Here is a 41,129-nt window from a genome sequence, read left to right on the forward strand (position 1 = left end):
CATGACGACCGGGTCGTTGTGCTTGACCGAGATCTTGAAGTCGTGGAAGTCGTGCTCCTCGAACAGCGAGGCCTCCCAGACGGCCGACTCGACCAGCGCCTCGGGCGTCGCCTTCCCGTACTTCTGCAGCAGCCGCGGATCCAGCGACCCCGCGTTCACCCCGATCCGCAGCGACGTCCCGTGGTCCTTCGCGGCGGCCGCGATCTCCTTCACCTGGTCGTCGAACTTGCGGATGTTGCCCGGGTTCACCCGGACCGCCGCACAGCCCGCCTCGATCGCGGCGAACACGTACTTGGGCTGGAAGTGGATGTCCGCGATCACCGGGATCTGCGAGTGCTTCGCGATCTCCGGCAGCGCGTCCGCGTCGTCCTGCGACGGGCAGGCCACCCGGACGATGTCGCAGCCGGCCGCGGTCAGCTCGGCGATCTGCTGCAGGGTGGTGTTGACGTCCGCGGTCAGCGTCGTCGTCATCGACTGCACCGAGACCGGCGCGTCGCCACCGACCAGCACCTTGCCCACCTTGATCTGGCGGGTCTTGCGGCGCGGGGCCAGGGTCGGCGGCGGCAGCGCGGGCATGCCCAGGTTGATGCTCATGAGTCCTTAACCGTTGTGAGGGTCAGCCGTTGAAGAGCTTGATCGGGTTCACGATGTCGGCGATGACGAGCAGCACGCCCATCACCACGATCACACTGGCCGCGACGTACGCGATCGGCAGCAGCTTGGCGACGTCGACGTATCCGGGGTCGGGCCGGCCGCGCAGCCTCGCGAAGCCGCGCCGGATCCCTTCCCAGATCGCGCCGATCATGTGGCCGCCGTCGAGCGGCAGCAGCGGGATGAAGTTGAACAGGGCAAGGAACAGGTTCAGCGAGGCGAGCAGCGAGACCAGGAACGCGATCCGCTCGCCGCCGGTGAGCGACTGGTTCGAGGCGATCTCGCCGGCCACCCGGCTGGCGCCGACCACGCTCATCGGGCTGTCCTCGTCGCGGTTGCCGCCGACGATCGACTTGGCCACGCCGACCAGCTTCTCCGGGAAGTTGCCGATCGCCTTGACGGTGGCGACGGTCAGTTCGCCCATCTTGTTGACGACGAACCCGAAGTCCTGCCGCTGGACCTTCATCTCCGGCGAGACGCCGAGGAACCCGACCGAGACGAGCTTGTCCGAGCCGGCCTCGTCGGGCACCTGGTTGATGATCGTGTTCGTCTGCAGGGTCACCTGCTGGCCGTTGCGCTCGACAACGATCGTGGCGGCCTTGTCGGTGTTCGCGCGGATCAGCGGGGTGAGCTGGTCCCAGCTGGTGATCTGGGTGCCGTTGAACGACTCGATCTTGTCGCCGACCTGGAACCCGGCCTCCTTGGCCGGCGAGACCTTGTCCGCGTCGGTGCACTTGCGGTCGGCGGTCGCCTGCGAGGCCGGGATCACGCAATCGGTGACGGTGGCCACACTCGTCTGCGCGACGTTGGCGCCGTACAGCATGAACAGGCCGCCGAACAGCACGAAGGCGATCACGATGTTGACCATCGGCCCGGACGCCATCACGATCAGCTTCTTCCACCACACCTTCTGGTAGAAGAGCCGGCCGTCGTCCTCGGGCGCGATCGTCTCGTACTCCGCTGTCCGGGCGTTCTCCACCATCGACTGGATCGGGCCCGTGTTGGCCTTGCGGACCTTCGTCGGGTCCTGCCCCTTGGCGGGCGGCATCATCCCGATGATCCGGACGAAGCCACCGGCCGGGATCAGCTTGAAGCCGTACTCGGTCTCACCGCGCTTGGTGGACCAGACGGTCCGGCCGAAGCCGACGAAGAACTGCGTCACCTTCATGCCGAAGGCCTTGGCGGGCACCATGTGGCCCAGCTCGTGCAGGGCCACCGAGATCAGGATCCCGGCGACGAACAGCACGATGCCGAGGATGGTGAGAAGCGCGGTCATGCCTTCGTGGTCTCCTGTAGGCCGGTGAGCTCGCGGGCCCGCTCCCGGGCCCAGCCGTCCGCGGCGAGTACGTCGTCGATGGACAGTTCCTCATACGAGGGTACGTCGTGTTCGGTCACCACCCGGGCCACGGTGTCGACGATCGCCAGGAAGGGCAGCCGCCCGTCCCGGAACGCCTGCACGCAGACCTCGTTCGCGGCGTTGTAGACGGCCGGCGCGGTCCCGCCGCGGGTCCCGACCTCGCGGGCGAGCTGCACCGCCGGGAAGGCCTCGTCGTCGAGCGGCTCGAACTCCCAGGTGCTCGCGGTGGTCCAGTCACAGGCCGCCGCGGCGTCCGGAATCCGGTCAGGCCAGCCGAGCGCCAGCGCGATCGGCAGCCGCATGTCCGGCGGTGACGCCTGCACCACGGTGGAGCCGTCCACGAACTCGACCATCGAGTGCACGATCGACTGCGGGTGCACGACCACCTCGATCCGGCTCATCGGCAGCCCGTAGAGCAGGTGTGCCTCGATCACCTCGAGGCCCTTGTTCACCAGGTTGGCCGAGTTGATCGTGATCACCGGACCCATGTCCCAGGTCGGGTGCTTCGCCGCCTGCTCCGGGGTGACGTCGGCCATCTCGGCCCGCGACCGGCCCCGGAACGGCCCACCGCTCGCGGTGACCACGAGCCGCTTGACCTCGTCCGCCGTACCGCTGCGCAGGCACTGGGCGATCGCACTGTGCTCGGAGTCGACCGGCACGATCTGGCCCGGTTTGACCCGTCGGGTGACGATCGGGCCGCCGATCACCAGCGATTCCTTGTTCGCCAGGGCGAGCGTCGTGCCCGCGTCGAGCGCCGCCAGCGTCGGCCGGAGCCCGACCGAGCCGGTGATGCCGTTGAGAACCACGTCACACGGCATGGCCGCCAATTCGCTGGAGGCGTCCGGGCCGGTGACGATCTTCGGGATCCTGAACTCGCCCTGCGCGTAGCCCTTGCGCTGCGCCTCGGCGTAGAACGCAAGCTGCAGATCCTGGGCGACTGTGGCCTTCGCCACCGCGACGACCTCGACGCCGAACTCCAGCGCCTGCTCCGCCAGCAGTGCGACGTTGTCGCCACCGGCCGAGAGCGCGAGCACGTGGAACCGGTCCCGGTGACGCCCGATCAGCTCGAGCGCCTGGGTACCGACCGAGCCGGTCGAGCCGAGGATGACGACGGTGCGCGGGTTCACGGCGCCATTGTTCCAGGTGTGCACCCATGGTGACGATCCGGTGCGATCACGACAGGTACAGGCGCAGCGGGTGACTCCCGAGACGGATCTCGTCGCCGTCGCCGACCATGGCCGTCCGGACCGGTACGCCGTTCACCTGGGTCCCGTTGGTCGAGCCGAGGTCGCGCACCTCATAGGTGGTCGCGTCGATCCGTAGCAGCTCCGCGTGGTGCCGGCTCACCTCCGGACGGTCCAGGATCAGATCGCTGTCCGGTGCACGCCCGATCCGCGCCAGGTCCAGGAGTGGTACGACGTCTCCGTCCGGCCCGACGAGCACCGGCTGCGGCCCGGTCTCCAGCGCCGACGCGATCTCCACGACTCCGGCGGTGCGGATCGGCAGCGAGACGATCACGTCGTCGCCCTTGTCCACGTGCAGGTTGTGTTGAGCGCCGTACCCCTGCAGGACGTCGTCGTACTCATCGATGACCACCGCGGACACTTCGTAGTAGCCCGGAGGCAGTTGCGCGTACGCCGCTCCGCCCAGGGACGTGGTCAGCACCAGAGCGGTGTACTCGTGGTGACTGACATCAGTGATCGTGATCAGCACCGGGTTGTTGGCAGTCAGGTGAGCCTCGGCCCCGGTGTCGCCGGGAGTGAACTCCACCGTCAGCAGCGGGGCCGGACGGATGTCTTCGAGCCCGACCAGCCGGTCGACGGCCGGCATCGTCCCAAGAGGAATGGACAGTGGCTCGTACTGCCCGTGAGACCGCACCAGGAGGTCCAACCGCGGCTGGCGCGACCTGTCCTTGCTGCGCGCAAGCAGGAACGCGCCCACCATCCCCTTGCCGAAGATGAACGCGACATCCCCCACCACAGCCCGCACGAATCCACTGGTCGGCTCCATCGGCACCCCCAGGGATTCAGTATCGCGGAAACCACGACTCCGGTACGGCGGAACACGGTGTGCCGCGCTGCGATTACCTTGGCGCCCATGACAACCGTCTTGATCATCGAGAACGATCCCGGCAGCGGACCGGGCCGGCTGCTCGACTGGCTCGGCGCTCGGGGCTTCTCCCCCGTCATCGTCCGCGCCTGGGCGGACGAGCCGATTCCGCACCGCGCCGACGGCCACGCGGCGCTGATCCTGCTCGGCGGTGGGCTGTTGCCGGACGCCGACGACACCTCACCGTGGCTGAAGGCCGAGCGCGAGCTGCTGCGCGCGACAACCGAACACGGGCGGGTGCCGGTTCTCGGGATCTGCCTGGGCGCGCAACTCCTGGCGCACACCTTCGGCGGCGAGGTCCGCGGGAAGTACGGCCTGCCGGAGAAGGGTGTGACCGAGCTGCACCTTCTGCCTGGCGCTACCGAGGACCCGCTGCTCGCCGGTCTGCCGGCGACCGTACGCGCGATCGAGAGCCATCAGGATCAGATCACCCGGCTGCCGGCCGATGCGGTGCCGCTGATGTCCAGCGAGCGCTGTCCCCATCAGATGCTGCGGATCGGGCGCAGCTGGGGCGTCCAGTTCCACCCGGAGGTCGGTGCCGATCGCGTACGCCGGTGGGACCCGGAGCGCCTGCGGTCCCTGGGGTTCGACCCGGAGACCGTGATCGCCGACGCCGAGAAGTACGACGCGGAGCTGGAGCAGACGTGGTCGGCGATGTTCGGCCGTTTTCTGGACGGCGCGAGCTAACTGAGCGCTACCTTTGGGGGCATGAGTCTGGAGCAGCCGCCGCCTGGGCATCGGGCGTCCGACAACGACCGCGAACGGGCCGCCGCCGTGGTCCAGGAAGCACACAGTGACGGGCGGCTGGACTTCGAGGAACTCGACGAACGGCTGACCCGGATCTACTCCGCGAAGACGCAGTCGGAGCTCGAGGTCGTCACAGCCGATCTGGAGCCGGTGCGGTCCCGGTCGAACGCGGCCGAGCTGGCCATCAAGGCGACGCACAGCTCTCAGAAGCGTGAGGGCGCGTGGCTGGTGCCCCAGCGGATCGTCGCGCAAGCGAAGCACTCGTCGGTGCGACTCGACTTCACCGATGCGGTGGTCCGCTGGCCCGAGATCCAGGTCGAGGCCGACCTGGTGCATAGCTCGATCGTGATGATCGTCCCCACCGGCTGGACCGTCACCATCGACGACGTCGAGCTGCACGGCGGCTCGGCCAACAACAAGGCGACCGCCGCGTCGCCATCCGGTCGGCACATCTTTGTCACCGGCAAGGCGCTGTACAGCTCGATGACCGTCCGCCACCCGCGCAAGCGCCACTGGTGGTGGCCTTGGTACCGGAAGTGATCCCAAGGCCCTGTTGCGGTTAGCGTTTGGGCATGACCGTTTCGCTGGATCTCGTCGATGTCGACTCGCTGCTGACCGAGGAAGAGGTCGACATCCGCGCGACCGCACGGCGGTTTGCGGACGAGCGGTTGCGGCCGTCGTTGCCGGAGTGGTTCGAGACGGCGTCCATCCCGGCCCGGGAGCTGGCCAAGGAGCTGGGGTCGCTCGGGTTCCTCGGGATGCACCTGACCGGGTACGGGTGTGCCGGGCTCGGACCGGTTGCGTACGGGTTGGCGTGCCTGGAGATCGAGGCCGCCGACTCCGGGATGCGGTCGCTGGTGTCGGTGCAGGGGTCGCTGGCGATGTACGCGATCTGGAAGTACGGCAGCGAGGACCAGAAGAACGAATGGCTGCCGCGAATGTCCGCGGGTGAGGCGATCGGTTGCTTCGGGCTGACCGAGCCCGACTTCGGCTCGAACCCGGCCGGCATGCGTACCAACGCCCGCCGCGACGGCGACGACTGGGTGCTGAACGGCTCGAAGATGTGGATCACCAACGGCTCGGTCGCCGACGTCGCGGTGGTCTGGGCCCGGACGGACGAGGGGGTGCGCGGCTTCGCCGTTCCGACAGCCACGCCTGGGTTCTCGGCGCCGGAGATCACCCGGAAGATGTCGTTGCGCGCCTCGGTGACGTCGGAGTTGGTGCTCGAGGACGTGCGGCTCCCGGCGGACGCAATGCTGCCCGAGGCGCGTGGCCTGTCCGGCCCGCTCGGCTGCCTGAACGAGGCCCGGTTCGGGATCATCTTCGGCGCGATGGGCGCGGCGCGGGACTGCCTGGAAACAGCGATCGGGTACGCCGGTGAGCGGCTCGTGTTCGACAAGCCGCTGGCGGGTTACCAGCTGACCCAGGCCAAGATCGCCGACATGGCGGTCGAGCTGAACAAGGGCATCCTGCTCGCCGTCCACCTCGGCCGGTTGAAGGAGAAGGGCAGCCTGCGCCCGGAGCAGGTCTCGGTCGGCAAGCTCAACAACGTCCGCGAGGCGATCGCGATCGCGCGCGAGTGCCGGACGATCCTGGCCGCGAACGGGATCAGCGGCGAGTACCCGATCATGCGGCACGCGAACAACCTCGAGTCGGTGCTCACGTACGAGGGCACCTCCGAGGTGCACCAGCTCGTGATCGGCCAGGCGCTGACCGGCCACGCCGCCTTCCGCTGAGCGGCGCGTGCATGCTGCGTGCTCGTTCTGGGCACTGGGGGTGAGATCAGTGACTCCGAGTGTTCGGAAGGAGCAGGTATGCGGATCGGGGCCGGAATCGCCCTCATCGTCGTGGGCGCCATCATCGCCTTCGCCGTGCGGGACACGTCCGACACGCTGAACCTGACCGCCCTGGGGATCATCATCATGCTGGGTGGAGCCGCCGGGATCTGGGTCTCCTACCGGCTCGCCAACACGCGCCGGCGCGGCGACGTCACCGTCATCGACCCGGAGGTCGAGAAGCAGTACACGACGGCACCGCGCAAGCAGGTCGCCGACCAGCCGATCGACGTCACGCCCACACATCTGCGCGACGATCGTTCGCGGAACTTCAAGTCTGGCTGAAGACGGTCTGGGATCGTGAAGCATGGACCGGAATCGTGAATTGCTGGAGCGGTTGTGGCCGACCGACGATCAGCTCGCGCTGTCGGCGGAGGCGGAACACGAACTGCGTGCCGACGACTACGTGCTGGAGATGCCGCAGTCCGGCGAACGCATCGTCGGACGGGACAAGATGCGCGCGATGCAGCAGGAGTACCCCGCGCCGCCGTCGATCCAGATCCTGCGCATCACCGGCAAGGGCGACCACTTCGTTGTCCTCGGCCGGTCGGACTACGGCGGCGACATCTACTACGTCGCGAACGTCGTCGAGTTCGAGAACGGCCGGATCGCGCGCGAGACCCGGATCTACGGCGCCCCCTTCGATCGGCCCGAGTGGCGAGCGAAGTACGCCGACTAGCTACTTGGCGACCTCAGTGGCGCGAGACTCGCGCACGACCGTGACGCGGATCTGGCCGGGGTAGGTGAGCTCCTCCTCGACCTGCTTGGCGATGTCGCGCGCCATCACCTGCGCGGCGATGTCGTCGACCGCGTCCGGTAGCACCATCACCCGGATCTCCCGGCCTGCCTGCATCGCGAACACCTTCTCCACGCCCTCGTGGTGCATCGCGATCTCTTCGAGCCGTTCGAGCCGCTGCACATACGCCTCCAGCGACTCCCGCCGAGCTCCCGGTCGCCCACCACTGACGGCGTCCGCGGCCTGCGTCAGTACCGCCTCGACCGTGCGGACCTCGACCTCGTTGTGGTGCGCCTCGATGCAGTGCACGACATCGTCGTTCTCGCCGTACTTGCGGGCCAGCTCGGCCCCCACGATCGCGTGACTGCCCTCGGACTCGTGCGTCAGCGCCTTCCCAATGTCGTGCAGGAACGCGCCGCGCTTGCACAGCTTCGGATCCAGCCCGAGCTCGGCGGCCATCATCCCGGCGATGTGCGCCGACTCGATCAGGTGCTTGAGCACGTTCTGCCCGTACGACGTCCGATAGCGCAGCAACCCCATCGTCCGGATCAGCTCCGGATGCAGATCGGTGATGCCGACCTCGGCCATCGCGTCCTCGGCGGCCCGCTCACACAGCTCGGCCACCTCGGTCTTGCTGCGTTCGTAGATCTCCTCGATCCGGCTCGGATGGATCCGGCCGTCCAGCACCAGCGAATCCAGGGTCAGTCGCGCGGTCTCCCGCCGTACCGGATCGAAGCAGGACAGCAGCACGGCTTCCGGGGTGTCGTCGATGATCAGGTTGACGCCGGTGGTCTGCTCGAACGACCGGATGTTGCGGCCTTCGCGGCCGATGATCCGGCCCTTCATGTCGTCGCTCGGCAGGTGCACGACCGAGACGACCGACTCGCTGGTCTGCTCCGACGCCAGCCGCTGCACCGCGCCGGTGATGATCTTGCGCGCCTTCGTCTCGCCCTCGTCGAGCGCCTGCCGCTCGATATCGCGGACGATCGTGTGCGCGTGCCGCTTCGCCTCGGCCTCGATCGCCGCGACCAGTTCGGTCTTCGCCTGCTCGGTGGTGAGGTTCGCGACGCCCTCGAGGATCCGGCGGCGCTCGCCCTCGAGGTCCTTGATCTCGGCCTTGCGGCGGTCGAGCTCGGCGACCTGCGCGGTCAGCTCGGTCTGGCGTTCCTCGATCGAGCGGTGCTGCTCGTCGAGCCGCTCCTCACGCTCGGTCAGCCGGTGATCCCGGCGCTCCATCTCCAGGCGCTGCTCGCGCAGGTCGTCGCGGATCGACTGCGCTTCGGCCTCGGCCTCGCGCCGTACGTCGGACGCGCGCTGCTCGGCCTCCCGCCGTACCTCCGAGGCCCGGTCCTCCGCGGCGTGCCGGATCTCCTCGGCCCGCTGCTCGGCTGCCTCCGCCCGAACCCGTAGTACGGCGGCCTCTTCCTCGGCCTGCCGCCGGACCAGCTCGGCCGCGGACTTGGCGCCGGCGGCGATGTGAGCGGCCTCGAGTTGGGCGTTCGCGGCGGCCGTGGAACTGTCGGCGGCTTTGCGGCGGGAGAGGGTGAAACCGATCCAGGCGAGCAACCCGGTGATCAGCAGTCCGATCAGGGTCAGCCCCAGGGACGTCGCTGCTGGCATGGCCGCTAGTGACATCGGCATCTCCCCTCTTCTTCGAGTCCGCACCGAGGCAGGACTTTGGCGTTCGGTCGAAGGGAGTTCGCCACTGGTGCGGTGGAAGAACGGTACGGCTGAACGCACCACCGGTGGAGGGCGGTGCCGTCGTCCATCCGTTACAGCAGCCCTTGTTCGCTGCTATCGCGGAACGGGCGGTGCGCACGCCGTCCGGTGCCGATCGTGGCTGCCGCCGGAGCCTTCTCTTGGGTATGCGTCACCCAGGATCGGTACTCATCGCCGCTGCCACCGCCGGATCCGTCCGCCGCGGTGCCGTCTATCCGACGGCGCTGCGAGCCGCCGTCGTCCTTCCTTCAGCTCGGTCGAGCGTGGTTTCGTTTCTTCGTTCCGGCCGGTGTGGCCGGATCAACCGGCCCGCCGGTGCTATGTCCGCCACCGTCAGGTGGAGTGATCCCTTCCTGATTCCGAGGCTAGGCGTGCCCCACCACCCGGTCAAGACGGACACTCACGGGCCACCCGACCGATCACCGCGAGCGCCAGAACCATCACCATCGCAGGAGACCACCCTCCGCACTGGTCTACTCCACAACAAGTCACCCCGGGCATGATGCAGCCCGGGGCGACTTGGTGGTTTGCCTTTGCTACTCGCGCGGGCCGGGGAGGCCGCCGTCGGACTCGCTGCTGCCCTCGGCCGTGGTGGTCTCGGCCTGGCCGGTGGCGGTGCTGCCGGTAGCGGCGCCTTCGGTGCCGGAGCCGGTTGAGCTTTCGGGACCTGCATCAGGTGTTTCGCCGCCGACTACCTGTGCGCCACCGTCAGCAGCACTCGAACTGGCGGCCTGGTCAGCGGCTTCCGGAGGCCCGTCGCCGGCCGCCTGCTCGCCGCCGGACTGGGATTCGACGTACGTGCCGACCTTCTGCTGGACCGTGTCGACCTTCTCCGCGTACTTCCCCCCGGTCTGCTTGTCGATCAGATCACCGGCTTTCTCGACGCCGGCCTTGATCTTGTCCGGGTTCTGCTTGACGACATTCCGGAGCCAGTTCTTCGCCTGTTCCTGGAAATCGTTCATTGCACCCTCCGCGGTGTCAGGGGCGGATCGACGGAAAATCACAGCCTACGGACCGGCCAAAAACACCGGCCCCACTTCGGATAACACACCGTCATCCCCCACCCGTCAACGCCCCTCGCCGCGCACACCCCTCCGATTCCGCTCACTCTCCGTACTTCCACCCGCGTGCGCAGGCCGGCCCACCCTAGGTTGCGTTGGCGTCGAGGTGCGCTTTCGCCACATCCGCCGGCGCGAAGACCAGCCACCCGTCGAGCAGCGCCTCGCGCAAAGCGGTCTCAGAGACCTCGGCCAGCTCGACCAGTACGGCGGCGTAGTTGTCGAAGTGCGGGATCGTGAAGAACCCGTCGCCGGCTCGTGCGGCGAGCACCGCCTCTTTCTCGGCGAGATCCTCGACCCGGATCGCGAGGATCGGCTCGTCCGGCGGGGTCTTGTCGCCGAAGCGCTTCAGATCCGCCTTGCTGAACGGGCGTTCCCACGCGTACGCCTTGCCCCCGACAGCCCAGGTACGCGTGCCGTGCCGCGTCGTCTCCACGGTCTCCGGCAACGCCGCGACCAACCGTTCCACGTCCGCCAGGGTCGCCATGCCGGTCACGCTACTCCGCCGGCCGGACCCTCAGCTTGAACAAAAGGAAGGCCTTCGCCCGCCGATTTCTGGCCGGCGTGAAGCGACCATCGCTTCGGTGGCGTGGGTGACCAGGCGATGGGGCGCTCGCCTGGTCACCACTCCAACACCACCGAACTCGTTTCCAAGCACGACCTTTTCCTCAGATGAACTGGTTGAGCCCACCCTCAGTCAAGCTCTTCTGTTCAGCAGCGGGAGGGCCTTCGAAGAGGCCTGCAGGACTGGTGCATCAGGTCGCATATTCCGTGGCGGGCTATCGCGCCACCTGCAAGTATCCCGCTCATGCTGACCTTGGACGTGCCCGACGGCACCCGCCTCGCCTACCACCGAAAGGGCTCGGGGGGCGATCGACCGCTCGTCTGCATCCCCGGCGGGCCGATGATGCGCTCCGCCTACTTCGGCGACCTCGGTGGGCTGGCCGCGCAGCGGGAGTTGGTGCTGCTGGACCTGCGCGGTACGGGCGACTCGGCCAGGCCCGCAGACCTCGCGAGCTTCCGGGTGGACCGGCAGGCTGAGGACATCGAGGCACTGCGCGTTGCCCTTGGACTGGAGCAGTTGGATCTTCTTGGCCACTCGGCCGCTGGTGATCTCGTGCTGGCCTACGCGGCCCGCTACCCCGAGCGGGTGCGCTCGCTCGTCCTGGTCTGCGCGCGGGCGCGCACCGCCGGGATCGACTTCCCCGTCGAGCGGCGTCGCGAGGCGCTGGAACTGCGCCAGGAGGAGCCCTGGTACGAGGAGATCCGGCCGGCCTTCGAGCGGGCAGTGTCTGGGGAAGCAAGCGACGCGGACTTCGTGCTGCTCGACCGCCTGTCCTACGGTCGATGGGATGCGGCCGCGCAGGCGCACGCCGCGGCGTGCGAGGAGTGGTTCGACGAGGAGGCGGCGAACGCCTATCTGGCCCCGGGCGCCTTCGACGGCGCGGACGATGCCCGCGCCGTACTGGCTGAACTGGACGTGCCTGTCCTGGTCATCTCCGGTGAGCTGGACGGTTCCCCACGTCCGGACTCCGCCGCCGAGGTGGCCGGGCTCTTCCGGCGCGGCGAGCACATCATCCAGGCGGGTGCCGCGCACAGTCCGTGGGTGGATGGTCCGGACGAATTCGTCCAGACCGTCATCAAGTTCCTGGCCAGGGACTCCCGGTAACGAGGTGTCCCGCAGCTACGGTCGGCGGGGCGTCTGGCGGTCATCCGTCCTTCGGGTGCAGGCGGACGACATTCTCCGTGCTTCCGCCGAGCTCTCGTTCAACCCGGTAGCGGCACGTCTCTCCGTGCGCCGGCCGGTCAACTAGCCAGCTCGCCGAGCCGACCGGGTGCTGCCTCGCCGCGGCGGGGTCAGTCCTGTTCCAGGCCGGAGGAATCCAGCAGCGGAAGCTCTTCGTGACTCGCCGAGAGTTCCTGCTTCACGATCGTCATCGCCAGTCCGCCGGGATAACCCTTCCGCGCAAGCATGCCGAGCAGCCGTCGCATCGCCACCTCACGCTCGAGCGACCGCATGGACCGAAGCTTCCGCCGTACGAGCGTCCGAGCTGTCTCCTCCTCCTGCTCCGGATCCAACTCGTCCAACGCATCACGGGCCAGCTCGTCGTCCACCCCACGCCGACGCAACTCCTGTGCCAGCGCTCGCTTCCCCAGCCCACGCCCGCGGTGCCGCGACTCGACCCATGCGTTGGCAAAGGCTGCGTCATCAATCAACCCGACCTCGGAAAACCGGTCCAGCACCTCTTCGGCGACCTCGTCCGGGATCTCCCGCTCAGCCAGCAAGTCCGCCAACTCAGCCCGCGTCCGCGGCTGCCCAGTCAGCTTGTCCAACAAAATCGTCCGGGCCACCGAAGCTGGATCAGCCTCCTGATCCACCCCCGCATCAAACGCCCCCTCAGGCCCCTCACCCCCAGGCCGACTCCCCCGCCGCCCCCCAAACTGCCGCCGCGGAGCAGCCCCCCGCCGCCTCCCACCCTCGGCCCCACCAACAACAGCTTGTCCACCCAACCCTCGGCTGTCGTTGCCATCCCGACCGGCATCCGCCCGACCGCCACTCGCACCCCGACGCTCGCTCACATCCGAGCCGCCACTCGCACCCCGACGCTCGCTCACATCCGAGCCGTCGCCTGCACCCCGACCGCTGCGTGCACCCCGACCGCCGGTTGTACGTCGCCCGCGAACTGCGATCGGCTCTACCGGATCGGCTGCGGCAACCGCCGACTCACTCGGGTCACCCGCAGGAACGTCCGTACCGCTCAAGTCCCCGGCGGAAACATCCGGCTCCCCGAGGTCGAGGGGCTCACGCACGGAGGCACGACCCAACCTGCGGTCCTCCGCCGCCCGAGCAGCTCCTGACGTCCCATCGGCAGGCTCGCTAGCTGTCCCTGCGCGAGGTTGACGCGGTACGACGTCTGCCGGCTTGGCATCTGCGGATTCCCCGGACTCGCCCCACGGATCGGCCGCACTCGAACTCCTGCCTGGCGCAGGAGTCCTGCCGGGCTGTTGCTTGCCCGACCGTCCGCCCGCGTCCTCGGACTCCTCAGATTCACGAGTTCGCTCGTGCGCGCCGCGGCTCAGGCTCGACCCCGGTCTCTCAGCGGCGAACGCTCGCGCCGCCGCCAGCCGCTCAGCAGTCCTCTCCTCGGAGGCTCGCGTGGAGTCATCGTCCTGTTCACCCCAGGGGATGTCAGACCGAACAGCTCGCTTGCTCCGGTCCACGCGAGCCCCAGACCGCGACCCGTCGGACAAACCGTCGTCTGCGGAGTGATCCGCCCATGGGTCCTCGGTGCCGGCGGTTCGGCGGATCCTGCCCGCGCGGGGGCGGGACGGCGTCACGTCCGCCGAGTCATCGTCGGCGTCGTCCGGCCACGAGGCGCGCCGGTTGGAGGGGCGGTCGCCGGGTGACGGAGTGCTTGGGGCGCGTCGGGCTGGGCGGCCGGTGGTTCTCGGAGGGGCCTGGGGGGCGGCGTCGTCCGGTGCTCCCCCTGCGCCGGATGAGGCCGGGTTGCGGCTGGATGTCGCTGCGCCGCCGCCGGCCGCGGGGCCGCGGGCCAGGAGCTCTCGGGCTAGGGCTAGGCGGTCGGCCTGGGGTAGGGACAGAGCCGCGGGGGCAGCGTCGTCGGCTGGGAGCCGAGGGACGCTGCCGCCCGCGGGGGGTCGATCAGAAGTCGACATCAACCTCGGCCTTGGCGGCCGCGTCGGCCGGCTGGTCCAGGGTCGGGCCGATGCCCATCTTCTCCTTGATCTTCTTCTCCAGCTCGTTGGCCAGATCGGGGTTGTCGCGCAGGAAGTTCCGCGCGTTCTCCCGGCCCTGGCCGAGCTGGTCGCTCTCGTAGGTGAACCAGGCACCGGCCTTGCGGACGAAGCCCTGGTCCACGCCCAGGTCGAGCAGGCTGCCCTCGCGGCTGATGCCCTGGCCGTAGATGATGTCGAACTCGGCCTGCTTGAACGGCGGGGCCACCTTGTTCTTCACGACCTTGACGCGGGTCCGGTTGCCGACGACGTCGGTGCCGTCCTTCAGCGACTCGATCCGGCGCACGTCCAGCCGCACCGAGGCGTAGAACTTCAGCGCCTTACCACCGGTCGTCGTCTCCGGGGAGCCGAACATGACGCCGATCTTCTCGCGCAGCTGGTTGATGAAGATCGCGGTGGTGTTCGTCCCGCTGACCGCACCGGTCATCTTCCGCAGCGCCTGGCTCATCAGCCGGGCCTGCAGACCGACGTGGCTGTCACCCATCTCGCCCTCGATCTCGGCGCGCGGCACCAGCGCGGCCACCGAGTCGATCACGACGATGTCGATCGCGCCGGAGCGGACCAGCATGTCGGCGATCTCCAGCGCCTGCTCACCGGAGTCGGGCTGCGAGACCAGCAGCGCGTCGGTGTCGACGCCCAGCTTCCGCGCGTACTCCGGGTCGAGGGCGTGCTCGGCGTCGATGAACGCCGCGATCCCGCCGGCCCGCTGAGCGTTCGCGACCGCGTGCAGGGCGACCGTCGTCTTACCGGAGGATTCCGGACCGTAGATCTCCACCACGCGACCGCGCGGCAGACCGCCGATCCCGAGGGCGATGTCGAGCGCGATCGACCCGGTCGGGATGACCTCGATCGGCGGCCTGTTCTGCTCCCCCAGGCGCATCACCGAACCCTTGCCGCACTGCCGCTCGATCTGCGTCAGCGCGGTCGCAAGCGCCTTCTCGCGATCGGCCACCGCGCGCTCCGCACTCGCTGCACCCGCCATGTGATTGCCACCTGACCCATCTGATAATCGGGGCCGCTGTCCCAGCCGCCCGAAGAAACTTCGTGTCGCCAGAGAAGGTAAACGTCACGTCGGACAGTTTTCGCCGCCACTTCGAATCTGTGGACAACTCAGCCGTCCGGCGCACCTTCAGGAGACCAAACTATCCCGAACACGTGTTCGAATCGCAACTGACACGCCGAAGCTTGCCTCGGCAGCCGGCCTGGCCCGCCGACTCCCTACCCTGGCGGGCGTGACAGACCGCCCCGACGTGCCCGATTCCGCTGTCGTCCTCGCGCTCAGCAAGGTCGAGTTCGGCATCGACGCCGTACTCGACTCCCTCCGCACCCAGGACCCGTTCGGCATCCGCGGCATCCTGACCGAGTACTCCAACCAGGAACAACCCAACCTGGCCGAGAAGGGCTTGATCCTCGCGATCGACCGGCTGCTGAAGATGAAGGTGCCCGGACATGCCGAGTGGCCGACGCTGCCACTGGCCGAGCGCTGCGACTGGTGGGTCGAGCGCCTGGGTGGATTCGCCGCCGTCGTCGCCGGACTCCCCCGGATCAGCGGTGCGACCGCCGACCGGCTGCCGGTCAAGGACACGCTGGGCGCGGCCGTCCAGGCGATGGTGATCGGTGCGGTCTGCCGTGAGTACGGCGTCGAGGCGCATGCCGACCGTACGGCGGTCATCGCACGGGTGCTGACCGACCGCCTGATCACTCCGGACGACGTGCTCAAGTACGACGACCCGACAGCGGCGGGCCAGGAGGTTGGGAGGCATCTGGGCCTCGGAGACGAGTCCGAAGAGGCAGGACTGCGCAAAGTCATCCGGCTGGTGTGGCGGATCAGCAAGCTGTTCGGTGGGCTCGGTGACGTGTTCGAGGATCGCCCGCGCGGCAGTCTCGGTGCCCGGTTCATCGGCAAGCTCCCCGCGGTCGGTGTGGTCGGCGGGTTCTTCGACGAGCGCAAGGGCATCCGCAGGGCGGCGTACGAGGCCGCTGAGCTCCTCGTCAGCAGCGCCTTCCGCGTCAAGCCGGTCTGACCTGCCGGACCGAAAGGACTGGGGCCCCGGGCGCAGTCCTGGGATGATCTCGGCATGACTGGGATCGTCATCGCACGACCGGACGAGAGTTGGCCGACGCAGTACGAGAAGACCGCGCAGGCGGTCGGCCATCTGCTCGGCGACGTAGCACGGCGGATCGACCACATCGGATCGACCTCAGTACCTGGCCTGCCGGCCAAGGACATCCTCGACATGCAGGTGACGGTCGAGACAGAGCCTGAGCTGGATGATGCGGTCGAGCGGATGGTGGCGGCGGACTGGGAGCTCCGCCCGCCCAGACGGGATCATCCGGTGCCCGGTCTGCCCGCCGACGATCCGCAGTGGGTGAAGCGCATCGTGCGCGAGCCGATGTACCGGCGGCGGGTGAACCTGCACATCCGAGTAGCCGGTCGGGCGAACCAGCGGTACGCACTGCTCTTCCGCGACTATCTGCGCAGCCATCCGGAGACAGCGCAGGCGTACGGCGCTTTCAAGGGCCAAGCCGCCGCACTGCAGATCGCCGAAGGGGACTACACCGACCTGAAGGATCCGGTCTGCGACTTGATCTACCTGCCGGCCGAGGAGTGGGCGGCCCGCATGGGCTGGACCGTCTGACGGATCGGGCGGTATGACTCAGGGTGAGCGCAGTACTACTGCGCGGTCGTTGACCCGATCTGGCCGAGCCAGCAGGCTGGACCGCGGGGCGTCGTGGCCAGCCCGACGTACGGGCGGATGTCCCTCCAGGGGGCGTGGTTCGGGTGGCGGGTGTGGGACGGCTGGCGGCGTTGCCGTGCGGCAAGGTGTCCAAGTGGATCGTGCTGGCGTTGTGGATCGTCGCGGTGGCGGTGTGCTTCAGTCCAGCGGGCAAACTGACCGGTGCGCAGGAGAACGACGCAGTCTCGTGGCTACCCGGTAAGGCCGAGTCCACCGAGGTCTTGAAGGCAACCGCGCAGTTCTCCTCCCCCGACGAGATTCCAGCCGTACTGGTGTACGAGCGCGCCTCCGGGATCACCCCGGCCGACATGCAAGCCGTCACGGGCCACGTGCAGCAGTACGCCGAGCTGCAGGACGTCGACCGGGACGTCATCGGGCCGATCCCCTCCGAGGATCGCAAGGCACTCCAGATCATCGTGCCGATCAACGCCGGGACCGGAGGCTGGGAGACGATCGGTGCGCGTGCCGAGGACATCAGGCACGTTGCGGCGGACCGTCCGGACGGACTGTCGTTCCACGTCACCGGGCCGGGCGGGTTCGCGGCCGATTCGCAGGAGGCCTTCGCCGGGATCGACGGCAAGCTCCTCTACTCCGCTGCCGCAGTGGTGATCGTGATCCTGCTGCTCACCTACCGCAGCCCCGTGCTCTGGCTGCTGCCGCTGGTCTCCGCAGGTGTCGCGCTCTTCGCGGCACAGGCGGTCATCTACTTCTTGGCGACCGAGGCCGACCTGACCGTCAACGCCCAGAGCGCAGGCATCCTCACAGTGCTGGTGTTCGGCGCTGGGACGGACTATGCCCTGCTGCTGGTGGCTCGTTACCGCGAGGAGCTCAGGAGGCATCAGGACAAGCACGAGGCGATGGCGTTCGCACTGCACCGGGCCGGCCCGGCCATCATCGCCTCCGGGTCCACTGTGGTGGCAGGCATGCTGTGTCTGCTGTTCGCGTCGATGAACTCCACGCGCGGGCTCGGTCCGGTCGCCGCAGTCGGCATCGTGATCGCATTGCTCGCCATGCTGACCTTGCTGCCGGCACTGCTCGTCATCTGTGGGCGTTGGGTGTTCTGGCCGCTGCGTCCGACGTACGGATCGGATGACCACACCGAAACGAGTGTCTGGGGTCGCATCGGCCGACGGATTGCAGTACGCCCGCGGCTGACCTGGATCGTCACCTCTGTCATCTTGGGTATCGCCTCACTCGGCATCCTGACCCTCAACGCCGGCGGACTGACCAACGAGGAGTCCTTCGTCGGTACGCCGGACTCCGTGGTCGGCGAGAAGGTCGTGGCGGCCCACTTCCCGGCCGGCGCCGGCAACCCACTGGTTGTGGTCAGCAAGGCCGACAAAGCCGCAGAGGTCCGTACGGCGATGTCCTCGACGCAAGGCATCGCCGAAGTGGCCAAGCCGCGGATCGGCGGCGGATCGGCGTACATCGAGGCGACCATGACCGACGCGGTGGACACGCAAGCCGCGAAGGACACCGTCGATCGCGTGCGGGCTTCGGTCCATGCCGTACCGGATGCCGACGCACTGGCCGGTGGCGGCGCCGCGATCCTGCTGGACACCCAGCGGGCGTCCGATCACGACAACAAGGTGATCATCCCTGTTGTGCTTGCCGTCGTTCTGGCGATCCTCGCGCTGTTGCTACGGGCGCTGGTCGCGCCGGTCATCCTGGTCGCGACTGTCGTGCTGTCGTTCGGCGCTGCGCTCGGGATCAGCTCGCTGGTGTTCAAGGCGCTCGGGTTCGGGGGCGCGGACATTTCGCTGCCGCTGTTCGTCTTCGTCTTCTTGGTTGCCTTGGGCATCGACTACAACATCTTCCTGATGACCCGCGTGCACGAGGAGTCGAAGGCGCACGGAACCCGGCGCGGGGCGCTGATCGGCGTGGCAGCGACCGGTGGCGTGATCACCTCGGCGGGTCTGGTGCTGGCCGGGACGTTCGCAGTGCTGGCGACGCTGCCGGTGGTGGCGTTCGCGGAGATCGGGATCGCGGTCGCGCTCGGCGTACTGCTCGACACCATCGTGGTGCGGTCCGTACTGGTCACGGCGCTGAACCTCGACATCGGCCGGCATCTGTGGTGGCCAAGCAAGTTGGCCCAGAAGCGTGATCCTGAGCCGGCTGACAACCTTCCCGAGGCCGAGGCCGAGGCAACCCTCACCAAGACCTGACCGCGGGACGGTTCAGCGTTCGCTGGGTGGCAGTTGGAGGTGTGCCCAGACGGCGCGCCAGACAGTCTTGGCGTGCTCGCCGTCGGCCAAAGCCTCGACGACCGTACGGCCGCCGAGCCCCTGGACGACCTGGGTCTCCGCCCAGGTCCGTGCGTAGGCCGGACCGAGATGCTGATCCATCCGTGCCCAGAATTCCGTCAGTCTCATGCCTACCCGTTGTCGTCCTTCGGTGGCTGTCCCCAACCGCCCTGTTGCGGCGGCTGGCCGCCCTGCTGCGGAGGCTGCTGGCCGTACGGTGAGCCCTGCTGTGGCTGACCGGGCTGCCCCTGACCCGGCTGCTGTCCCCAGCCTCCCTGCCCCTGCTGCGGCGGTTGCCCCTGCTGCGGCGGCCGCTGCGGCGGTCCTTGCGGACCCCATTGCCCCTGCCCTGGCGGGCCTTGCTGCGGCTGAGGCTGTCCAGGGTACTGCGGCTGCCCAGACGGACCCGCGTAGGGCGCTTGACCTGGCTGACCCGGGTACTGCCCCGGCTGGCCGCCGTACTGGCCTGGCTGTCCGCCGTACTGACCAGGCTGCCCCTGGTACTGACCAGGCGGACCGTACCCCGGCTGACCCGGGTACTGCCCCGGCGGACCGCCGTACTGACCTGGCTGCCCTGGGTACGGACCGTATTGCCCGTAGGCCTGCTGAGCCTTGGCCTTGCGACCGCGCAGCACGAAGAACACAACCGCGGCGACGACCAGCAGCACCAGCACGATGATCAGAATGAGCAACCAGGTCGGGAAGCTGCTGCCCGCCTCGGAGGTCAGCGAGACCTTCCCGAGCTTGTCGAGGCTGTCGTACGTCGCCGTGCGGCCATCGATCTTCGCACCGTCGTCGTGCTCCAGGATCTTGCCCGGCATGGTGATCTTGAAGTTGACCTCCGGCTGGCTGCCGGACGGGACCTGACCGAGGCTCGAGTCCTTCACCGAGACGGTGACCTTGTCGCCGTCCTTGCGGAAGCTGACGCCGTCGCCGCTCGAGGTGCCCATCTTGTCGAACGGCACGCTCTCGAAGTCACAGGCCGAACCGACGTACTTGTCGTCGTCGAACGGCTTGCACGTGACGCCCTCGGTGGTGGTCTGCTTGATCGCGTCGTCGATGCGCTTGTGGATCGTGTCGAGCGACTGACCGCTGGCCTGCAGCAACTGCTTGTCGACCCCGATCTGCATGTTGCCCGAGACCGTCTCGTTCGACCCGACCTTGAGATCTGCGTCGACCTTCACGCACCCGGTGAGCGCGACCAGGCATGCCCCGACGAGGAGCGCTGCACGTACGCGGTTGATCATGTCGCCGATCATTCCAGACGAAGGGGACAAGATCGGCACCGGACCGAAAGCGCCCGCTCACAGCGGGCGACGAACGGTGACGGGCGCGTGATGAAAACTGTCGGCGGGACCCGGCAAGATGGTCGGCGTGAAGAAAACCAGCGCGTTGAGCCGGTTCTCGCCCGCGACCCGGGCGTGGTTCGGCGACGTCTTCGAGGCGGCCACCCCGGCCCAGCTCGAGGCGTGGGACGCCATCACCGCGGGCCGGGATGCGCTGGTGGTCGCCCCGACCGGTTCGGGCAAGACGCTGGCTGCCTTCCTCTGGGCGCTGGACCGATTGGCAACAATTCCTCCGGCGGACGACCCGAAGCTGCGCTGCCGGGTGTTGTACGTGTCGCCGTTGAAGGCGCTCGCGGTCGACGTCGAGCGCAACCTCCGCGCGCCGCTGATCGGGATCCGGGAGACCGCGCGGCGGCTCGGCGAGGCGCCGATCGATGTCGAGGTCGCGGTGCGTTCCGGCGATACGCCGGCGAGCGAACGACGACGGTTCGCTTCGCGGCCTTCCGACGTACTCATCACGACCCCTGAGTCGCTGTTCCTGTTGCTGACATCGCAGGGCCGGGAGTCGCTGCGTGGCGTGGAGACCGTGATCGTCGACGAGGTGCACGCGGTCGCGGGGACGAAGCGCGGTGCACATCTGGCGCTCACGCTGGAGCGGCTCGACGGGTTGCTGCCGAAGCCGGCGCAGCGGATCGGCCTGTCGGCGACGGTGCGCCCGGTCGAGGAGGTGGCGCGCTTCCTCGGCGGCGAACGGCCCGTCACCGTTGTGCAGCCGAAGTTCACCAAGCAGTGGGATCTGAGTGTGGTCGTGCCGGTCGAGGACATGGCCGAGCTGGCGAGCACGGAGCTGGAGACCTCCGGTTCAGCCGCCGGGCCACCGCGGCATGCGTCCATCTGGCCGCATGTCGAGGAGCAGGTCTTCGATCTGATCTCGCAACACAACTCCACGATCGTTTTCGCGAACTCGCGGCGCCTGGCCGAGCGCCTCACTGCCCGGCTGAACGAGATCGCTGCCGAGCGGGCCGAGCTCGAGCTGCCCGAGCAGGGTTCACCGGCTCAACTGATGGCGCAGTCGGGCGCGTCGCTCGCGGCATCACCGTTGATTGCGCGAGCGCACCACGGCTCGGTCAGCAAGGAGCAACGAGCGCTGATCGAGGCCGATCTGAAGTCCGGTCGGCTGCCGTGTGTGGTGGCGACGAGCAGCCTGGAGCTCGGTATCGACATGGGTGCGGTCGATCTGGTCATCCAGGTCGAGGCGCCGCCATCGGTCGCCAGCGGGCTGCAGCGCGTCGGCCGCGCCGGCCACCAGGTGGGTGCGGTGTCGCGCGGCGTGCTGTTCCCCAAGTTCCGTGGCGACCTGATCGACACAGCCGTCGTCGTGCAGCGGATGCGCGATGGACTGATCGAGAGCCTGCACATCCCGGCCAATCCGCTCGATGTGCTGGCGCAGCAGATCGTGTCGATCGTCTCGCTGGACACGGTCGACGTCGACGAGCTGTTCGCGTTGGTACGACGGTGTGCGCCGTTCGCAACGTTGCCGCGATCGGCGTACGACGGGGTCCTGGACATGCTCTCGGGCCGCTACCCGTCGGACGAGTTCGCGGAGTTGCGGCCGCGGATCGTGTTCGATCGGGTCAGCGGAGAGATCTCCGGGCGGCCTGGAGCGCAGGGCCTCGCGGTGACGAGTGGCGGGACGATCCCGGATCGCGGGCTGTTCGGCGTCTTCCTGGTCGGCGAGTCGACCAACCACCGCGTCGGCGAGCTCGATGAAGAGATGGTGTATGAGTCGCGGGTGGGCGACGTGTTCACCCTTGGCGCGTCGAGCTGGCGCATCGAGGACATCACCCACGATCGGGTGCTGGTCTCCCCCGCGCCCGGTCAGCCGGGGCGATTGCCGTTCTGGAAGGGCGATGCGGTGGGACGACCGGCGGAGCTCGGCGCGGCGACCGGCGCCTTCGTCCGGAAGATGGCATCGCTGCCGGCCACCAAGGCGGTCGAGCGGGCGCGGACAGCCGGCCTGGACGAGTACGCCGCGAACAACCTCGTCTCGTATCTCGCCGAGCAGCGCGACGCGACGAGCCGGGTGCCGGATGACGTGACCGTCGTGGTCGAGCGGTTCCGGGATGAGCTCGGCGACTGGCGTGTCTGCGTGCATTCGCCGTACGGCGGTCAGGTGCACGGACCGTGGGCACTGGCGATCGCAGCGCGGCTGCGCGAGCGGTACGGGATGGATGCGCAGTCTGTCTCGGGTGACGACGGGATCGTCCTGCGGCTGCCGGAGACGGACGAGCCGCCGCCGGGTGCGGATCTGGTGCTGTTCGATCCGGCGGAGATCGAGGACTTGGTGACCGCCGAGGTCGGCGGATCGGCGTTGTTCGCCGCACGGTTCCGCGAGTGCGCTGCGCGGGCGTTGCTGTTGCCGCGACGAAATCCTGGACGGCGTTCGCCGCTGTGGCAGCAGCGTCAGCGGTCGGCGCAGCTGTTGTCGGTGGCAAGCAAGTATGGCTCCTTCCCGATCGTGCTCGAGACGTTGCGCGAGGTGTTGCAGGACGTCTACGACCTGCCCGCGTTGAAGGATCTGCTCACCGGGATCAGCGAGCGGCGGATCTCGGTGGTCGAGGTGGAGACGCCGGAGGCTTCGCCGTTCGCGAAGTCGTTGCTGTTCGGGTACGTGGGCGCGTTCATGTACGAGGGCGACAGTCCGCTCGCGGAGAAGCGTGCGGCCGCCCTCGCGCTGGATCAGAGCCTGCTTGCCGAGCTCCTCGGGCGGACCGAGCTGCGGGAGTTGCTCGACGCCGAGGTCGTGCTGCGGACCGAGGCGGAGCTGCAACGGCTTGCCGAGGATCGCCGGGCTCGTGACGCTGAAGGGCTGTTCGACGTCCTGCGGATTGTCGGTCCGCAGTCGTTGTCCGAAGCCTCGCAGCGGTGTGTCGATGGTGCCGACGCCGAGTCGTGGTTGACGTCGCTGGCTTCCGCTCGCCGGGTGGTGCGGGTCCGGATCGCTGGTGAGCATCGGTGGGCCGTTGTCGAGGATGTGGCCCGATTGCGTGACGCCCTCGGCGTGCCGCTCCCACCCGGGGTCGCGGAGGCGCATGCCGAGCCGGTTGCTGACCCCCTCGGGGACCTTGTCTCGCGGTACGCGCGTACGCACGGACCCTTCCGGGCTATCGATCTCGCGACCCATCTGGGCATCGGTGTTGCTGTCGTCACCGATGCGCTGCGGCGGCTTGGTGCGGCCGGGCGGGTTGTCGAGGGCGAGTTCCTGCCTGGCGGGATCGCGCTCGAGTGGTGCGACAGCGAGATCCTGCGGTTGCTTCGGCGGAGGTCATTGGCCGCGCTGCGCAAGGAGGTTGAGCCGGTCGATCCGTCCGCGCTCGCCCGGTTCCTGCCCGCGTGGCAAGGGATCACGAGCAGCCGAGGCCGTGGGTACGACGTACTTCTTGGTGCGGTCGAGCAGCTGGCCGGCTGCGCCGTACCGGCGTCGGCGCTGGAATCGATCGTGCTGCCCTCGCGGGTGCCGGGATACCAGCCGTCGATGCTGGACGAGCTGACCGCGACCGGTGAGGTGGTGTGGGCCGGGTCGGGTTCGCTGCCCGGGACGGATGGGTGGGTGTCACTGCATCTCGCGGACAACTGCGACCTGACCCTGCCTGATCCGGATCCTGCCTTTGAGCTCGGGGACACCCATCAGGCAGTGCTCGACGCCTTGTCGGGTGGTGGCGCGTTCTTCTTCCGGCAGTTGAGTGATGTCGTCGGGGCGGCATCGGGTGTGGTGGACGACGCGACGCTGGTCGGAGTGCTGTGGGATCTCGTGTGGGCGGGTCATCTCACCAACGACACGCTCGCTCCGGTGCGTTCGCTCGTTGGCGGTGGGCGGGGTAGTCATCGAGTTCGGCGTACGACGCCTCGTGCCCGACCGGGACGTCCGCGGCCGGGGCGACCGGCGATGCCGTCGCGTAGTGGGCCGCCGACGGCCGGCGGCCGGTGGTCGTTGCTTCCGGCTCGTAGTGAGGACGCGACGCGGCGGGCGCATGCTGCGGCGGAGACGCTGCTGGATCGGTACGGGATCGTCACGCGCGGATCGGTGATGACGGAGCGGACTCCGGGCGGGTTCGCGGCCGTGTACAAGGTGCTGAGTGCCTTTGAGGAGTCGGGACGATGCCGGCGCGGGTACTTCGTGGCTGGGCTTGGCGCTGCGCAGTTCGCGCTGCCTGGTGCGGTGGATCGACTACGGGCACTGGCCGAGTTGCCCACGTCTACTGGCGCCGGATCAGCTCGCGCCCCGGCCGGCGGTCGGCGTGACGCGGAGCTGACGGCGAGGGCCGTCGTACTCGCGGCTTCCGATCCCGCGAATCCGTACGGCGCGGCACTGCCGTGGCCCGAGCGGGAGAGCGCGGGTGGACACCGGCCTGGGCGGAAGGCTGGTGCGTTGGTCGTGATGGTGGACGGGCAGTTGATCGTGTACGTCGAGCGTGGTGGGCGGACTGTGCTGAGTTTCACCGAGGACTCTGACCTGTTGCAGCCGGCGGTCGATGCGCTTGCCTTGTCGATCCGGGATGGTCAGCTCGGCAAGCTGAGTGTGGAGACGGCCGACGGTGAACAGGTCCGGCATACGGCCTTCGGTGACGCACTGGCGAAGGCGGGCTTCCATGCGACGCCGCGGGGCTTGCGGCTGCGGGCTTGAGTCGGGACGGGCTTGAGCGATGCCTGAGGGAGATACCGTCTGGAGGGCCTGCAAGCGGCTGAACCAGGCCCTTGGCGGCCAGGAGCTGCTCCGGACGGACTTCCGGGTGCCGTCGCTGGCGACGACCGACCTGAGCGGTCGCACGATGCTGGAGGTCGTTGCGCGCGGCAAGCATCTGCTGATGCGGGTGTCCGGCGGGGTGACGGTGCACAGCCATTTCCGGATGGACGGGAGCTGGCATCTGTACCGGCCCGGCGAGCGCTGGCATGGCGGACCCGATCACCAGATCCGCGCCGTACTCGAGACCGCGTCGTGGACGGCAGTCGGTTATCGGCTGCCGGTGCTCGAACTCGTTGCGACGGACGCCGAGGACACGGTGGTCGGCCACCTTGGGCCGGATCTGCTGTCGCCGTCGTTCGACCGTTCCGTGGCGATCGCGAACGTCGAGGCTGATCCGGAGCGAACCATCAGCGAGGCGTTGCTGGACCAGCGGAATCTCGCTGGGATCGGGAACTTCTATCGCAACGAGGTCTGCTTCCTGCTGGGCCTGCACCCGTGGCGACCGGTCTCCTCCGTCGATGTGCCTGCGGCTGTCGATCTCAGCCGGCGACTGATGAAGGCCAACCTACGCAACGGCACGCAGGTGAGCACCGGCGTCGACCGGCCCGGCCAGCGGTCCTGGGTGTTCGAACGCGCCGGCAAGGCGTGCCGCCGCTGCAAGACGACGATCCTGACCGCGTCAGTCGGCGAACCACCTCGCGACCGAGTCACCTACTGGTGCCCCGCCTGCCAGCCCGAGAACTGACCTGTGGATAACGCCGGCACCGGGACGGGACGCGGATATCTTCTCTGACGCATCGAACATTTGTTCGAGCGAGAGGAGAGGCTGATGTGCGACAAGTGCGATGGTTTGACCAACGAGCAGTATGTGGAGCAAATCGAGCGGAACATCCAGACCTACGGGTGGACGATCCAGTATGTCGAGGGCGATGGGGCGCGCAATCCAGCGTTCGGGTACTCGCTCGGGCTCAGCCTGTACCGGCACCCGGAGATCATCGTCTTCGATCCCGACCCGGGCTGGACCTACCTGGGGATCAAGCCGCTCGCGTGGGCGGTGATGGACGGCGCCGTCTTCGACGAGGGCGACGACCTGTCCGCGTACTTCCCGCCACCAGAGACCGCCGAGCTCCTCCGCTTCCCCGATTCCGCAACCCACCTCTTCACCGCCAACCACATGTTCCGCCAACCCGACGACCCTCCCCTCCCCGCCCTCCAACTCCTCTGGCCAACCCGAGTCACCCTCATCCAACCCACCACCCCTCACCCCACGTCCGACGAACTCCCCACTGACCCGAGCTCGGCGAGCGGCATGAGCTAGCGGACCCGCAGCGGACGGCCGATCTCGTTATTGGCGCCGTCAGGCTCTTGCTCAGCGCGAAGCAGATAGTTGGCCTGGGCGTCCTGGTCCCAGGGTGAGGTCCTGCTGGCCGGAGTTGTGTCAGCGGAGGCGGCGGCCGTGTATGGCCATCGAAGTGGTCCTCCCCTACCCCCAGAACTTCCATCCCCTCCTCGTCGCCGGCGGAGTCTGCTGACGGCTTTCCTGCTTTGCCGGTGCCCGGTGTTAGGCAGGCGGTAGATCGCAAGCGAAGGAGGAGCCATGCGTTGGGCGCAGTTGGAGGCGAATCAGCCACGGCTGGCGGAGGTGGGCCGGAGGCGGTTGTTCGGGCCCGGCGTCGTACTCGTGGGCACCATTCGTCGTGACGGGACACCCCGCATCAGTCCGGTGGAGCCATGGGTGATGGCCGGCGAACTCTGGCTGTCGATGTTGTGGCAGTCGGCCAAGGCGGCCGACCTCGAACGCGATCCACGAATCCTCGTGCACAGCGTCGTCACCGGTCGCGACGGCGCTGGCGGCGAGTTCAAGATCCGAGGACGGGCAAGCGTCGAGCGCGATCCATCAGTGCAGCAGCAGTACGCCGATGAAGTCGCGGCCGCACTGGGGTGGCGACCGATGCTCGGACGATTTCGCCTGTTCGGAGTGGATGTCGCGGACGTCACCTACATCCGCTACGACGAGCCCACCGGCGACCAGTACGTGACCCGATGGCCGCAGAGCCGCGAGTACGTGCGCCGCGGGACCTCCGCGACGTCCGTCGGCAGGCCAGAACCTCACGAGGACCTCCTCCAACCCCGCTGAGGGCTTGGTCACGGTAGCGACCGGCGCCGGGCGCCGCCAGGCTCACCGTTGGGGCGTGCGGGCTCGAGGGGTGAGGGTGGTGGCTGTTTGTAGGGCGGTTCGGGCGGCTGTTATGGCGGGGTGGGTGGCGGTGCCTCGGCGGTAGGCGAGGTGGGTTTTGCGGTGGATGGGGAGGGGCGTGAGGACCACGGTGGTGGGTGGGGCGACGGCGGCCAGGTCGGGGATGAAGGCGACGCCTTGGCCGGCTGCCACTAGGGCGAGCACAGCGCCGAAGTCGTCGGCGTGGTGGCGGATGCGTGGCGTGAATCCGGCGGCTTCGCAGGCTCGGATGGTCAGGGCGTGGCAGAGGGTGCCTGGAGTGCCGGCGATCCAGGAGGAATCACGTCGGTCGGTCAAGGGGCCGGCAGTGAGGGCAGCTAGGTGGACGGTTTCTTGGAGGAGTGGTTCGGTTTCTAGTCCTGGATCGGAGGTGATGGGGACGTAGTCGTACTCCTGGAGCAGTGCGATGTCGAGGCTTTCGTCGCGGAGGGCGTCGGGCACTGACGCGGGATCCAGTTCGGTGACCATGAGGTCGAGGCCTGGATGCTCGCTGCTCAGGGCTACGACGGCGGGTGTGAGGATCGTCGGGACTGCTGTGGGGAAGACTCCGATGCGCAGGGTTCCGGTGAGGGCTGTGGCGGTCGAGGCCAGGTCGGCGGACGCCTCGTGGAGGATCGCGAGGATTGACTCGGTGTGCTCGACAAGCCCGCGGGCCGCTGGGGTGAGCGTCACTCGGCGGCCGGTGCGTTCGAGAAGTTGGACTCCGGCCTCGCGTTCGAGAGCGCTGAGTTGTTGCGAGACCGCTGACGGCGTGTAGGTGAGCGCCTCGGCGACGGCTGCGATCGTTCCCCGGTGGGCCAACTCAAGGAGGAGCCGGAGTTTGCGCACATCGAGCATAAGCACACCTTACGCTCGGCGACAGAAATTCGAACTGGACCTGCAGAGCGGAGGTGAGTGATCGTCGAGGCATGTCGCTCACTGGTCTCTTCGTTCCGCTGATCACGCCGTTCACCCCAGCGGGTGAACTCGCATCCGATGCTCTGGAGTCGCTCGCCCAGACCGTGCTCGACGATGGAGCGGCCGGCATCGTCGCCTTGGGCACCACGGGCGAACCGGCGACGCTCACGGCGGCGGAGCGCCGCAGGGTTGTCGACATCTGCGCGGGAGTGTGCGCGGAGCGCGGAGCGGATTTGATCGTCGGTGCCGGCTCGAACTCGACTGACGGCTCGATCGGCATGCTCGGGGAGCTTGATCCTCGCGCCACCGCGGTTCTCAGCGTCGTTCCGTACTACACCCGACCATCTGAGGACGGCGTCGTTGAGCACTTCCGTCGGCTCGCGGCCGCCAGTCCGGTGCCGTTGATCATCTACAACGTCCCACACCGCACGGGCAGGCCGTTGGGGGCCGATACCCTCCGTCGGCTTGCGCTGCTGCCAAATGTCGCCGGGTTCAAGCACGCGGTGGGCGGTATCGACGATGCGACGGTTGAGTTCATGAGCGATCTGCCGGCGGATGTCGCGGTTCTTGCCGGTGATGATCTCCACGCTGGAACACTGCTGGCCCTCGGCGCGTCCGGGGCAATCCTGGCCTGTGCCAATGTGGCGACTCGTGCGTACGCCGATCTCGTCAGCGCCTGGCGCGACGGGCCGCTCGATGTGGCGCGCCTCAACAATCGGCTCGTTCCGCTGGCCCGAGCACTCTTCGCCGAACCCAACCCGGTGGTGATCAAGGCCGTACTGGCGGCTCAGCGCCGAATCCCCAGCCCGTACGTGCGCCTACCCCTGCTCGAAGCAACTCCAGCGGCCACCGCAGCCGCCCTCGACTGCTGCCAAATGTCACCGAGCCACACACGCTGAACCGCGGCTGGGCAGGCAACGCTCGCCAGATACCGACGAACAGCTGGCCGCCGGTCGTGACTAGGCGGCGGAGGCTACAACCTCGGTCTCGATGGTTGTCGGGTGGGCCAGGACGAGGGCCTCTTCGCGGGCCAGGTCCTCGCTCACTTCGGCGAAGACCGTCGAGAGCGGGACGTCGAGGGCCATGCAGATGGCGGCCAGCAGTTCGCTGGAGGCCTCCTTCTGGCCGCGCTCGACCTCGGACAGGTATCCGAGGCTGACCCGAGCGTCGGCGGATACCTCGCGGAGAGTGCGCCCTTGGCGCAGCCGCTTACGCCGCAGGACGTCGCCCAGCAGGCCACGAACCAGCACCATGAGGTTTCTCCCTTCCGCCTGTCCGGTCGTCTCTACTCGCACGGTAGCGCGACCGTAGGAACCAACGGTACCCGTTGCTGGGTCACCACTCCTCGCAATGTCCACCTTCGGTGCGCCGCGCCAGTCTGCCCTACCTGTCCCCATGCTGGTCTCAACACGCCGATCAGTCGAGTTCTTCCGCCACCAAAGCTGCTCCGAGTTCCAGAACGGCCCGTACGCTCGCCCGACGGATGGACGTGCGGTCACCGGTCAACTGCAAATTCCGCACCTGCGCAGACCCCGGTCCGGCCGCCGCGATGTACACCGTGCCGGCCGAGATCCCCGCCTGCGGGTCCGGACCGGCCACACCGGTCGTCGCCAGCCCGTAGGTGGCCCCCAGACGCTCTCGGACGCCTGTGGCGAGGGCAGCGGCCGTATCCGGGTGTACCGGACCCACAGCAGCCAGAAGATCCTCAGGTACGCCGGCAAGCTGTGCCTTCAGGTCAGTCGCGTAGACAACCACGCCGCCGCGGTACACGGCCGACACGCCCGGCACATCGGTCAGCGCGGCCCCGACCATGCCACCGGTCAGCGACTCAGCCGTCGCAACGGTTTCTCCCCGCTCCTTCAGCAACCCCACCAAGCGCGCCAGGACCGCCTCGAGCCCCGCGTCCCCTTCAGCCACCCGTCACCTCCACCAGGTGAGCTTATGGGAGCGGGCGTTTGGCGGCGGCGCGGAGGCGGAGGGCTCGGCCGACGTAGTCGATGCCGGTGACGATGGTGACGATGACGGCGGCACCCATGAAGGCCATGGCGGTCCAGTGCAGGGGTGCGAAGGATTGCCATGGCAGGAGGTACAGGCCGAGGGCAATCGCCTGGAGAACGGTCTTGAGCTTGCCGCCGCGGCTGGCCGGCATGACGCCGTGCCGGATCACCCAGAAGCGGAGTGCGGTGACGCCCCACTCGCGGACCAGCACCACCACGGTGACCCACCACGGGAGCTCGCCGAGATAGGACAACCCGATGAAGGCGGCGCCGGTGAGCGCCTTGTCGGCGATCGGGTCGGCGATCTTGCCGAAGTTCGTGACCAGGTTCCAGCGGCGGGCGATGTCGCCGTCGAAGCGGTCGGTGACGATCGCCACCACGAACGTGGCCGTCGCGAGCAGCCGGTTGCCGTCGGTGTCGCCGCCCTCGCGGAGCAGCAGCCAGACGAAGAGTGGGACCAGGACGAGCCGCAGGACGGTGAGCGCGTTCGGCACGTTCCAGGCGCTGGGCGCGTGGAGGTGGCCGGCGCGCGGCGCCGGGTTCGTCGGAGGGTTGGTCACGCGGTCAGGTTATCCGCCGGACGGCCGTCCTGGGGGCTCACGAGTGCCGCGAACTCGGCGATCAGGTCGACCCCGTCGCTTCCGACCACCTTCGCCGACACCAGATCGCCGACCCGAACCCCCTCGGGAAGCCCGGTCAGCGTCGTCGACCCGTCCACCTCAGGCCCCTGATGAGCGGCCCGCCCCTCCCCCGTACGCGCGTCGCCGACGGCGGAAGTGTCGTCCGCACGCGCGTCGTCGCCGGCGTGGATGTCGTCCGTACGGGCGTCGCCGACGGCGGGGATGTCGTGCGTACGGGCGTCGTCGCCGGCGGCGAGGGTGTCGCCTGTTAGGGCGTCGGCGGAGGAGGGCGTCCTGTCCAGAGATTCGACGAGGACTTCGAGGAGTTCGCCGATGCGGGATTCGGCGCGGGCCGAGGTGAGGTCTTCGGCCAGCCGGGTGACGCGATCGAGGCGGGCGGCGATGGTGTCCTCGTCGAGCTTGCCGTCGTACGTCTCGGCTTCGGTGCCGTCTTCGTCGGAGTATCCGAAGACGCCGATCGCGTCGAGGCCGGCGCGGGAGAGGAAGTCGCAGAGGATGTCGACGTCTTCCTCGGTCTCGCCGGGGAAGCCGACGATGACGTTGCTGCGGATGCCCGCGGTCGGCGCGGTCGCGCGGACCTGAGCGATGAGCTCGAGGAAGCGCTCGGAGTCACCGAAGCGGCGCATGCGGCGCAGGAGTGGGCCGGAGGCGTGCTGGAAGGAGAGATCGAAGTACGGGACGACGCCGGGGGTCGAGGTCATCGCGGTGATGAGGGTCGGGCGCATCTCCGCAGGCTGCAGGTACGAGACACGCACGCGGGTGATGCCGGAGACCGCGGCGATCTCGCCGACGAGGGTCTCGAGCAGGCGCAGGTCGCCGAGGTCCTTGCCGTACGAGGTGGAGTTCTCGGAGACGAGGAACAGTTCGCGTACGCCGTTCTCCGCCAGCCACTCGGCTTCGCGGAGCACCTCGGCTGGGCGGCGGGAGACGAACGCGCCACGGAACATCGGGATCGCGCAGAAGGCACACCGGCGGTCGCAGCCGGACGCGAGCTTGAGAGGGGCCATCGGGCCGCCGTCGAGCCGGCGACGCATGACGCGCGGGCCGCTCGCCGGGGCGGAGGTGAGGTCGGGGGCGTCGATCGTCAGCTCTTCCGGCCGGCCCGTGGCGAAGCGTCCCTTGAGAGCTGGGGTGTCAGGCGAGGCGGCGCCGGCAGAGCCGTCGCCGACGGGCCTCAGCTGGTCGGGAATGTGGTCGCCGTGGCCGGGGATGGCTATGCCGGTGGTGGCGGCTCGGGCGGCGGGGGCCAGCGGGAGGAGTTTGCGGCGGTCGCGGGGCACGTGGGGCTGGTGCTTGGTGCCGGCGAGGATCGAGCGGAGGCGATCGGAGATGTCGGCGTAGTCGTCGAAGCTGAGGACCGCGTCGGTCTCCGGGAGAGCCTCGGCGAGCTGTTCGCCGTACCGTTCGGCCAGGCAGCCGACCGCGACGACGGCCTGGGTGCGGCCGGATTCCTTGTAGTCGGAGGCGGCCAGCAGGGTGTCGACGGAGTCCTTCTTCGCGGCTTCGACGAACCCGCAGGTGTTCACCACCACGGTGTCCGCCTCGGCGGCGTCCTCGACCAGCCGGAATCCGCCGGCTTCGAGCCGGCCGGCCAGTTCCTCGGAGTCGACATCGTTACGGGCACAGCCCAGCGTGACCAGGGCGACGGTGGTGGGTGGCGTAGTCATCACGACGAGTATGACTTGCGGTGCAGCCCGCCACCTAACTCACCAACCCACGCCGCCCAACCCCCACGACGGGCCGCTAGGACGACGGGGATTTGCTGAGGGTGCCGTTGGCGTGGGCGTAGAAGCGGTACAGCTTGGTGTTGATGCGCTTGCCGTTCAGGGTGACGATGAGGTTCGCCGGGTTGCCGACGGAGATCCGGATGTCGCCGGCGCTGGTGACCGACTGGGCGATGCCCGGGCCGAGGTGCCCCTGGAAGAGCCGCTTGTTCTTCCTGTCGCGGACCGTCAGGTAGGTGCCGTCACCTTTCGCCGTCAGGACCAGCTCGGTCTTCAGGACCGGCGGCTTCTTCGTCGCCGTGCGGGTGGGGCTCGCGGACGGCTTCGGGGTCGGCTTCGGCGTGGGAGTGGTGACGGTCGCGGTGGTGGTCGCGGTCTTCGAGGCGTTGGCCTCGATGTCGTTGGGCAGCGTGAACAGGCGGACCATCCCCCAGCCCATCAGGCTGACCAGGATCGCGCCGACCACGACGGCCCAGCGCGGGCGGGCCGGGTGCAAGGTCGGGCCCTTGACCGCGGCGCGTTCCTCGCGGCGGGACTTCTCCTCCTCGACGGCCTGCTCAGCGTCGAAGCTGGCGATCAGCGGTGCGGGATCGGCCTTGACCACCCGGGCGATCGAGCGGATATGCCCACGGGCATAGAAGTTCCCGCCGCAGCGGGAGAAGTCGTCGGCCTCCATGGCCACGAGCAGCCCGGTTCTGATCCGGGTGGCGGCGCTCAGCTGCTCGATCGTCATGTCGGCCCGTTCGCGGGCCGCCGTGAGCTCGCTGCCGATGCTCACGTCCCCACCATCCTCTCCATCGCCCGGCCTAACTCCCGCGGACCGTCGGCATCGTCAAGCCGACAGCGGGACCGCCGACATCATGTCAACGGCCTTGATGCGACGGGGTCACGGCAGAGTCAGGCTTGTTCCCTGACCGGGCACCTGGCATCCGCCAGCATGTGCAGCGCCTGTACCACTTCCCCGTTCGACGGTCGCGCCGTCAACCCGAACGGTACCGCGAGTGAGGAGCCCGTCAGACGACGGTTCGCATCGGTCGTCTTGAGCGTCGAGCTCGGCATCGCTCCCAGAACCGGTCCGGGATCCAGTAAATGAACGGCAATCCGGCCGTCGTCCAGCAGGTGGCGGCGCTGCAGCACCGTCACCTCGTCGATGTCCTCCCAGCGTGTTCCGATCCATTCGTGGCCGATTCGCAACCGGATGCCGACCTCGTCGGCGACGAGCATGTCTCCGACCGTCAGTGCTCGCGCGCAGATCACCGCCAGTACTGCGAACGCCGCCGCCGCGATCCATCGCAGTACGCCGGTGGGACTGGTGGACGCGGACGCGGCAAAGCCGACGGCGACCAGCGCAGCTCCCAGCGCGAGCCCGCCGTGCACCCGCTGGGAGGCGCGGACGGTGAACGGCACGGGCTTGGGGTCGACGTCGAAACGGTCCTGCCTGGGCAGTGCGCTCGCGGCGGTCACGGGTCAGTCTCCTCGGAGGGTGGTGATGAAGTCCTCTAGATCATCCGGTTTCACCAGGACGTCGCGGGCCTTCGAACCTTCACTGGGTCCGACGACACCGCGGCTCTCCAGGATGTCCATCAGCCGGCCGGCTTTTGCGAAGCCGACGCGGAGTTTGCGCTGCAGCATGGAGGTCGAGCCGAACTGGGTGGACACGATCAGCTCGGCGGCCTGCACGACCAGGTCGAGGTCGTCGCCGATCTCGTCGTCGAGGTCCTTGCTCGGACCGGCCACAGCGGTGACGTCCTCGCGGTACGTCGGCTGCAGCTGGGTCTTGCAGTGTTCGACGACGCCGCGGATCTCCGACTCGGTCACCCAGGCGCCCTGGATACGCATCGGCTTGCTCGCGCCCATCGGTAGGAACAGGCCGTCACCCTGGCCGACCAGCTTCTCCGCACCCGGCTGGTCCAGGATGACCCGGCTGTCGGCCAGCGACGAGGTCGCGAACGCCAGCCGCGACGGCACGTTCGCCTTGATCAGACCGGTGACGACGTCCACCGACGGCCGCTGGGTGGCGAGCACCAGGTGGATACCGGCCGCCCGCGCAAGCTGGGTGATCCGGACGATCGAGTCCTCGACGTCGCGCGGGGCGACCATCATCAGGTCGGCCAGCTCGTCCACGATCACGAGCAGATAGGGGTACGGCGAGAGCACCCGTTCGGACCCGGGTGGTGGCTTCACCTTGCCGCCACGGACGGCCTTGTTGAAGTCGTCGACATGCCGGAATCCGAACGCGGCCAGGTCGTCGTACCGCATGTCCATCTCGCGGACGACCCACTGCAGCGCCTCGGCCGCCTTCTTGGCGTTGGTGATGATCGGCGTTATCAGGTGCGGAATGCCCTCGTAGTTGTTCAGCTCGACCCGCTTGGGGTCGACCAGGATCATCCGCACCTCGTCCGGCGTGGCCCGCATCAGGATCGAGGTGATCAGCGAGTTGACGAACGACGACTTACCCGAACCGGTCGCACCCGCGACCAGCAGGTGCGGCATCTTGGCCATGTTCGCGACCACGAAGCCGCCCTCGACGTCCTTGCCCAGGCCGGCCACCATCGGGTGGTGATCGTTGCGCGCGGTCGCCGAGCGGATCACGTCGCCGAGGCTGACGATCTCCTTGTCGGTGTTCGGGATCTCGATGCCGATCGCGGACTTGCCCGGGATCGGCGACAGGATCCGCACATCGGCCGAGGCCACCGCGTAGGCGATGTTCTTCGACAGCGCGGTGACCTTCTCGACCTTGACTGCCGAGCCGAGCTCGACCTCGTACCGGGTGACGGTCGGGCCACGCGTGTAGCCGGTGACCTGGGCGTCGATGCCGAACTGCTCGAACACCTCGGTCAGCCGGTCGACCACCTGGTCGGACGCCTTGGTCCTTGCCTTGTGCACCGAACCCGGCTTGAGCATCTGTCCGTCGGGCAGCGTGTAGGTGATGTCGCCGGACAGGCTGAGCTGCTCGACCCGCTGTGGGATCGGCGTGTGGGGAGGCGGCTCGGCCGGCGAGTCCGACTTCGAAGGACCACCACCGGCACCAGCCGGGGCGATGACAGCAACCCCAGCGGCTTCGGAAGCGTCGACGTCGTACGCGTCCTCGTCCACGGCCGACGCTGCCTTGGCCTTGCGCCCGCGCTTGGAGATCTCACGTCCCTCGAGGACCGGCGAGTCGTACGGCTTGACTGTCGGATCGCCGTCGTCCTCCTCCACCGCGGCCTTGGCCCGGCGCTCCTTGCGGGTCAGCCGGACGGTGTCGTCGGTCGGCGCGGCCATGACGGACGGTGCGTCCTCGGGCAGCGCCGTACGTCCCATCAGTACGTCGAACGCCGCGCGGAACCGCAGTGGGATCGCGTAGACCGGCGTACCGGTGATCACCAGCGCACCGAAGATCGAGAGCAGCACGAGCAGCGGTGCGGCGACGTACTCCGTGAGCAGGTCGGACAGCAGGGACGAGACGACGTACCCGATCGCGCCGCCGGCGTCCTGCAGCGGTCCGTCGGCCGGGTTGCTCGGACGGGGCAGACCGTTGGCGATGTGGACCAGGCCGAGTACGCCGAGGGCGACGGCGGTCCAGCCGATCACCTGACGTCCGGCCGGGCCGTTGCGGTCCGGGTGACGCAGCGTGCGCATTGCGATGAACAGGAGCATCAGCGGGACAGCCCAGCCGAGCATGCCGACGCTGCCGCCGACGACGGTCCGGATGCCCTTGCCGACCGCGCCCGGGAGGTCCCACCAGATGGCGGCGGCCACGACGACCGCCAGGCCGATCAGGAACAGGCCGGCGCCGTCGCGGCGGTGCTCGGGGTCGAGGTCGCGGGCACCGTGGCCGATGCCGCGGACCATCCGTCCGAGCACGTGCGCGATGCCGATCCAGACCTTCACCACACCGCGACCGAGAGCGATCATGGCGGCCGCGAACGGGCCCGGTCCGCTGTTTTTGGGCGTGCTGGTCCGCGCGGCGGTCGAACCACCGCGTTTCGCGCTCTGCCCACGCTTCTGGGCGCCTGACGAACGGGAGCGTCCACCAGCAGCCGAACGAGCCGTACTCGGCCGTTTGGCTGCCGACTTCTGCGCCCGCGCCGGGGAAGACGTGCGGGTCGCCATATCTAGCAGGCTACCCCGATTACCTCTCGAGTCCCACGTGTCACACGCCGATCACGCTGCCCCATCCGTCGCGTCACAGCGCTGCCACTCCCCTGCTCAACGCCCAGGAGCCTAAGAGAGGCGGAGGTCGGTTCAGGCTCCTGTGGTGCCGTCGAGTTGTTCTCGGAGCAGGTCTGCGTGGCCGCAGTGGCGGGCGTACTCGCCGATGAGGTGGATGTAGATCATCCGGAGCGTCGACTCGGTCCCACTGAAGGTGAACCGATCGTCGAGCGACCGTCCGGCAGCAGCCTCGTCCGAGAGCTTCCACTCCGCGATCAACCCGTCGTACGCCGCCTGTGCCTCAGCCGGATCGATGCGCTCGAAGTCGGCGTCCTTCCCCAGCGCGGGCGCGAAGAGCGGCTCGGCCGGCTCGTCGGCGAAGTGGATGCGGAACCAGATCCGCTCCACCTTGGTCAGATGCCGGATCAGACCGAGCAAGGACAGGTTCGACGGCTTCGACGGCCGCTCGGCCAACTGCTCCGCGGTCAGACCCGCGCACTTGTACAGCAGCGTGGTGCGGTAGAAATTCAGATAACCCTGCAGCAACTCACGCTCAGGCGCGGTCAGCGAACCGTCCGGTCGCTCGACTGCCGGTGCTCTCCAGGTCATCTTCATTCCTCACGATGTCCACGATGTGTTCGCCTATCTCATCACATGAGATAGGCGTTGGCGCAGGTCGTGGCCTGTTCGTTACCGTTCTCGGCAGGTCATGAGTGTCAGCGTGAAGCCCCGGCTTGCTGGCCGGCAACCCTCCTCCGCGGTGGGGTGCCCCGGGTGAAGACCAGGCCGTGCGGATACCCCGCTCGGCAAGCGCGGACTTCCCGGGAGCAGCACCATGTCGATCCTCTCTATCCTCGAGCCGGCCACTACGACGACCACGCGGCCGACCGTCGCCCGGCTCGTCACCGGCAACATCCCCGCCACGGTCGGTTCGGACCTGCTGGTCCCACTGGCCGACGGCCGGGTCACTGACTACGCGAACTTCGACCACGGAGCCAGTGCGCCGTGTCTGGAGTCGGTCCGGGCCAGCGTCGAGGCCGCACTGCCGTCGTACGCGTCCGTGCACCGCGGCAACGGCTACGCCTCCCGCATCACCACCCAGTGGTACGAGCGTGCTCGCACCGAGGTGCACGCGTTCGTCGGTGCCCGTGACGACGACCAGGTGATCTTCACCCGGCAGACCACCGACGCGCTCAACCTGCTCGCCCACGCCGTACCGGCGGACGCGACGGTGATCGTGTTCGAGTCCGAGCACCACGCCGCACTGCTGCCGTGGCCGGCTGAGCGGACTGTCCGTCTCAACGCGCCCAGCTCGCCCAGCGAGGCCGTCACCAACGTGGCCGACGCTCTGCGCAACGCTCCGGAGGGTCCGCGGCTGGTCGTCGTTACGGGCGCGTCCAATGTGACCGGTGAGATCTTCCCGATCGCGGAGATCGCCGCGGTCGCCAAGGCGCACGGTGCGCGGATCTGCCTCGACGCTGCGCAGCTCGCGCCGCACCGGCGGGTCGACATCGCCGCGCTGGACGTCGACTGGGTCGCACTGTCCGGCCACAAGCTTTATGCGCCCTACGGCGCCGGTGCGCTGATCGGCCGCGCCGACTGGCTCGACGCCGCCGACCCGTACCTGTACGGCGGGGGCGCGACGACTGCGGTCACCAACGACACCGTGGTCTGGGCGACCGGCCCGTCACGCCACGAAGGCGGCTCCCCCAACGTCATCGGCGCGATCGCCCTCGCCTCGGCATGTGCCGCGATCAGCAAGCACCGCGACGCGATCGAGCAGCACGAGCGCAGCCTGCTCGCCCGACTCCGGACCGGACTCGCTCAGGTCCCGGGCGTCACGACGTACTCGATCTTCGGCGAGGACGCGGACCGGGTCGGCACCGTCTGTTTCACCGTTGCCGGTGTGAGCTCCACGCTCGTGTCCGCGGCGCTGAGCGCCGAGTACGGCATCGGTGTGCGCGACGGAAAGTTCTGCGCACACCCCCTCGTCGGTCACCTACTCGCTGACTCCCCCGAGCACGGTACGGCGGTCCGCGCGAGCCTCGGTCTCGGTACGACGCGTGAGCACGTGGACCGCCTCGTCAACGCCGTACGAACGCTGGCCGCCGGTGGACCGCGGTCGGAGTACGAGGACACCGACCACGGCTGTCAGCCCACCGACGACCCGCGGGACTTGCACGCTCCCCGCATCTGGTAACGCCGGCCCTCCTACTGCTCAGGAGGTACGAGGCCTACATGGTGAGCAGCGAACGCCAGTAGGTCGGCCCATTCCGACGCGACCATCGCGGCGGGTTTGCCGAAGCCGTGACCGGTGTTGACCTCGACTCGGGTCAAGACAGGTGCGGACGAGGATTGGGCATGTTGCAGCTCGGCGATGAACTTGTGACTGTGCAACGGCACGACCCGGTCATCGTGGTCACCGGTGACCACGAGGGTCGCCGGGTACGACATGCCGTCGCGCAACCGATGCAGCGGTGAGTACGCCAGCAGGTCCTCGAACTGCTCCGAATCGTCCGGATGACCGAAGTCAGAGGCCCACGCGGCGCCCACGGTGAACAGGTGGAAGCGCAACATGTCCATGACACCCACACCGGGCATTGCGACCCCGAACAGGTCCGGACGCTGAGTCATGGCCGCACCGACGAGCAGACCGCCATTGCTGCGACCGTGAATCGCGAGCTGAGCCGAGGTGGTCACACCGGTGTCCCGCAGGTGCTCGGCGACCGCGATGAAGTCGTCGAACACGTTCTGCTTGTTCTTGAGCCGGCCCGCGTCGTGCCAGGTGCTGCCGTACTCACCACCGCCGCGCAGGTTCGCGATCACCAGCACGCCACCGGCCCCGAGCCAGGCCGGCCAGCCGGGCTTGTAGTCGGCCAGGATCGGGACGCGGAAGCCGCCGTACCCGTAGAGCAGGGTCGGTCGTGGCTGCGAGAACTCCAGGTCGGAGCGGGTGATCAGGAAGTACGGGACCTCGCGGCCGGGCTCGACGCGCCGGGTCACGGTGACCGATGGCGAGGTGAAACCACCTGAACCACGGACCAGCTCCGGCAGCGCACGGACCACGCCGGCATCGGTCGAGACGACGTACGACACCGTGGGGTCGGTGGTGGTCGACAACCCGACGAAGAGCTCGTCGTACTCGGGGCTGGCATGGAACTCCACCACGCCCCCGCCCGGTACGTCGATGACCCGTGCGTCCGAGCCGTCGAGCGCGTACAGCGTCAGCACTGGCTGCGCGTCGACCAGCGTCAGCGTGGCCAGTCCAGCAGCCGTACCGCGGACGGCCTGGAGTGTCGCCTCACCCTCGGCGATCAGGTCGACGAACGAGCCATCCAACGATGCGAGCACCACGCGACCACGGGACGCGTCGCGGTCGGTACGCAGTACCAGCTGGTCGCCGGACATCCGTACGAACGCGATCTCGTCCGCAAAGGTGTCCACCACCTTCACTGGCTCGCCGATTCCGTCGGAGGTGATCGGGAAGACCCAGAGCCGACTGCCAGGGTCAGTGCCCTCGTTGATGTGGACGATCAGGTAGCGATCGTCCTCCGAGACCTCCGGAGTGATGAAGTAACGGTCCTGGTCCGGGAAGCTGAGCACCAGCTCGTCCTCGGACTGCGGTGTGCCGACCTTGTGCAGCATCAGCCGTCCACCGGTCAGCGTCTTCGTCTCGGTGCCCTCACTGCGACCACTGGCCGGGTAGTGCAGATAAAGGTACGCCGAACTGTCCGGGAGCCACGTGGCTTCGGAGAACTTCGCTTCCGTCACCACGTCATCCACGGGCGTCCCGGTGGCGATGTCGAGCAGCCGGAACGTCGTCCAGTCGCTACCGCTCTCGTTGACGCCGTACGCGAAGTACTTGCCGTCTGGACTCACTGTGAACGAGCCCAACGAGTCAGTGCCGTCCGCGGACAGCGTGTTCGGGTCGATCAGCACTCGGCCACCGGTCAGTAGCTCGTCGAGGGACTCAGCGACGTACACGACGTCCTGTGCCTGTGTGCCGTCGTTGCGGCCGACCAGGTACCACCCGGCCTTCTTTACCGGGACTCCGGCGCGTGGACGCGCGAGGATCGCGGACATGGTGGTCTGGAACCACTGCCGCTCCGGATAGCTCGAGAGCTCGGCCTGAGTGAACTCGTTCTGCCGCCGCACCCAGTCCTGGGTATCGGGCGCGTCAGGGTCTTCCAACCAGCGGTACGGATCGGCGATCTGGTGCCCGTGCAACGTCTCGACCACATCGTCGCGGCGGCTCTCCGGATAGGTCATGGGGCCTCCCGGCCTGGACTGAGGAGTGAAGGGAGCGAAGCGACTGGAGCGACGAGGGAAGGCCGGGAGCAAAAGCCCCATGACCCGCCGCGCCGGAGGCGTGGCATCGATGCAGTCATGGGGCCTCCCGGCCTGGACTGAGGAGTGAAGGGAGCGAAGCGACTGGAGCGACGAGGGAAGGCCGGGAGCAAAAGCCCCATGACCCGCCGCGCCGGAGGCGTGGCATCGATGCAGTCATGGGGCCTCCCGGCC

Annotated in this window: 36 protein-coding genes and 1 riboswitch (1 of these 37 cut by a window edge); of the genes, 15 read left to right on the forward strand and 21 right to left on the reverse strand. The window is 68.4% G+C overall.

Going from position 1 to position 41,129, the window contains the following annotated elements:
- The 4 genes in view from ispG to AB0E63_RS25460 are tightly spaced (at most 46 nt apart) and all read right to left on the reverse strand, a layout consistent with a single transcriptional unit that may run on beyond the window.
- Positions 1 to 594 carry the 5' portion of a flavodoxin-dependent (E)-4-hydroxy-3-methylbut-2-enyl-diphosphate synthase gene (gene ispG / locus AB0E63_RS25445; RefSeq protein ID WP_360371037.1) on the reverse strand. 549 nt of this gene lie to the left of the window's left edge, so only the first 594 of its 1,143 coding nucleotides appear in the window; it begins with the start codon at positions 592 to 594; its stop codon lies beyond the left edge, outside the window.
- Positions 595 to 616: 22 nt separating this feature from the next.
- Positions 617 to 1,927 (reverse strand): M50 family metallopeptidase, encoded by a 1,311-nt coding sequence (locus tag AB0E63_RS25450; RefSeq protein WP_360371040.1) that lies wholly within the window; start codon positions 1,925 to 1,927, stop codon positions 617 to 619.
- Entirely contained in the window at positions 1,924 to 3,135 is a 1,212-nt protein-coding gene (gene dxr, locus AB0E63_RS25455; protein WP_360371043.1) for a 1-deoxy-D-xylulose-5-phosphate reductoisomerase, read from the reverse strand. Before dxr ends, AB0E63_RS25450 begins: the two co-directional genes overlap by 4 nt.
- Positions 3,136 to 3,181: 46 nt before the next feature.
- Positions 3,182 to 4,018 carry an FHA domain-containing protein gene (locus AB0E63_RS25460; protein ID WP_360371046.1) on the reverse strand — a complete coding sequence of 279 codons (837 nt, stop codon included), beginning with the start codon at positions 4,016 to 4,018 and terminating at the stop codon, positions 3,182 to 3,184.
- 87 nt (positions 4,019 to 4,105) lie between these two features.
- Between AB0E63_RS25460 and AB0E63_RS25465 the strand changes: the two genes are divergently transcribed.
- From AB0E63_RS25465 to AB0E63_RS25485, 5 genes are all read left to right on the forward strand, one after another.
- Positions 4,106 to 4,804: a type 1 glutamine amidotransferase gene (locus tag AB0E63_RS25465; RefSeq protein ID WP_360371049.1), complete on the forward strand. Its 699-nt coding sequence runs from the start codon at positions 4,106 to 4,108 to the stop codon at positions 4,802 to 4,804.
- 21 nt (positions 4,805 to 4,825) lie between these two features.
- Entirely contained in the window at positions 4,826 to 5,404 is a 579-nt protein-coding gene (locus tag AB0E63_RS25470) for a DUF1707 domain-containing protein (RefSeq protein ID WP_360371052.1), read from the forward strand.
- Between the two features lie 32 nt (positions 5,405 to 5,436).
- A complete protein-coding gene (locus AB0E63_RS25475) occupies positions 5,437 to 6,600 on the forward strand; it encodes an acyl-CoA dehydrogenase family protein (RefSeq protein ID WP_360371055.1) in 1,164 nt (387 codons plus the stop codon).
- A 78-nt stretch (positions 6,601 to 6,678) separates the two neighbouring features.
- Positions 6,679 to 6,984: a DUF6458 family protein gene (locus AB0E63_RS25480; protein WP_360371058.1), complete on the forward strand. Its 306-nt coding sequence runs from the start codon at positions 6,679 to 6,681 to the stop codon at positions 6,982 to 6,984.
- Between the two features lie 22 nt (positions 6,985 to 7,006).
- Positions 7,007 to 7,378: a nuclear transport factor 2 family protein gene (locus AB0E63_RS25485; protein ID WP_360371061.1), complete on the forward strand. Its 372-nt coding sequence runs from the start codon at positions 7,007 to 7,009 to the stop codon at positions 7,376 to 7,378.
- Here AB0E63_RS25485 and rny read toward each other — a convergent pair whose 3' ends face one another.
- The 3 genes from rny to AB0E63_RS25500 form a co-directional block, all read right to left on the reverse strand.
- Positions 7,379 to 9,055 carry a ribonuclease Y gene (gene rny, locus AB0E63_RS25490; protein ID WP_360371064.1) on the reverse strand — a complete coding sequence of 559 codons (1,677 nt, stop codon included), beginning with the start codon at positions 9,053 to 9,055 and terminating at the stop codon, positions 7,379 to 7,381.
- Between the two features lie 635 nt (positions 9,056 to 9,690).
- The gene (locus AB0E63_RS25495; RefSeq protein ID WP_360371067.1) at positions 9,691 to 10,116 is read right to left on the reverse strand and encodes an antitoxin; all 426 of its coding nucleotides are present in this window, start codon (positions 10,114 to 10,116) and stop codon (positions 9,691 to 9,693) included.
- Positions 10,117 to 10,300: 184 nt separating this feature from the next.
- A complete protein-coding gene (locus AB0E63_RS25500; RefSeq protein WP_360371070.1) occupies positions 10,301 to 10,699 on the reverse strand; it encodes a hypothetical protein in 399 nt (132 codons plus the stop codon).
- Between the two features lie 321 nt (positions 10,700 to 11,020).
- Between AB0E63_RS25500 and AB0E63_RS25505 the strand changes: the two genes are divergently transcribed.
- The gene (locus AB0E63_RS25505; RefSeq protein WP_360371073.1) at positions 11,021 to 11,881 is read left to right on the forward strand and encodes an alpha/beta hydrolase; all 861 of its coding nucleotides are present in this window, start codon (positions 11,021 to 11,023) and stop codon (positions 11,879 to 11,881) included.
- A 188-nt stretch (positions 11,882 to 12,069) separates the two neighbouring features.
- Here AB0E63_RS25505 and AB0E63_RS25510 read toward each other — a convergent pair whose 3' ends face one another.
- Together AB0E63_RS25510 and recA are read right to left on the reverse strand one after the other, a co-directional pair.
- Positions 12,070 to 12,564: a regulatory protein RecX gene (locus AB0E63_RS25510; protein WP_360371076.1), complete on the reverse strand. Its 495-nt coding sequence runs from the start codon at positions 12,562 to 12,564 to the stop codon at positions 12,070 to 12,072.
- A 1,312-nt stretch (positions 12,565 to 13,876) separates the two neighbouring features.
- Entirely contained in the window at positions 13,877 to 14,950 is a 1,074-nt protein-coding gene (gene recA, locus AB0E63_RS25515; protein ID WP_360371078.1) for a recombinase RecA, read from the reverse strand.
- A 250-nt stretch (positions 14,951 to 15,200) separates the two neighbouring features.
- Here recA and AB0E63_RS25520 point away from each other — a divergent pair, with 250 nt between their 5' ends.
- The 3 genes from AB0E63_RS25520 (at position 15,201) to AB0E63_RS25530 (ending at position 18,871) form a co-directional block, all read left to right on the forward strand.
- Positions 15,201 to 15,992, forward strand: coding sequence for a hypothetical protein (locus tag AB0E63_RS25520; RefSeq protein ID WP_360371081.1), 792 nt, complete (start codon positions 15,201 to 15,203; stop codon positions 15,990 to 15,992).
- 54 nt (positions 15,993 to 16,046) lie between these two features.
- The gene (locus tag AB0E63_RS25525) at positions 16,047 to 16,607 is read left to right on the forward strand and encodes a GrpB family protein (RefSeq protein ID WP_360371083.1); all 561 of its coding nucleotides are present in this window, start codon (positions 16,047 to 16,049) and stop codon (positions 16,605 to 16,607) included.
- Between the two features lie 152 nt (positions 16,608 to 16,759).
- Positions 16,760 to 18,871 (forward strand): MMPL family transporter, encoded by a 2,112-nt coding sequence (locus AB0E63_RS25530; protein ID WP_360371085.1) that lies wholly within the window; start codon positions 16,760 to 16,762, stop codon positions 18,869 to 18,871.
- Between the two features lie 12 nt (positions 18,872 to 18,883).
- Here AB0E63_RS25530 and AB0E63_RS25535 read toward each other — a convergent pair whose 3' ends face one another.
- Together AB0E63_RS25535 and AB0E63_RS25540 are read right to left on the reverse strand one after the other, a co-directional pair.
- Positions 18,884 to 19,078, reverse strand: coding sequence for a DUF3046 domain-containing protein (locus tag AB0E63_RS25535; RefSeq protein ID WP_360371088.1), 195 nt, complete (start codon positions 19,076 to 19,078; stop codon positions 18,884 to 18,886).
- A gap of 2 nt (positions 19,079 to 19,080) precedes the next feature.
- On the reverse strand, positions 19,081 to 20,196 hold the full coding sequence (locus AB0E63_RS25540) for a hypothetical protein (RefSeq protein WP_360371091.1): 1,116 nt from the start codon (positions 20,194 to 20,196) through the stop codon (positions 19,081 to 19,083).
- A gap of 118 nt (positions 20,197 to 20,314) precedes the next feature.
- Between AB0E63_RS25540 and AB0E63_RS25545 the strand changes: the two genes are divergently transcribed.
- The 4 genes from AB0E63_RS25545 (at position 20,315) to AB0E63_RS25560 (ending at position 27,116) form a co-directional block, all read left to right on the forward strand.
- Positions 20,315 to 24,919 carry an ATP-dependent helicase gene (locus tag AB0E63_RS25545; RefSeq protein ID WP_360371094.1) on the forward strand — a complete coding sequence of 1,535 codons (4,605 nt, stop codon included), beginning with the start codon at positions 20,315 to 20,317 and terminating at the stop codon, positions 24,917 to 24,919.
- Between the two features lie 19 nt (positions 24,920 to 24,938).
- A complete protein-coding gene (locus AB0E63_RS25550; protein ID WP_360371097.1) occupies positions 24,939 to 25,724 on the forward strand; it encodes a DNA-formamidopyrimidine glycosylase family protein in 786 nt (261 codons plus the stop codon).
- An 84-nt stretch (positions 25,725 to 25,808) separates the two neighbouring features.
- Positions 25,809 to 26,297 (forward strand): DUF4262 domain-containing protein, encoded by a 489-nt coding sequence (locus AB0E63_RS25555; protein ID WP_360371100.1) that lies wholly within the window; start codon positions 25,809 to 25,811, stop codon positions 26,295 to 26,297.
- A 279-nt stretch (positions 26,298 to 26,576) separates the two neighbouring features.
- Positions 26,577 to 27,116, forward strand: a complete 540-nt coding sequence (locus tag AB0E63_RS25560) for a pyridoxamine 5'-phosphate oxidase family protein (RefSeq protein ID WP_360371103.1) — start codon at positions 26,577 to 26,579, stop codon at positions 27,114 to 27,116.
- Between the two features lie 42 nt (positions 27,117 to 27,158).
- On the opposite strand, the gene AB0E63_RS25565 is transcribed toward AB0E63_RS25560, so the two are convergent.
- On the reverse strand, positions 27,159 to 28,052 hold the full coding sequence (locus AB0E63_RS25565; protein WP_360371106.1) for a LysR family transcriptional regulator: 894 nt from the start codon (positions 28,050 to 28,052) through the stop codon (positions 27,159 to 27,161).
- A 71-nt stretch (positions 28,053 to 28,123) separates the two neighbouring features.
- On the opposite strand from AB0E63_RS25565, the gene dapA reads away from it, so the two are divergent.
- Complete coding sequence (gene dapA, locus AB0E63_RS25570; protein ID WP_360371109.1) at positions 28,124 to 29,011, forward strand: 4-hydroxy-tetrahydrodipicolinate synthase; 888 nt, start codon at positions 28,124 to 28,126, stop codon at positions 29,009 to 29,011.
- A gap of 60 nt (positions 29,012 to 29,071) precedes the next feature.
- Here dapA and AB0E63_RS25575 read toward each other — a convergent pair whose 3' ends face one another.
- From AB0E63_RS25575 to AB0E63_RS25610, 8 genes are all read right to left on the reverse strand, one after another.
- Positions 29,072 to 29,365 (reverse strand): helix-turn-helix transcriptional regulator, encoded by a 294-nt coding sequence (locus tag AB0E63_RS25575; protein WP_360371112.1) that lies wholly within the window; start codon positions 29,363 to 29,365, stop codon positions 29,072 to 29,074.
- Positions 29,366 to 29,528: 163 nt separating this feature from the next.
- On the reverse strand, positions 29,529 to 30,029 hold the full coding sequence (locus tag AB0E63_RS25580; RefSeq protein WP_360371115.1) for a CinA family protein: 501 nt from the start codon (positions 30,027 to 30,029) through the stop codon (positions 29,529 to 29,531).
- Between the two features lie 22 nt (positions 30,030 to 30,051).
- The gene (gene pgsA / locus AB0E63_RS25585; protein WP_360371118.1) at positions 30,052 to 30,669 is read right to left on the reverse strand and encodes a CDP-diacylglycerol--glycerol-3-phosphate 3-phosphatidyltransferase; all 618 of its coding nucleotides are present in this window, start codon (positions 30,667 to 30,669) and stop codon (positions 30,052 to 30,054) included.
- Positions 30,666 to 32,417 (reverse strand): radical SAM protein, encoded by a 1,752-nt coding sequence (locus tag AB0E63_RS25590; protein ID WP_360371121.1) that lies wholly within the window; start codon positions 32,415 to 32,417, stop codon positions 30,666 to 30,668. The genes pgsA and AB0E63_RS25590 overlap by 4 nt, the downstream gene beginning before the upstream one ends.
- 76 nt (positions 32,418 to 32,493) lie before the next feature.
- Positions 32,494 to 33,252, reverse strand: coding sequence for a helix-turn-helix domain-containing protein (locus tag AB0E63_RS25595; protein ID WP_360371124.1), 759 nt, complete (start codon positions 33,250 to 33,252; stop codon positions 32,494 to 32,496).
- Positions 33,253 to 33,371: 119 nt separating this feature from the next.
- Positions 33,372 to 33,938 (reverse strand): hypothetical protein, encoded by a 567-nt coding sequence (locus tag AB0E63_RS25600; RefSeq protein WP_360371127.1) that lies wholly within the window; start codon positions 33,936 to 33,938, stop codon positions 33,372 to 33,374.
- Positions 33,939 to 33,941: 3 nt separating this feature from the next.
- A complete protein-coding gene (locus AB0E63_RS25605) occupies positions 33,942 to 36,569 on the reverse strand; it encodes a DNA translocase FtsK 4TM domain-containing protein (RefSeq protein ID WP_360371130.1) in 2,628 nt (875 codons plus the stop codon).
- Between the two features lie 132 nt (positions 36,570 to 36,701).
- Positions 36,702 to 37,217: a DinB family protein gene (locus tag AB0E63_RS25610; protein ID WP_360371133.1), complete on the reverse strand. Its 516-nt coding sequence runs from the start codon at positions 37,215 to 37,217 to the stop codon at positions 36,702 to 36,704.
- A 96-nt stretch (positions 37,218 to 37,313) separates the two neighbouring features.
- Positions 37,314 to 37,427: riboswitch (SAM riboswitch) on the forward strand.
- A gap of 16 nt (positions 37,428 to 37,443) precedes the next feature.
- On the opposite strand from AB0E63_RS25610, the gene AB0E63_RS25615 reads away from it, so the two are divergent.
- Entirely contained in the window at positions 37,444 to 38,808 is a 1,365-nt protein-coding gene (locus tag AB0E63_RS25615; RefSeq protein WP_360371136.1) for an aminotransferase class V-fold PLP-dependent enzyme, read from the forward strand.
- A gap of 11 nt (positions 38,809 to 38,819) precedes the next feature.
- Here the strand turns inward: AB0E63_RS25615 and AB0E63_RS25620 are convergent, their stop codons facing one another.
- Positions 38,820 to 40,877, reverse strand: a complete 2,058-nt coding sequence (locus AB0E63_RS25620; protein ID WP_360371138.1) for a prolyl oligopeptidase family serine peptidase — start codon at positions 40,875 to 40,877, stop codon at positions 38,820 to 38,822.
- Between the last annotated feature and the right edge of the window lie 252 nt (positions 40,878 to 41,129).

The sequence above is a fragment of the Kribbella sp. NPDC026596 genome, from assembly GCF_040638415.1.
Taxonomy (GTDB): domain Bacteria; phylum Actinomycetota; class Actinomycetes; order Propionibacteriales; family Kribbellaceae; genus Kribbella.

Bases quoted from the DNA above. Each gene is read 5' to 3' on its own strand.
- AB0E63_RS25485 (WP_360371061.1), top strand. From the start codon at position 7,007: ATGGACCGGAATCGTGAATTGCTGGAGCGGTTGTGGCCGACCGACGAT.
- AB0E63_RS25460 (WP_360371046.1), bottom strand. From the start codon at position 4,018: ATGGAGCCGACCAGTGGATTCGTGCGGGCTGTGGTGGGGGATGTCGCG.
- dapA (WP_360371109.1), top strand. From the start codon at position 28,124: ATGTCGCTCACTGGTCTCTTCGTTCCGCTGATCACGCCGTTCACCCCA.
- AB0E63_RS25560 (WP_360371103.1), top strand. From the start codon at position 26,577: ATGCGTTGGGCGCAGTTGGAGGCGAATCAGCCACGGCTGGCGGAGGTG.
- AB0E63_RS25505 (WP_360371073.1), top strand. From the start codon at position 11,021: ATGCTGACCTTGGACGTGCCCGACGGCACCCGCCTCGCCTACCACCGA.
- recA (WP_360371078.1), bottom strand. From the start codon at position 14,950: ATGGCGGGTGCAGCGAGTGCGGAGCGCGCGGTGGCCGATCGCGAGAAG.
- AB0E63_RS25565 (WP_360371106.1), bottom strand. From the start codon at position 28,052: ATGCTCGATGTGCGCAAACTCCGGCTCCTCCTTGAGTTGGCCCACCGG.
- AB0E63_RS25605 (WP_360371130.1), bottom strand. From the start codon at position 36,569: ATGGCGACCCGCACGTCTTCCCCGGCGCGGGCGCAGAAGTCGGCAGCC.
- AB0E63_RS25465 (WP_360371049.1), top strand. From the start codon at position 4,106: ATGACAACCGTCTTGATCATCGAGAACGATCCCGGCAGCGGACCGGGC.
- AB0E63_RS25480 (WP_360371058.1), top strand. From the start codon at position 6,679: ATGCGGATCGGGGCCGGAATCGCCCTCATCGTCGTGGGCGCCATCATC.
- AB0E63_RS25500 (WP_360371070.1), bottom strand. From the start codon at position 10,699: ATGGCGACCCTGGCGGACGTGGAACGGTTGGTCGCGGCGTTGCCGGAG.
- AB0E63_RS25495 (WP_360371067.1), bottom strand. From the start codon at position 10,116: ATGAACGATTTCCAGGAACAGGCGAAGAACTGGCTCCGGAATGTCGTC.
- rny (WP_360371064.1), bottom strand. From the start codon at position 9,055: ATGCCAGCAGCGACGTCCCTGGGGCTGACCCTGATCGGACTGCTGATC.
- AB0E63_RS25575 (WP_360371112.1), bottom strand. From the start codon at position 29,365: ATGGTGCTGGTTCGTGGCCTGCTGGGCGACGTCCTGCGGCGTAAGCGG.
- AB0E63_RS25540 (WP_360371091.1), bottom strand. From the start codon at position 20,196: ATGATCAACCGCGTACGTGCAGCGCTCCTCGTCGGGGCATGCCTGGTC.
- AB0E63_RS25475 (WP_360371055.1), top strand. From the start codon at position 5,437: ATGACCGTTTCGCTGGATCTCGTCGATGTCGACTCGCTGCTGACCGAG.
- AB0E63_RS25550 (WP_360371097.1), top strand. From the start codon at position 24,939: ATGCCTGAGGGAGATACCGTCTGGAGGGCCTGCAAGCGGCTGAACCAG.
- AB0E63_RS25620 (WP_360371138.1), bottom strand. From the start codon at position 40,877: ATGACCTATCCGGAGAGCCGCCGCGACGATGTGGTCGAGACGTTGCAC.
- AB0E63_RS25545 (WP_360371094.1), top strand. From the start codon at position 20,315: ATGGTCGGCGTGAAGAAAACCAGCGCGTTGAGCCGGTTCTCGCCCGCG.
- AB0E63_RS25525 (WP_360371083.1), top strand. From the start codon at position 16,047: ATGACTGGGATCGTCATCGCACGACCGGACGAGAGTTGGCCGACGCAG.
- AB0E63_RS25590 (WP_360371121.1), bottom strand. From the start codon at position 32,417: ATGACTACGCCACCCACCACCGTCGCCCTGGTCACGCTGGGCTGTGCC.
- AB0E63_RS25610 (WP_360371133.1), bottom strand. From the start codon at position 37,217: ATGACCTGGAGAGCACCGGCAGTCGAGCGACCGGACGGTTCGCTGACC.
- AB0E63_RS25615 (WP_360371136.1), top strand. From the start codon at position 37,444: ATGTCGATCCTCTCTATCCTCGAGCCGGCCACTACGACGACCACGCGG.
- AB0E63_RS25470 (WP_360371052.1), top strand. From the start codon at position 4,826: ATGAGTCTGGAGCAGCCGCCGCCTGGGCATCGGGCGTCCGACAACGAC.
- AB0E63_RS25555 (WP_360371100.1), top strand. From the start codon at position 25,809: ATGTGCGACAAGTGCGATGGTTTGACCAACGAGCAGTATGTGGAGCAA.
- AB0E63_RS25535 (WP_360371088.1), bottom strand. From the start codon at position 19,078: ATGAGACTGACGGAATTCTGGGCACGGATGGATCAGCATCTCGGTCCG.
- AB0E63_RS25450 (WP_360371040.1), bottom strand. From the start codon at position 1,927: ATGACCGCGCTTCTCACCATCCTCGGCATCGTGCTGTTCGTCGCCGGG.